Annotated in this window: 56 protein-coding genes and 1 pseudogene (1 of these 57 running past the window's edge); 36 read left to right on the top strand and 21 right to left on the bottom strand. The window is 59.4% G+C overall.

Annotation, left to right across the window (positions count from 1 at the left end):
* Window positions 1-365 precede the first annotated feature (365 nt).
* Window positions 366-725, bottom strand: coding sequence for a DUF6124 family protein (locus CKW17_RS11390; RefSeq protein ID WP_095119907.1), 360 nt, complete (start codon window positions 723-725; stop codon window positions 366-368).
* 586 nt (window positions 726-1,311) lie between these two features.
* Between CKW17_RS11390 and CKW17_RS11395 the strand changes: the two genes are divergently transcribed.
* The gene (locus tag CKW17_RS11395) at window positions 1,312-1,980 is read left to right on the top strand and encodes a hypothetical protein (RefSeq protein ID WP_095119908.1); all 669 of its coding nucleotides are present in this window, start codon (window positions 1,312-1,314) and stop codon (window positions 1,978-1,980) included.
* Between the two features lie 612 nt (window positions 1,981-2,592).
* Here the strand turns inward: CKW17_RS11395 and CKW17_RS11400 are convergent.
* Window positions 2,593-2,949 (bottom strand): DUF6124 family protein, encoded by a 357-nt coding sequence (locus CKW17_RS11400; protein WP_095119909.1) that lies wholly within the window; start codon window positions 2,947-2,949, stop codon window positions 2,593-2,595.
* A 668-nt stretch (window positions 2,950-3,617) separates the two neighbouring features.
* Between CKW17_RS11400 and flhA the strand changes: the two genes are divergently transcribed.
* The 14 genes from flhA (at window position 3,618) to CKW17_RS11470 (ending at window position 18,166) form a co-directional block, all read left to right on the top strand.
* Window positions 3,618-5,747, top strand: a complete 2,130-nt coding sequence (gene flhA, locus CKW17_RS11405) for a flagellar biosynthesis protein FlhA (RefSeq protein ID WP_095119910.1) — start codon at window positions 3,618-3,620, stop codon at window positions 5,745-5,747.
* 11 nt (window positions 5,748-5,758) lie between these two features.
* A complete protein-coding gene (gene flhF, locus CKW17_RS11410; RefSeq protein WP_008077677.1) occupies window positions 5,759-7,099 on the top strand; it encodes a flagellar biosynthesis protein FlhF in 1,341 nt (446 codons plus the stop codon).
* Between the two features lie 116 nt (window positions 7,100-7,215).
* On the top strand, window positions 7,216-8,046 hold the full coding sequence (gene fleN, locus CKW17_RS11415; RefSeq protein ID WP_003222917.1) for a flagellar synthesis regulator FleN: 831 nt from the start codon (window positions 7,216-7,218) through the stop codon (window positions 8,044-8,046).
* Window positions 8,043-8,783, top strand: a complete 741-nt coding sequence (gene fliA, locus CKW17_RS11420; protein WP_093439777.1) for an RNA polymerase sigma factor FliA — start codon at window positions 8,043-8,045, stop codon at window positions 8,781-8,783. The genes fleN and fliA overlap by 4 nt, the downstream gene beginning before the upstream one ends.
* 166 nt (window positions 8,784-8,949) lie before the next feature.
* The gene (locus CKW17_RS11425) at window positions 8,950-9,321 is read left to right on the top strand and encodes a chemotaxis response regulator CheY (protein WP_161986607.1); all 372 of its coding nucleotides are present in this window, start codon (window positions 8,950-8,952) and stop codon (window positions 9,319-9,321) included.
* Window positions 9,322-9,339: 18 nt separating this feature from the next.
* The gene (locus CKW17_RS11430) at window positions 9,340-10,128 is read left to right on the top strand and encodes a protein phosphatase CheZ (protein WP_007920000.1); all 789 of its coding nucleotides are present in this window, start codon (window positions 9,340-9,342) and stop codon (window positions 10,126-10,128) included.
* Window positions 10,129-10,182: 54 nt separating this feature from the next.
* The gene (locus tag CKW17_RS11435; RefSeq protein ID WP_095119911.1) at window positions 10,183-12,453 is read left to right on the top strand and encodes a chemotaxis protein CheA; all 2,271 of its coding nucleotides are present in this window, start codon (window positions 10,183-10,185) and stop codon (window positions 12,451-12,453) included.
* A gap of 49 nt (window positions 12,454-12,502) precedes the next feature.
* Window positions 12,503-13,651 carry a chemotaxis response regulator protein-glutamate methylesterase gene (locus CKW17_RS11440; RefSeq protein WP_038363876.1) on the top strand — a complete coding sequence of 383 codons (1,149 nt, stop codon included), beginning with the start codon at window positions 12,503-12,505 and terminating at the stop codon, window positions 13,649-13,651.
* Complete coding sequence (locus CKW17_RS11445) at window positions 13,651-14,391, top strand: flagellar motor protein (protein WP_008077689.1); 741 nt, start codon at window positions 13,651-13,653, stop codon at window positions 14,389-14,391. The genes CKW17_RS11440 and CKW17_RS11445 overlap by 1 nt, the downstream gene beginning before the upstream one ends.
* Window positions 14,392-14,403: 12 nt before the next feature.
* Window positions 14,404-15,294, top strand: a complete 891-nt coding sequence (gene motD / locus CKW17_RS11450) for a flagellar motor protein MotD (protein ID WP_064390875.1) — start codon at window positions 14,404-14,406, stop codon at window positions 15,292-15,294.
* 43 nt (window positions 15,295-15,337) lie between these two features.
* Complete coding sequence (locus CKW17_RS11455) at window positions 15,338-16,126, top strand: ParA family protein (RefSeq protein ID WP_008077691.1); 789 nt, start codon at window positions 15,338-15,340, stop codon at window positions 16,124-16,126.
* 105 nt (window positions 16,127-16,231) lie between these two features.
* On the top strand, window positions 16,232-17,197 hold the full coding sequence (locus tag CKW17_RS11460; RefSeq protein WP_095119912.1) for a CheW domain-containing protein: 966 nt from the start codon (window positions 16,232-16,234) through the stop codon (window positions 17,195-17,197).
* Window positions 17,198-17,287: 90 nt separating this feature from the next.
* The gene (locus CKW17_RS11465; RefSeq protein ID WP_007919980.1) at window positions 17,288-17,773 is read left to right on the top strand and encodes a chemotaxis protein CheW; all 486 of its coding nucleotides are present in this window, start codon (window positions 17,288-17,290) and stop codon (window positions 17,771-17,773) included.
* Window positions 17,774-18,166: a DUF2802 domain-containing protein gene (locus CKW17_RS11470; protein ID WP_093103420.1), complete on the top strand. Its 393-nt coding sequence runs from the start codon at window positions 17,774-17,776 to the stop codon at window positions 18,164-18,166.
* A gap of 97 nt (window positions 18,167-18,263) precedes the next feature.
* Here CKW17_RS11470 and CKW17_RS11475 read toward each other — a convergent pair whose 3' ends face one another.
* Both CKW17_RS11475 and CKW17_RS11480 read right to left on the bottom strand, forming a co-directional pair.
* Window positions 18,264-18,593, bottom strand: coding sequence for an EscU/YscU/HrcU family type III secretion system export apparatus switch protein (locus tag CKW17_RS11475; protein ID WP_095119913.1), 330 nt, complete (start codon window positions 18,591-18,593; stop codon window positions 18,264-18,266).
* Window positions 18,590-20,164, bottom strand: a complete 1,575-nt coding sequence (locus CKW17_RS11480; RefSeq protein ID WP_095119914.1) for a flagellar hook-length control protein FliK — start codon at window positions 20,162-20,164, stop codon at window positions 18,590-18,592. Before CKW17_RS11480 ends, CKW17_RS11475 begins: the two co-directional genes overlap by 4 nt.
* Before the next feature lie 197 nt (window positions 20,165-20,361).
* Here CKW17_RS11480 and ccmA point away from each other — a divergent pair, with 197 nt between their 5' ends.
* The 10 genes from ccmA to CKW17_RS11530 all read left to right on the top strand — a co-directional run bounded on the left by ccmA (window position 20,362) and on the right by CKW17_RS11530 (window position 27,742).
* Window positions 20,362-20,997, top strand: a complete 636-nt coding sequence (ccmA, locus tag CKW17_RS11485) for a cytochrome c biogenesis heme-transporting ATPase CcmA (RefSeq protein ID WP_016987486.1) — start codon at window positions 20,362-20,364, stop codon at window positions 20,995-20,997.
* Window positions 20,994-21,662: a heme exporter protein CcmB gene (gene ccmB, locus CKW17_RS11490; RefSeq protein WP_008083427.1), complete on the top strand. Its 669-nt coding sequence runs from the start codon at window positions 20,994-20,996 to the stop codon at window positions 21,660-21,662. Before ccmA ends, ccmB begins: the two co-directional genes overlap by 4 nt.
* Before the next feature lie 78 nt (window positions 21,663-21,740).
* Window positions 21,741-22,496 carry a heme ABC transporter permease gene (locus CKW17_RS11495; protein WP_095119915.1) on the top strand — a complete coding sequence of 252 codons (756 nt, stop codon included), beginning with the start codon at window positions 21,741-21,743 and terminating at the stop codon, window positions 22,494-22,496.
* The gene (gene ccmD, locus CKW17_RS11500) at window positions 22,493-22,669 is read left to right on the top strand and encodes a heme exporter protein CcmD (RefSeq protein WP_003222944.1); all 177 of its coding nucleotides are present in this window, start codon (window positions 22,493-22,495) and stop codon (window positions 22,667-22,669) included. Before CKW17_RS11495 ends, ccmD begins: the two co-directional genes overlap by 4 nt.
* Window positions 22,666-23,121: a cytochrome c maturation protein CcmE gene (ccmE, locus tag CKW17_RS11505; protein ID WP_007919964.1), complete on the top strand. Its 456-nt coding sequence runs from the start codon at window positions 22,666-22,668 to the stop codon at window positions 23,119-23,121. Before ccmD ends, ccmE begins: the two co-directional genes overlap by 4 nt.
* 3 nt (window positions 23,122-23,124) lie before the next feature.
* Window positions 23,125-25,113 carry a heme lyase CcmF/NrfE family subunit gene (locus tag CKW17_RS11510; RefSeq protein WP_095119916.1) on the top strand — a complete coding sequence of 663 codons (1,989 nt, stop codon included), beginning with the start codon at window positions 23,125-23,127 and terminating at the stop codon, window positions 25,111-25,113.
* Window positions 25,110-25,646 (top strand): DsbE family thiol:disulfide interchange protein, encoded by a 537-nt coding sequence (locus CKW17_RS11515; RefSeq protein WP_095119917.1) that lies wholly within the window; start codon window positions 25,110-25,112, stop codon window positions 25,644-25,646. The genes CKW17_RS11510 and CKW17_RS11515 overlap by 4 nt, the downstream gene beginning before the upstream one ends.
* Window positions 25,643-26,113, top strand: coding sequence for a cytochrome c-type biogenesis protein (locus CKW17_RS11520; RefSeq protein WP_095119918.1), 471 nt, complete (start codon window positions 25,643-25,645; stop codon window positions 26,111-26,113). Before CKW17_RS11515 ends, CKW17_RS11520 begins: the two co-directional genes overlap by 4 nt.
* Entirely contained in the window at window positions 26,110-27,312 is a 1,203-nt protein-coding gene (gene ccmI / locus CKW17_RS11525; protein WP_095119919.1) for a c-type cytochrome biogenesis protein CcmI, read from the top strand. The genes CKW17_RS11520 and ccmI overlap by 4 nt, the downstream gene beginning before the upstream one ends.
* A 25-nt stretch (window positions 27,313-27,337) precedes the next feature.
* Window positions 27,338-27,742 carry a hypothetical protein gene (locus tag CKW17_RS11530; protein ID WP_095119920.1) on the top strand — a complete coding sequence of 135 codons (405 nt, stop codon included), beginning with the start codon at window positions 27,338-27,340 and terminating at the stop codon, window positions 27,740-27,742.
* A 57-nt stretch (window positions 27,743-27,799) separates the two neighbouring features.
* Here CKW17_RS11530 and CKW17_RS11535 read toward each other — a convergent pair whose 3' ends face one another.
* From CKW17_RS11535 to CKW17_RS11550, 4 genes and pseudogenes are all read right to left on the bottom strand, one after another.
* A complete protein-coding gene (locus tag CKW17_RS11535; RefSeq protein ID WP_081498761.1) occupies window positions 27,800-28,375 on the bottom strand; it encodes a PIN domain-containing protein in 576 nt (191 codons plus the stop codon).
* Window positions 28,372-28,839 carry a helix-turn-helix domain-containing protein gene (locus CKW17_RS11540; RefSeq protein WP_095119921.1) on the bottom strand — a complete coding sequence of 156 codons (468 nt, stop codon included), beginning with the start codon at window positions 28,837-28,839 and terminating at the stop codon, window positions 28,372-28,374. Before CKW17_RS11540 ends, CKW17_RS11535 begins: the two co-directional genes overlap by 4 nt.
* A gap of 173 nt (window positions 28,840-29,012) precedes the next feature.
* Window positions 29,013-29,180: pseudogene (locus CKW17_RS11545) on the bottom strand (LysR family transcriptional regulator); the annotation flags it as partial.
* Between the two features lie 75 nt (window positions 29,181-29,255).
* Window positions 29,256-30,443 carry an MFS transporter gene (locus CKW17_RS11550; RefSeq protein ID WP_095119922.1) on the bottom strand — a complete coding sequence of 396 codons (1,188 nt, stop codon included), beginning with the start codon at window positions 30,441-30,443 and terminating at the stop codon, window positions 29,256-29,258.
* A gap of 241 nt (window positions 30,444-30,684) precedes the next feature.
* Between CKW17_RS11550 and CKW17_RS11555 the strand changes: the two genes are divergently transcribed.
* Window positions 30,685-31,305 carry a DUF5666 domain-containing protein gene (locus CKW17_RS11555; RefSeq protein ID WP_095119923.1) on the top strand — a complete coding sequence of 207 codons (621 nt, stop codon included), beginning with the start codon at window positions 30,685-30,687 and terminating at the stop codon, window positions 31,303-31,305.
* 237 nt (window positions 31,306-31,542) lie between these two features.
* Here CKW17_RS11555 and CKW17_RS11560 read toward each other — a convergent pair whose 3' ends face one another.
* The 8 genes from CKW17_RS11560 to gcl form a co-directional block, all read right to left on the bottom strand.
* On the bottom strand, window positions 31,543-32,541 hold the full coding sequence (locus CKW17_RS11560) for a sulfate ABC transporter substrate-binding protein (protein WP_038363913.1): 999 nt from the start codon (window positions 32,539-32,541) through the stop codon (window positions 31,543-31,545).
* Between the two features lie 104 nt (window positions 32,542-32,645).
* The gene (locus CKW17_RS11565; protein WP_038363916.1) at window positions 32,646-33,470 is read right to left on the bottom strand and encodes an ion transporter; all 825 of its coding nucleotides are present in this window, start codon (window positions 33,468-33,470) and stop codon (window positions 32,646-32,648) included.
* A 21-nt stretch (window positions 33,471-33,491) separates the two neighbouring features.
* Window positions 33,492-34,406, bottom strand: a complete 915-nt coding sequence (locus CKW17_RS11570; RefSeq protein WP_095119924.1) for an urea transporter — start codon at window positions 34,404-34,406, stop codon at window positions 33,492-33,494.
* A 136-nt stretch (window positions 34,407-34,542) separates the two neighbouring features.
* Window positions 34,543-35,958, bottom strand: a complete 1,416-nt coding sequence (gene pyk, locus CKW17_RS11575; RefSeq protein WP_095119925.1) for a pyruvate kinase — start codon at window positions 35,956-35,958, stop codon at window positions 34,543-34,545.
* On the bottom strand, window positions 35,955-37,229 hold the full coding sequence (locus CKW17_RS11580; protein ID WP_095119926.1) for a glycerate kinase: 1,275 nt from the start codon (window positions 37,227-37,229) through the stop codon (window positions 35,955-35,957). Before CKW17_RS11580 ends, pyk begins: the two co-directional genes overlap by 4 nt.
* A gap of 143 nt (window positions 37,230-37,372) precedes the next feature.
* Entirely contained in the window at window positions 37,373-38,266 is an 894-nt protein-coding gene (locus CKW17_RS11585) for a 2-hydroxy-3-oxopropionate reductase (protein WP_007919937.1), read from the bottom strand.
* 155 nt (window positions 38,267-38,421) lie between these two features.
* Window positions 38,422-39,204: a hydroxypyruvate isomerase gene (gene hyi / locus CKW17_RS11590; protein WP_095119927.1), complete on the bottom strand. Its 783-nt coding sequence runs from the start codon at window positions 39,202-39,204 to the stop codon at window positions 38,422-38,424.
* A 138-nt stretch (window positions 39,205-39,342) separates the two neighbouring features.
* Entirely contained in the window at window positions 39,343-41,118 is a 1,776-nt protein-coding gene (gene gcl, locus CKW17_RS11595) for a glyoxylate carboligase (protein WP_008083509.1), read from the bottom strand.
* 268 nt (window positions 41,119-41,386) lie between these two features.
* Here gcl and CKW17_RS11600 point away from each other — a divergent pair, with 268 nt between their 5' ends.
* Window positions 41,387-41,827: a heme-binding protein gene (locus CKW17_RS11600; RefSeq protein WP_095119928.1), complete on the top strand. Its 441-nt coding sequence runs from the start codon at window positions 41,387-41,389 to the stop codon at window positions 41,825-41,827.
* Between the two features lie 211 nt (window positions 41,828-42,038).
* Window positions 42,039-42,497 (top strand): transposase, encoded by a 459-nt coding sequence (locus CKW17_RS11605; RefSeq protein ID WP_095119929.1) that lies wholly within the window; start codon window positions 42,039-42,041, stop codon window positions 42,495-42,497.
* 131 nt (window positions 42,498-42,628) lie between these two features.
* Here the strand turns inward: CKW17_RS11605 and CKW17_RS11610 are convergent, their stop codons facing one another.
* Window positions 42,629-43,234, bottom strand: a complete 606-nt coding sequence (locus CKW17_RS11610) for a TetR/AcrR family transcriptional regulator (RefSeq protein ID WP_007919931.1) — start codon at window positions 43,232-43,234, stop codon at window positions 42,629-42,631.
* 135 nt (window positions 43,235-43,369) lie between these two features.
* Here CKW17_RS11610 and CKW17_RS11615 point away from each other — a divergent pair, with 135 nt between their 5' ends.
* Window positions 43,370-44,284, top strand: a complete 915-nt coding sequence (locus CKW17_RS11615) for a DUF808 domain-containing protein (protein WP_095119930.1) — start codon at window positions 43,370-43,372, stop codon at window positions 44,282-44,284.
* Window positions 44,285-44,465: 181 nt separating this feature from the next.
* On the opposite strand, the gene CKW17_RS11620 is transcribed toward CKW17_RS11615, so the two are convergent.
* Window positions 44,466-45,254 carry a VacJ family lipoprotein gene (locus CKW17_RS11620; protein ID WP_095119931.1) on the bottom strand — a complete coding sequence of 263 codons (789 nt, stop codon included), beginning with the start codon at window positions 45,252-45,254 and terminating at the stop codon, window positions 44,466-44,468.
* Window positions 45,247-46,545 carry a serine/threonine protein kinase gene (locus CKW17_RS11625; protein ID WP_095119932.1) on the bottom strand — a complete coding sequence of 433 codons (1,299 nt, stop codon included), beginning with the start codon at window positions 46,543-46,545 and terminating at the stop codon, window positions 45,247-45,249. The genes CKW17_RS11620 and CKW17_RS11625 overlap by 8 nt, the downstream gene beginning before the upstream one ends.
* Window positions 46,546-46,769: 224 nt before the next feature.
* On the opposite strand from CKW17_RS11625, the gene CKW17_RS11630 reads away from it, so the two are divergent.
* Window positions 46,770-47,138: a hypothetical protein gene (locus CKW17_RS11630; protein ID WP_095119933.1), complete on the top strand. Its 369-nt coding sequence runs from the start codon at window positions 46,770-46,772 to the stop codon at window positions 47,136-47,138.
* Between the two features lie 92 nt (window positions 47,139-47,230).
* On the opposite strand, the gene CKW17_RS11635 is transcribed toward CKW17_RS11630, so the two are convergent.
* Window positions 47,231-48,826 (bottom strand): beta (1-6) glucans synthase, encoded by a 1,596-nt coding sequence (locus tag CKW17_RS11635; protein ID WP_095119934.1) that lies wholly within the window; start codon window positions 48,824-48,826, stop codon window positions 47,231-47,233.
* A gap of 285 nt (window positions 48,827-49,111) precedes the next feature.
* Here CKW17_RS11635 and CKW17_RS11645 point away from each other — a divergent pair, with 285 nt between their 5' ends.
* The 3 genes from CKW17_RS11645 to CKW17_RS11655 all read left to right on the top strand — a co-directional run bounded on the left by CKW17_RS11645 (window position 49,112) and on the right by CKW17_RS11655 (window position 52,170).
* Window positions 49,112-49,963, top strand: a complete 852-nt coding sequence (locus tag CKW17_RS11645) for a glycine betaine ABC transporter substrate-binding protein (RefSeq protein WP_095119935.1) — start codon at window positions 49,112-49,114, stop codon at window positions 49,961-49,963.
* A 240-nt stretch (window positions 49,964-50,203) separates the two neighbouring features.
* Entirely contained in the window at window positions 50,204-50,515 is a 312-nt protein-coding gene (locus CKW17_RS11650) for a DUF485 domain-containing protein (RefSeq protein ID WP_095119936.1), read from the top strand.
* Window positions 50,512-52,170, top strand: coding sequence for a cation acetate symporter (locus CKW17_RS11655; protein WP_095119937.1), 1,659 nt, complete (start codon window positions 50,512-50,514; stop codon window positions 52,168-52,170). The genes CKW17_RS11650 and CKW17_RS11655 overlap by 4 nt, the downstream gene beginning before the upstream one ends.
* A gap of 1,153 nt (window positions 52,171-53,323) precedes the next feature.
* Here CKW17_RS11655 and gltA read toward each other — a convergent pair.
* The gene (gene gltA, locus CKW17_RS11665) at window positions 53,324-54,613 is read right to left on the bottom strand and encodes a citrate synthase (protein WP_007919904.1); all 1,290 of its coding nucleotides are present in this window, start codon (window positions 54,611-54,613) and stop codon (window positions 53,324-53,326) included.
* Window positions 54,614-54,975: 362 nt separating this feature from the next.
* Here gltA and sdhC point away from each other — a divergent pair, with 362 nt between their 5' ends.
* The 3 genes in view from sdhC to sdhA are tightly spaced (at most 3 nt apart) and all read left to right on the top strand, a layout consistent with a single transcriptional unit that may run on beyond the window.
* Window positions 54,976-55,350, top strand: a complete 375-nt coding sequence (gene sdhC, locus CKW17_RS11670; protein WP_038363944.1) for a succinate dehydrogenase, cytochrome b556 subunit — start codon at window positions 54,976-54,978, stop codon at window positions 55,348-55,350.
* The gene (sdhD, locus tag CKW17_RS11675) at window positions 55,344-55,712 is read left to right on the top strand and encodes a succinate dehydrogenase, hydrophobic membrane anchor protein (protein WP_007919900.1); all 369 of its coding nucleotides are present in this window, start codon (window positions 55,344-55,346) and stop codon (window positions 55,710-55,712) included. Before sdhC ends, sdhD begins: the two co-directional genes overlap by 7 nt.
* A gap of 3 nt (window positions 55,713-55,715) precedes the next feature.
* Window positions 55,716-56,231, top strand: partial view of a succinate dehydrogenase flavoprotein subunit gene (gene sdhA, locus CKW17_RS11680; protein WP_038363946.1) — the start only. It continues 1,257 nt past the right edge of the window; 516 of the gene's 1,773 nt are visible here — the first part of the coding sequence; it begins with the start codon at window positions 55,716-55,718; its stop codon lies beyond the right edge, outside the window.

Consider the following 56,231-nt stretch of genomic DNA (forward strand, 5'->3'; position numbering starts at 1 on the left):
CCTGCGATACCGGGTCCTTGCTGCGACCGGGGATGTTGAGTTCTGTGAGGGCGAGAGGCTGATCAGGCGTCGACATGGCATCGGCTCCGTGCGGGAAGGGGACGGAGTGATTGAACGGCTAAACGGCAAATTGCGCACCTGTCAGATCTGACAGGTGCGCGAGGGTATCCGACGAGCGGTTGTTTGCTTTTTCTTGCTTGAGCGATGTGGGGGCTGTGAAGACGCCTTCGCGAGCAGGCTCGCTCCCACAAATTCGGTGGTGTAAACGCAGCCTGGTGATCGACCCCGATCCCTGTGGGAGCGCGCCTGCCCGCGAAGGCGTTAGCCGCCCCGACTCAACACTCAAGGCGTGTCACAGAACCGTGCTACTGCGGCAACTCCAGATTATCCATCACCCGATTCACCGCCAGTTCGCCGAGCATGATCAGCTGTGCAATCCCCAACAAAGTACGACGCTGCGACGCTGGTATGAGATGGGCGAAGTCACGGGCGATGGTTCTGGCTGAGGCGAGTGTTTCGCTGGCATCGGCCAGCAGTTCCTCGTTTTTGAAGTCGGCGGTCACGGCGTACATCCGGCGGGTTTTACGAGGTGGTGGGGTGGAGCCGGGTGGGCAGAGGTAGTGATCGAGAGCGCGGTCGGCGGCTTCGTGGAGTTTTTTTGAATCGAGGGATTCGTAGGGGGAGGTGGCTTCGGTTTCGGGTGGGTTGGGTGTTGGTTTGATCATGGTAAAGCCTCTAGAGTTGTGAAGCTGCCACCGTTCGCTGCTAACGAGGGAGGTGGCGGCTGTACGCGGGTTAGCAGACCAGGACTCTAGAACCCGGCGCACCGAAGTGCCCCACGCAAAGCCGCCATAACGGCTACGGACTTTGTGCGTCTAGAGATAACCCGGGCTGCTAAACCCGATCGCTGAAGTAATCAGCGACCGAATCACAATAGAACCCGCCCCCAAGGCGCACAAGCCGGCGGATTCTGGCGTAGCTGTAGGCAAAGGCGCAAGGATGTGTAGCCTGGAAGGCGTGTCTGAAGGTGTCTTTTAAACGCCCGAGTTTAAAAGGCGATTTGCGCTGACTTCACTAGCCCCTTCGCGAGCAGGCTCGCTCCCACATTTGGAATGCAATCCCCTGTAGGCCTTCGCCTGCTCGCGACAGCGGTCTGTCAGGTTTGAATTGAAAAGCGGAAGACGAGGGGGCAGGCCCGGTTTACCGTCTGTCCGAAACCCCGCCCAACCTGATAGTTCTGACAGTAGACGCTTCGCTCCCGCTGAGGTGCCATGGGCATGGGAATAATCCCGTAGCGCAGAGAGCACGATCATGGCAGAGGCTATCTATAAAAAGCTTGAAGGAATGACACTGGACTTTGTTTCAGGTCGGCTGGAGGAGAACCCGAAGGAGCGGAGCATCCGTTACACGGCGAGCTTCGATCTGGATCTGGACTTCACCCACTTTGTGCAAATGGCCAATGTTTATATTCCGGGTTATCTCGACAATCCGGTCAACGCCATCAGACCTGAGCTGGACGGCCTGGCTTACCACTATTCCTACAACTACCTGTTTGATGCGGCGGGGAACATTCGCGACAACCAGGCCTTGTTCGATCTGTTCACCTCGCCCAGCTATTACATGGATCAGTGGGCGACCGGTCCTGAACTGGCAGTGCGCTTTGGCAAGCCGACGTTTGAAAGGGTCGGTCGCACGTTACGCATCACGGCGCGCAAGGATTTTCGATCGCTGCAAGATGATCACTTGATTCAACTCGGTGAGTTGCCGGTCATCCAGTTCCATTGGGCACTCAATCTGCTGGAAAGCCACCTGACAGGTCCCGGGACCCGTGCGCCGGAGACCAAGGTGGTTTTCATGTACATGGATGAGGATTTCGTCGATGTGGAGGGAGAGCAATTGCTGCGCGGTACGCAGTACCTCAATGGCAAAGAACTCAAGTTCGGCGAAATTTTGCCCAAGCAGATTCTGATCGCGCAGTGACCGGCGTTTAAGCGAGATTCTCAGGTTTACCTTTCGTCTGAATGCGCGTCCAACCTGTCAGGTTTTACAGGTGTGGACGTGTGCATTTTGCGCTTTGATTGATGGGTGGTGTCGCACATTGGGTGCGCCTGCTTTTGCGATGGCAAAGGAGAAGGGAAATGGAAGATGAAATGGAAGATGAAATGGAAGACAAAGATATAAAGGGTGCATTCGTAATGCTATGTCGAAAACACTGGTAGAGGCTCTATTTATCCGGGAACGTACGATGAATACCTCACAATAAAGAAAATACGTGCAGGGATAATTTTCTCACCGGATGGTCCGGAACTTCCGCTTGACCCTGACGAAAGATGTTTTTTCTTCTTGGTCCCTGAAAGCCTAAAGCACCAATTCAGCTTCAAGAAGGGTAGGTCGGTCGTATTTGATCGGGTGGGTGAAGGTTCGATGGAAGTCACACATCTGCGCTTTTAGTTAAAGCGCGGCGGAGTTGGCAATCTTGTTGAGATTCTGCTGGGATTTGTGAATGGCGCAGATCTCTGTGGGAGACGGGCTTGCCCGCGAAAAGGCCAGAATGGGCGCCCGATCACTCAGCAGGTGTGCCCAATGCCTGCCTCAGCCCGGCAACTCCAGATTATCCATCACCCGACTCACCGCCAGTTCGCCGAGCATGATCAATTGCGCGATCCCCAACAGCGTCCGGCGCTGTGACGCCGGTACGAGATGAGCGAAGTCATGGGCGATGGTTCTGGCGGAAGCGAGTGTTTCGCTGGCATCGGCCAGCAGTTCCTCGTTTTTGAAGTCTGCGGTAACAGCGTACATCCGGCGAGTTTTACGGGGTGGTGGGGTGGAGCCGGGTGGGCATAGGTAGTGATCGAGGGCGCGGTCGGCGGCTTCGTGGAGTTTTTTTGAATCGAGGGATTCGTAGGGCGAGGTGGCGTCGGTTTCGGGTGGGTTGGGTGTTGGTTTGATCGTGGTGAAGCTCCTTTGAAGTGGAGCCGCTACAACCTGTCGCTAAACAGGAGGGGTGGCGGCTGTACGCAGGTTAGCGAACCGGTCAAAGGCACCCGGCAGACCCGAGGGTCTCCCGCATACAGCCACCATGACGAAATCGCGAAAATACAGATCCGCAACGAAGCCTGGAACGCTGATGCACCTTTGAACTTGAATTCGAGTCGCTAAACCCGATCGCTGATTCGTCAGCGACCGACCCACGATAGAGCCCGACCCCAAAGCGCACAAGCCGGCGGATTCTGGCGTAGCCGTAGGCAAAGGCGCAAGAATTTGTAGCCTCGAGACCGTGTCTGCAGGTGTCTTTAAACAGCTTCGTTTAAATCGAAAAATTTGTGCCGGACATAAGGGCCTCTTCGCGAGCAGGCTCGCTCCCACAAGAGACTGCATTCCAAATGTGAGAGTGAAATGCACACCAAATGTAGGCGTGAGCCTGCTCGCGATAGCGGAGTGTCAGTTGACGAATTTTTTGGATGACACGCCGCTATCGCGAGCAGGCTCACTCCTACAGGGGGCATGTTTTCTCTCCCGATTTCACTCCTTGGCAAAAGTTGGAAAGCTTCTTGCAGTACCCGCCGTGAGCCCGCTCTGGGCGTCAAAAGTTTGCTTTAAAGGAACGGGGAAAACCGGTGGATCGCTCTCAGTTATTCAACACAGCTCGCTCGAATGTTGCCGACCTCAGTCGAGGCAATCTGGGCGTGCCGTTGTTGCTGCTGGTCATGTTGGCAATGATGATGTTGCCGATTCCGCCGTTCCTGCTCGACGTGTTCTTCACCTTCAACATCGCGCTGTCGATCGTCGTCCTGCTGGTCTGCGTGTATGCGCTGCGGCCGCTGGATTTCGCCGTGTTCCCGACGATTCTGCTGGTCGCGACCTTGCTGCGGCTGGCGTTGAACGTGGCTTCGACGCGGGTGGTCATGCTCCACGGTCAGGACGGCCACGCCGCTGCCGGTAAGGTGATTCAGGCCTTCGGTGAGGTGGTGATCGGCGGTAACTACGTGGTCGGTATCGTGGTCTTCGCGATTTTGATGATCATCAACTTCGTCGTGGTGACCAAGGGTGCCGGGCGGATTTCCGAGGTGAGCGCGCGTTTCACCCTCGATGCGATGCCCGGCAAACAAATGGCGATCGACGCCGACCTCAACGCCGGTCTGATTGACCAGAACCAGGCCAAGGCACGCCGTCAGGAAGTCGCCCAAGAGGCCGAGTTCTACGGTTCGATGGACGGTGCCAGCAAGTTCGTCCGGGGTGACGCCATCGCCGGCCTGCTGATTCTGTTCATCAACCTCATCGGCGGTATGGCCGTCGGTATCTTCCAGCACAACATGAGCTTCGCCGACGCCGGCAAGGTTTACGCCTTGCTGACCATCGGTGACGGTTTAGTGGCGCAATTGCCATCACTGTTGTTATCCACAGCAGCAGCGATCATGGTGACCCGTGCTTCCGGTTCGGAAGACATGGGCAAGCAGATCAATCGCCAGATGTTCGCCTCGCCGAAAGCGCTGGCGGTGGCGGCCGGGATGATGGCGGTCATGGGCCTGGTGCCGGGTATGCCGCACTTCTCGTTCCTGACCATGGCCGCGCTGGCCGCCGGTGGCGCGTACCTGTTCTGGAAGAAGCAGAACGTGGCCAAGGTCGTGGCGCTGGAAGAGGTCAAGCGTCAGCAGGAGTTGCTGCCGTCGCCGGCTCGCGCCATGGAAACCAAAGAGCTGGGCTGGGACGACGTGACGCCGATCGACATGATCGGCCTGGAAGTCGGCTATCGCCTGATCCCGCTGGTGGACCGCAATCAGGGCGGGCAATTGCTGGCGCGGATCAAGGGCGTGCGCAAGAAACTCTCGCAGGATCTGGGCTTCCTGATGCCCACTGTGCATATTCGTGACAACCTCGATCTGGCGCCCAGCGCCTATCGCCTGACGCTGATGGGGGTGATCCTCGCCGAAGCGGAGATCTACCCGGATCGCGAACTGGCGATCAACCCGGGCCAGGTCTACGGCACGCTCAACGGTATCAACGCCAAAGATCCGGCTTTCGGCCTGGAGGCGGTGTGGATCGAAATCAGCCAGCGGGCCCAGGCACAATCGCTCGGTTACACCGTGGTCGACGCCAGCACCGTGGTCGCCACGCACTTGAACCAGATTCTGTACAAGCACTCCAGTGAGCTGATCGGCCACGAAGAAGTGCAGCAACTCATGCAATTGCTGGCCAAAAGCTCGCCGAAACTGGCTGAAGAGCTGGTACCGGGCGTGGTCACCTTGTCGCAGTTGCTCAAAGTGCTGCAAGCGTTGCTCGCCGAGCATGTGCCGGTGCGCGATATCCGCAGCATTGCCGAAGCCATCGCCAACAACGCCGCGAAGAGTCAAGATACCGCCGCGTTGGTCGCCGCTGTGCGCGTCGGCGTATCCCGCGCCATCGTCCAAAGCATTGTAGGCACTGAGTCGGAGCTGCCTGTGATCACCCTGGAACCAAGGTTGGAACAAATATTGCTCAATAGTCTGCAGAAGGCAGGACAAGGCTCGGAAGAGGGCGTTCTGCTGGAGCCAAGCATGGCCGAGAAGCTGCAGCGTTCGCTCATCGAAGCGGCGCAGCGTCAGGAAATGCAAGGTCAGCCGGTGATCCTTTTGGTCGCTGGCCCGATCCGCGCGATGCTCTCGCGCTTTGGCCGCCTCGCAGTCCCTGGGCTGCATGTGCTGGCCTACCAGGAAATACCGGACAACAAGCAAGTGACCATCGTTGCGACAGTAGGGCCCAACGGCTGAGGTAGTGGTTTATGCAAGTTAAGCGTTTCTTTGCCGCCGATATGCGTCAGGCCATGAAGCTGGTTCGTGATGAGCTGGGCGCTGATGCCGCCATCATTGGCAACCGCCGCATTGCCGGCGGTGTCGAGCTGACGGCGGCACTGGATTACAAATTGTCGGCGCTGGCGCCACGGGTTCCGAACATGGAGCTCGAAGACGAGCTGCGCAAGACCCAGTCGCGCATCGTCACCGCTCAGGCCGAGTTGAGCCTGCGTGGCGAAGCTGATGGCAATAGCAATCGCCAGATTTTCGCCGGCCTGCCGTTGACCGCTGGCCTGCCGCTGACCGCCGCTGAACCGCTGAGCGAGCCGACTTACGCCGCCCCGGCGCGCCCGGCCCCGGCGCCTGCGCAGTCCTCCGGCGGTGTTGATCCGCGCGCACTGGATTCGATGCGTTTTGAATTGAACAGCCTGCGCGAGCTGATGGAAGTTCAGCTCGGCACTCTGGCCTGGAATCAGCTGCAAGGCAGCCGCCCGGCGCAAGCCAATCTGTATCGCCGTTTGCAACGTATCGGTCTGTCCGGCCCGTTGTCGCGCGATCTGCTGGCGATGATCACTGATATCGAAGAACCGCGTCAGGCCTGGCGCATGCTCCTTGCGCATCTGGCGCGGATGATTGCCGTGCCGGAAGTCGAGCCGCTGGAAGAGGGCGGTGTGATTGCCATGGTCGGCCCTGCCGGCATGGGCAAGACCACTACACTCGCCAAGCTTGCCGCGCGTTATGTGCTGAAATACGGCGCGCAGAATGTCGCGCTGGTGAGCATGGACAGTTTCCGCATCGGCGCTCAGGAACAACTGAAGACGCTGGGCCGCATTCTCAATGTGCCGGTGACTCACGTCGATCCGGGCCAATCGCTGGTGCAGGCGCTGGATCCACTGCTGCGCAAACGCGTGGTATTGATCGATACTGCCGGCCTGCAAGCCAGTGATCCGGCGCTGCGCATGCAGCTGGAAAGTCTGGCCGGACGTGGCATTCGTTCAAAAAATTATCTGGTCTTGGCAACCACCAGCCAGAAACAGGTTCTAACCGCCGCTTATCACAGTTACAAGCGTTGCGGGCTAGCCGGGTGCATCCTGACTAAACTGGATGAAACGGCCAGCCTTGGCGAAGTGTTGAGCCTGGCGATCAGTCATGAATTGCCGGTCGCGTACCTGACCGATGGCCCACGGATTCCGGATGATTTGCATCTGCCGCGCCGTCATCAACTGGTCAGCCGCGCCGTCAGCGTGCAAATGCAGGAAGAACCCAGCGAAGAAGCCATGGCTGACATGTTCGCTGATATCTATCACAGCCCGACCAAGCAGGTAGGCTGAGGTATTCATGAACAGTTTTTGTACCTACATCGATGGTCTGCCATGCATTGTTCCGGTTGTGAACGCGCAGCCAGTAATGTGGCCTCCGTCTATGCAAGACAAGGTAAAGAAATAACATGGGCAGCATGCATCCCGTACAGGTGATCGCGGTGACCGGCGGCAAAGGTGGCGTCGGCAAGACTAACGTGTCAGTGAACTTGTCGCTGGCGCTGGCAGAGCTTGGCCGTCGGGTCATGCTGCTGGACGCCGACCTCGGTCTGGCGAACGTTGACGTATTGTTGGGGCTGACCCCTAAACGCACGCTGGCCGACGTCATCGAAGGCCGTTGCGAGTTGCGCGACGTGCTGTTGCAAGGCCCCGGTGGCATCCGCATCGTCCCGGCCGCGTCCGGCACGCAGAGCATGGTGCACCTGAGCCCGGCGCAACACGCCGGTCTGATTCAGGCGTTCAGCGACATCGGCGACAATCTCGACGTATTGGTGATCGACACCGCTGCGGGTATTGGTGACTCGGTAGTCAGTTTCGTACGCGCCGCGCAGGAAGTGTTGCTGGTGGTCTGCGACGAGCCGACTTCCATTACCGACGCTTACGCGCTGATCAAACTGCTCAACCGCGATTACGGCATGAACCGCTTCCGCGTCCTCGCCAACATGGCGCAGAGCCCGCAGGAAGGGCGCAACCTGTTCGCCAAGTTGACCAAGGTCACGGATCGCTTCCTTGACGTCGCTCTACAATACGTCGGCGCCGTGCCTTACGACGAAAGCGTGCGTAAAGCGGTGCAGAAGCAGCGTGCGGTGTACGAAGCCTTTCCGCGTTCCAAGTGCGCACTGGCGTTCAAGGCGATCGCGCAGAAGGTCGACACCTGGCCGCTGCCCGCCAACCCGCGTGGCCACCTTGAGTTTTTCGTCGAGCGCCTCGTGCAGCAAACGGCAGGGCCCGTGCTATGACAGCAAGCGGTATGAACTACTACAAGAAGTCGGCACGTGACGCGCAGTACGAATTGATCGAGCGTTACGCGCCACTGGTCAAACGCATTGCCTATCACTTGCTGGCACGCTTGCCGGCGAGTGTGCAGGTCGAAGACCTGATCCAGGCCGGGATGATCGGCCTGCTCGAAGTCTCGACCAAATACGACGCCAGCAAAGGCGCCAGTTTCGAAACGTACGCGGGCATACGAATCCGCGGCGCGATGCTCGACGAAGTGCGCAAAGGGGACTGGGCGCCACGCTCGGTTCACCGCAATACCCGGATGGTCAGCGACGCAATTCGCTCAATTGAAGCTAAAACCGGCCGTGATGCTAAAGATCACGAGGTTGCGGCCGAACTCCAATTGAGTCTCGACGATTACTACGGGATTTTGAATGACACCTTGGGCAGTCGCCTGTTCAGTTTCGACGACCTGTTGCAGGACGGCGAACACGAAGGGCTGCACGAGGATGGCGCGAGTGCTCATATGGAGCCGTCACGCGATCTGGAAGATGAACGCTTCCAGGCGGCGCTGGCGGACGCGATTGCCAATTTGCCGGAGCGTGAGCGACTGGTGTTGGCGCTGTACTACGACGAAGAGCTTAACCTCAAGGAGATCGGTGAAGTCCTTGGCGTCAGTGAATCGCGGGTCAGCCAGTTACACAGCCAGTGCGCGGCCCGTTTGCGGGGGCGTTTGGGGGAGTGGCGAGCGCGCTGAAGGCAGTGTGGGGACACTGCGAACGAGGCTGGTGCGGTGATGAACGGCACCGGTCTTGCTCTGTTGTGCTCCAGACAGTCTTCGAGTGCTGCGCCGATTGATTGAAGTGGCGCGTCCAGGTGCTGGGCGCGTTTAAGACTGCTTGGAGGTCGAATTGAACAAAGACATGAAAATCCTCATCGTTGATGACTTCTCAACGATGCGGCGGATCATCAAGAACCTGCTGCGTGATCTTGGGTTCACCAACACCGTCGAGGCTGACGATGGCGTGACTGCCATTCCAGTGCTCAACAGCGGAAGCATCGACTTTCTGGTAACGGACTGGAACATGCCGGGCATGACCGGTATCGACCTGCTGCGCCACGTGCGTGCCGATGAAAAACTCAAGCACCTGCCAGTGCTGATGGTGACTGCAGAAGCCAAGCGCGAGCAGATCATCGAGGCCGCTCAGGCCGGTGTAAACGGCTACGTAGTCAAACCTTTCACGGCTCAGGCGTTGAAAGACAAAATCGAGAAGATTTTCGAACGCATCGGCTGATGAACGCGCGGGGGAGCTATGGAGCATAACGAATCTTCACAGGGCGATTTCGAGTCGACCCTGAAAAAACACGCGGTCGAACTGGTCGAAAGCCTTGAAAAAGGCAGGTTCGGCGACGCTGTGCAACTGATCCATGAGCTCAATCAGACCCGTGACCGTGGCCTGTACCAGGAAGTGGGCAAGCTCACACGTGAACTGCACAGTGCGATCGTCAACTTCCAGATCGACCCGAACATGCCGCAGGCCGAGGAAGTGTCGCAAATCACCGACGCCACCGAACGCCTGGGCTATGTGGTCAAGCTGACGGAAGCCGCGGCCAACCGCACCATGGATCTGGTGGAAAGCGCCACGCCGGTGGTCAACAGTCTGGCTGATGAAGCGCAGACCTTGAGTGCCGATTGGGGTCGCTTCATGCGTCGCGAGGTCGGGGCTGAAGAGTTCCGTGAACTGGCGCGCCGGGTCGACGGTTTTCTGTCGCGCAGCAGCACGGACAACCGTGCGGTGTCGAGCAATCTCAACGACATCCTGCTGGCCCAGGATTACCAGGACCTCACCGGTCAGGTGATCAAGCGTGTGACCCAGCTGGTCACCGAAGTCGAAAGCAATTTGCTCAAACTCGTGCTCATGGCCAGTCAGGTCGACCGCTTTGCGGGCATCGAACATGACCGCGCCGCGATGCTTGCAGAAAAAGATCCACAAAAACATCTCTCGCAGGGTGAAGGTCCGCAGATTCATGCCGATAAACGAGAAGACGTTGTGTCCGGTCAGGACGATGTGGACGATTTGTTATCCAGCCTCGGGTTCTAGAGTTTTGGAATTTTAGGTTTTTTGGGTTTTTAGACCTGTAGGAGCACCCCATTAATGAGCTTCGGCGCCGATGAAGAGATCCTTCAGGATTTCCTGGTTGAGGCCGGCGAGATTCTTGAGCAACTGTCCGAACAACTGGTCGAGCTGGAAAGCCGCCCGGATGACGCAGATCTGCTCAACGCAATTTTTCGCGGTTTCCACACTGTAAAAGGGGGCGCCGGCTTCCTTCAGCTCAATGAGCTGGTGGAGTGCTGTCACATCGCCGAAAACGTGTTCGACATCCTGCGCAAGGGTGAGCGTCGCGTTGATGCAGAACTGATGGACGTTGTCCTCGAAGCACTGGACGCGGTGAACAGCATGTTCACTGAGGTTCGTGAGCGTGCGCCGATCACCGCTGCCACCCCGGAACTGCTGGCCGCCCTGGCGCGTCTGGCCGAACCGCAATCGGCGGACGCAGCCCCGGCTTCGCCAGTGGCCGAGATGATCGAAGAGCTGGTCGTCGAAGGCGACGCATCGGGCGACATCACCGATAACGAATTTGAACAGCTGCTGGATTCGCTGAACGCCGTCAAGGCTGAAGCTGAAGCCCCGGCCGCTGCTGCACCTGCGCAAACGGCCAATGAAGCCGCGAGCGATGAAATCACCGATGCCGAGTTCGAGTCGTTGCTTGATCAGTTGCACGGCAAGGGCCAGTTCGCGGTGGACGCGGTTGCACCAGCGGCGGCAGCCCCTGCGGCGCCGGCCAAGGGCGACAGCTCCGACATCACCGACGACGAATTCGAAGCCCTGCTCGATCAGTTGCATGGCAAGGGCAACTTTGCCGTGGATGCGCTGGAGTCGGCGATTGCTTCGGCACCGGCGCCGGCTGCTCCAGCGGCCGCCGCTGCCGGCAGTGATCTGATCAGCGATCACGAGTTCGAATCGCTGCTCGACGAATTGCACGGTAAAGGCAAGTTCTCCGAAGTCGGCACCGCCGCTGCTGGCAGTGCTTCGACTGTCGCCACGCCTGCCGCCAAGGCACCGGCCGCTGCTGCAGCACCGAAGCCTGCCGCCAAGCCTGAGCCAAAAGCCGAAGCGCCAAAGCCGGCTGCCGCTGCTGCACCGGCTCCGGCCCGCGCGCCGGCAACGCCGCCACCGGAAAAACCGGCAAGCGAAGCCGAAACCACCGTGCGCGTCGACACGGCACGTCTCGACGAAATCATGAATATGGTCGGCGAGTTGGTGCTGGTGCGTAACCGTCTGGTGCGTCTGGGCCTGAACAGCGGCGATGAAGCCATGCAAAAGGCCGTGTCGAACCTCGACGTGGTCACGGCTGACTTGCAGACCGCCGTCATGAAGACGCGGATGCAGCCGATCAAGAAGGTCTTCGGGCGCTTCCCGCGTCTGGTTCGCGACCTCGCGCGTCAGCTGAAGAAAGAGATCAACCTGGAACTGGTGGGTGAAGAAACCGACCTCGACAAAAACCTTGTCGAGGCCCTAGCCGACCCGCTGGTCCACTTGGTGCGCAACGCCGTCGACCACGGCATCGAGTCGCCGGAAGAACGCGAAGCGTCGGGCAAGGCCCGTGGTGGTCGTGTTGTTCTGGCGGCCGAGCAAGAGGGCGACCATATCCTGCTGTCGATTTCCGATGACGGCAAAGGCATGGACCCGAACGTCCTGCGCGCCATCGCGGTTAAACGCGGCGTGATGGACAAGGACGCGGCCGATCGCCTCAGCGATACCGAGTGCTACAACCTGATCTTCGCCCCGGGTTTCTCGACCAAGACCGAGATCTCCGACGTGTCCGGCCGTGGCGTCGGCATGGACGTGGTGAAGACCAAGATTTCCCAGCTCAACGGTTCGATCAACATCTACTCGACCAAGGGCCAGGGTTCGAAGATCGTCATCAAGGTGCCGCTGACCCTCGCGATCATGCCAACCCTGATGGTCATGCTCGGCAATCAGGCGTTTGCGTTCCCGTTGGTCAACGTCAACGAAATCTTCCACCTCGACCTGTCGACCACTAACGTCGTCGACGGTCAGGAAGTGGTGATCGTGCGGGACAAGGCGCTGCCATTGTTCTACCTCAAGCGCTGGCTGGTCAGCTCCGCCGCTCACGAAGAGCAGCGTGAAGGCCATGTGGTGATCCTTTCGGTGGGCACTCAGCGGATCGGCTTCGTCGTCGATCAACTGGTCGGTCAGGAAGAAGTGGTCATCAAGCCATTGGGCAAAATGCTGCAGGGCACTCCGGGCATGTCCGGCGCCACCATTACCGGTGACGGCCGCATCGCGCTGATTCTCGATGTTCCAAGCATGCTCAAGCGTTACGCCGCACGGCGTATTTGAATCCGGGGCGGCGGGGCGACAACGTCCCGCTGCACCTAATGGAGTGTTTATGGCAGTCAAAGTCCTGGTGGTGGACGATTCGGGTTTTTTCCGCCGCCGCGTCTCGGAAATTCTTTCAGCGGATCCGAGCATTCAGGTGGTCGGCACCGCTACCAACGGTAAAGAGGCGATCGATCAGGCCCTGGCACTCAAGCCGGACGTGATCACCATGGACTACGAGATGCCGATGATGGATGGCATCACGGCAGTGCGGCACATCATGCAGCGCTGCCCGACCCCGGTGTTGATGTTCTCCTCGCTGACCCACGAAGGCGCCCGGGTCACTCTGGATGCGCTGGACGCCGGCGCGGTGGATTTCCTGCCGAAGAACTTCGAAGACATCTCGCGCAATCCGGAGAAGGTCAAGCAATTGCTGTGCGAGAAGGTGCATAGCATCTCGCGCAGTAATCGTCGTTTCAGTGCTTATAGCGCGCCGGCTCCAGCCGCAGCGCCAACGCCTGCACCGGCTCCGGCGCCATCCAGCTTCAGCAGCCACAGCACCAGCGCACCGGCACGTCCGGCACCCGCGCCTGTGCATGCACCTGCTCCAAGCCGTGCTCCGGCCGCCAGCGCTTCGTCGCCGGCACCGAAACGCAAAGCTTACAAACTGGTTGCCATTGGTACGTCGACGGGCGGCCCGGTTGCCTTGCAACGTGTATTGACGCAGTTGCCGGCGAACTTCCCGGCGCCGATCGTGCTGATCCAGCACATGCCGGCAGCGTTCACCAAGGCGTTTGCCGAGCGTCTCGACAAGCTCTGCCGCATCAGCGTCAAGGAAGCCGAGGATGGCGACATCCTGCGTCCGGGCCTGGCGTTGCTCGCTCCGGGTGGCAAGCAAATGATGATCGATGGCCGTGGCGCGGTGAAAATCCTCCCGGGCGACGAGCGTCTGAACTACAAGCCGTGCGTGGACATCACCTTCGGTTCGGCGGCGAAATCCTACGGCGACAAAGTTCTGGCGGTCGTACTGACCGGTATGGGCGCCGACGGCCGTGAAGGCGCGCGTCTGCTCAAGCAGGGCGGTAGCGCCGTGTGGGCGCAGGATGAAGCCAGTTGTGTGATCTACGGCATGCCGATGGCCATCGTCAAAGCCGACCTCGCCGACGCGGTATACAGCCTCGACGACATCGGCAAACACATTGTCGAGGCGTGTATCTGATGGATGTTCTAAGCCTTATCGGGATCATCATGGCGTTCGTCGCCATCATCGGCGGTAACTACCTTGAAGGTGGTCACCTCGGTGCGCTGGCCAACGGCCCGGCGGCATTGATCGTACTGGGCGGCACCATCGGTGCCGCACTGCTGCAATCGCCGATGAGCGCGTTCAAACGCGCCATGCAGATTCTGGCGTGGATCTTCTTCCCGCCGCGTGTGGACTTGGCCGGCGGCATTGATCGCGTGGTCAACTGGAGCCTCACCGCACGCAAGGAAGGTCTGCTCGGTCTGGAAGGCGTGGCCGATGCCGAACCGGACAACTACTCGCGCAAGGGCCTGCAACTGCTGGTCGACGGTGCCGAGCCGGAAGCGATTCGCAGCATCCTCGAAGTGGATTTCTACACCCAGGAAGCGCGCGACATCGAAGCCGCGAAAGTCTTCGAAAGCATGGGCGGCTACGCGCCGACCATCGGCATCATCGGCGCGGTGATGGGCCTGATCCACGTGATGGGCAATCTTGCTGATCCGACCCAGTTGGGCAGCGGCATTGCTGTGGCTTTCGTCGCGACCATCTATGGTGTGGCCAGTGCCAACCTGATCCTGCTGCCGGTGGCAGCCAAATTGAAGTCAATCGCGTTGCGGCAGTCGCGTTATCGCGAAATGTTGTTGGAAGGCATTTTGTCGATCGCCGAAGGTGAAAACCCTCGCTCCATTGAGTTGAAGCTGCAAGGCTTCATGGATTAAGGGAATAACCTCATGGCACGTCGTCGCCACCAGGAAGAGCATGTAAACCACGAACGCTGGCTGGTTTCCTACGCTGACTTCATCACGTTGCTGTTCGCGTTCTTCGTGGTCATGTACTCGATTTCGTCGATCAACGAAGGCAAGTACAAGGAAATTTCCGAAGCGCTGGTCGGGGTCTTCAAGGACTCCGACCGCGCGCTCAAACCGATCCAGATCGGCGACGAGCGACCGAAAACCGTGACCCCGGCCAAGCCGCTGGTCAAGGACGCCGAGCAGATCGACGCCGGTATCGCCGGCGCCAGCGATCCGCTGAAAAGCATCGCCGATGACATCAGCGCTGCGTTCGGCGACTTGATCAGCTCGAATCAGATGACCGTGCGCGGCAACGAGTTGTGGGTCGAGATCGAACTCAACTCCAGCCTGCTGTTCGGCAGCGGCGACGCCATGCCGAGCGACATTGCCTTCAACATCATCGACAAGGTTGCAGCGATTCTGAAACCGTTCGACAACCCGATTCACGTCGAAGGCTTCACCGACGATCAACCGATCCGCACCGCGCAGTACCCGACCAACTGGGAGCTGTCCTCGGCGCGTTCGGCAAGCATCGTGCGCATGCTGGCGATGCAGGGCGTGAACCCTGGCCGATTGGCATCGGTGGGTTACGGCGAGTTTCAACCGGTGGCCAACAACGCTACCGCTGAAGGCCGGGGGAAAAACCGCCGGGTGGTTCTGGTGGTCTCGCGAAATCTCGATGTACGTCGCAGTCTCACGGGCACCGGAACCGCCAATGCGCAACCGGACGCTGCGTTGAAGCGTGCTGGCACACAAACTGCACCGACCCCGGTCAAGACGCCGGGACGCGAGAGTGCCGTCAATTCTCCGTCACCCGCATTAACACGCTGAGCTATGTCTCGGTCGAGCATATCGGCCGGGAGGAACGAACTGAATGAGAGTCTGGGCAGTCGCCAATCAAAAGGGTGGTGTCGGTAAAACCACATCTTCCATCGCTTTAGCCGGATTGCTGGCCGAGGCGGGCAAGCGCGTGGTTGTGGTCGATCTCGACCCGCACGGCTCGATGACCAGCTATTTCGGCTACGACCCCGACAGCCTGGAGCACAGCAACTACGACCTGTTTCTGCACAAGGGCAGCGTGCCGCAAGGCCTGCCGGGGCAGTTGCTGTTGTCGACCAGCGACGAACGCATTTCCCTGCTGCCATCGAGCACCGCACTCGCGACCCTTGAGCGTCAGTCGCCGGGGCAGAGTGGCCTCGGTCTGGTGATCGCCAAGAGTCTGGCGCAGCTGTGGCAGGATTTCGATTACGCGGTGATCGACAGCCCGCCGTTGCTCGGCGTGCTGATGGTCAACGCCCTCGCGGCGAGCCAGCAACTGGTAATCCCGGTGCAGACCGAGCACTTGGCCGTCAAAGGTCTGGAGCGCATGGTCAACACCCTGGCGATGATCAACCGCTCGCGCAAACAGGCGCTGCCGTTCAGCATCGTGCCGACCCTGTTCGATCGCCGTACCCAGGCATCGATGCATACCTTGCGCGTGCTGCGCGACAAATTTCCCGACGAGATCTGGCAGGGTTATATCCCGGTCGATACCCGCCTGCGCGACGCCAGCCGAGCCGGTGTCACGCCTTCGCAATTCGACGGCAAGAGCCGTGGCGTGCTGGCCTACCGCGCGCTGCTCAAGCATCTGTTGGCGCAACAACTTGTTCCGCAGGTGGCTTGAGATGAACCTGTCCCGATCACGCATGCCTGACTTGCACAAATCCTGTGGGAGCGAGCCTGCTCGCGAAGCAGGCGACGCGGTTTCCCTGTCCGGCGCTGTTGACCGATGAACCGCCCAGTCAAGCTCACATCGCGTCCGCAATTGGCGCTGCAGTCTTATCTGGATAATCTGCTGCAGGACATTCCTGAGGAGCTGCCGCCGGTCATTGAGGCGCAGCCTGAAGTTGTGGAAAGCAGCGAGGCGCTGGACGAGTTCCAGGCAGCGGTACTGGAAGAGCAGGCGCGTGATGCGCAGAAGGCTGCCAAGCCTGTCGCCCCAGTTGTTGCGCCTGCCGCCGCACCGGCCGCCAAGGCACCGCTGGCATTGATCGACGAGGCCGAGCCGGTTCGGGCATCGGTGTCGACACTGGCACCGCTGCTGCAAACCCAACTGCTGAAAACCGCACCGGAACCGGCCGTGGTCGAACCGGCTCCAGCACCTGCTCCGGTTGCACCCGCACCCGTCGAGCAGACGCTGGTGCCGCCGCTGGTGGAAGTGCATCTGCCGCCGAACAACACGCCGCCACCGGTGGAAACCGATGGTCGCCCGGCGTGGGCCTCTGAAGCCTTCGAATGCCTGCTGTTCGACGTTGCCGGACTGACCTTGGCCGTGCCGCTGGTGTGCCTTGGCTCGATCTATTCGCTGGCCGGCCACGAGCTGACGCCGTTGTTCGGTCAGCCGGAATGGTTCCTCGGGATTCTGCCGAGTCAGGCCGGCAATCTGAAAGTGTTGGATACCGCGCGCTGGGTCATGCCGGATCGCTATCGCGATGACTTCCGTCAGGGCTTGCAGTACGTGATTTCGGTACAAGGTTACGAGTGGGGGCTGGCGGTGCATCAGGTCAGCCGCTCGTTGCGTCTGGACCCGAATGAAATCAAATGGAGAAGTCACCGGGGTCAGCGGCCATGGCTCGCCGGCACCGTGATTGAGCACATGTGTGCATTGCTTGACGTTTCCGCACTGGCCGAGTTGATCGCCAGCGGTGGGGCAAAGCACTTCGGCGGCCACAAGCCGCTACATAAACCGACATAGCAGCCGACATAACAATCAGGCGACGGCATTGTTGAATGCCGCCACACAGAACACACACCGCTCAGAGCGGTTTTTTCGAGGGGTCAGGGTATGAGTAGTCAGGCGACGAATGCAAAAGGTTCTGAAGATCCGATCCTGCAATGGGTGACCTTCAAACTGGATAACGAAACCTACGGCATCAACGTGATGCGCGTGCAGGAAGTGCTGCGCTACACCGAGATCGCTCCGGTGCCGGGCGCGCCGAGCTACGTGCTGGGCATCATCAACCTGCGTGGTAACGTGGTGACCGTGATCGACACCCGTCAGCGCTTCGGCCTGAACAGCGGCGAGATCAGCGACAACACCCGTATCGTCATCATCGAAGCCGACAAGCAAGTCGTCGGCATCATGGTCGACAGCGTGGCCGAAGTTGTTTACCTGCGTCAGTCGGAAATCGAGACGGCGCCGAACGTCGGCAACGAAGAGTCGGCCAAGTTCATCCAGGGCGTGTGCAACAAGAACAACGAGTTGCTGATCCTGGTCGAGCTGGACAAGATGATGAGCGAAGAAGAATGGTCGGACCTGGAGAATATCTGATTGATTCTCGAGGTTGCGGTCATTGTCCTGTTCCTCTTCTGGGCAGGCACGCTGGCAATGTTTGTGTCGTACATCAAGGCGCAGCGGGTAATCGCTGCGCAACAGGCTCAGGGCGATGCGCTGCGTGATCAGCGCATCAAGGACCTGGCCAAGCGTGTCGACGATTACCAGAACGGCAACGTGCGCATGGGCGAAGCTCTGCATGAGTTGCGGGCGGTGGTGAGTCCGTTGCCGGACAAGATTGTCGCGCTTGAACAACGCGACCCGTCGAGCCTGTCATTCGCCCAAGCGGCGAAACTGGTGGGGATGGGCGCAAGCGTCGATGAACTGACTCAGTCCTGCGGGTTGACCCAGGCTGAGGCGGAGTTGATGCGCAAGTTGCACAAGAACTAGAAGCAAGATCAAAAGATCGCAGCCTTCGGCAGCTCCTACAGGGAAACGCATTCCAATGTAGGAGCTGCCGAAGGCTGCGATCTTTTGCTTTTAAGGCTTAATAATCATCGCCGCGCAGGGTCACATCTTTCTCGACCATCGGCGCATCCGGATCCTGCCCCTCGGGGAATTTCCCCTTCAGATTCCACGCAAACGCGATGATCTCGGCGATCGTCCGGTACAGCTCTTCGGGAATGCTGTCGCCCAGTTCCATCCTCGCCAGCAAGCGCACCAATTCAGCATTCTCATAGATCGGCACTTCGCAATCGCGAGCGATGCGCAGGATTTCTTCGGCCAGTTCGTCATCACCTTTGGCGGTGAGGGTCGGGGCGTGGTTGCCGTCGTACTTGAGGGCGATGGCCTGGCGTGGGGCAGTGGAATCGTTCATGCGGTTTCGTCGACCCAGCGGTGTTCAAGACGGGTTTGATTGCCTTGCGGCGGGGTGCCGAGATGGCAGTCGATGTCGCCAACGTTGAGTCCGCGATCGAGCAGGCGCTGACGCAGGGCGAACAGGTTGTTGCCGATCAGATCGGCGGTGTACGGCCGTTCGGCCCACAGTTGGCTGGACAGGCTGCCGGCGATCAGTTGCGCCTGAATCTGCATCGGCCCGAGCGGCTCCATGTCAAACGCCAGATCGACGCGCCACAGTTGTTGCTTGGGCTCGCGCTCATCGCGACGTTCGTTCGGCTGCGGTTCTCGCTCTGGTGCTTCTTCACGCTGGAACTTGACCTGCAACGGCACGATGTCTTGCAGGTTGCGCATGGGGATTTCCAGTTGCCAGGTGCTGAGCAGACGGCCGTCGTCGGTGACACCGGTTTGTTCCAGGCTCGACAGTTGATGGCTCTGCAGGCGCGATACTGCAGCGGCGGCGAGGCGCAACAACTGTTCCAGATCGCCTTCGCCGTCCAGACTTTGCAGCAAACGCTCGGGCAGCGGGAAGCTGCTCGGTACCGGTTTGGCGCTGACCTGGCCGAGCATGCCGAGGGCGTTGCGGACGAAACTCGGCAGCGCTTGCGCCAGGGTGTTGGCGGCGATGATCGCGTTGAAACTGGTGCTGCTCGGCAGGCCCGGGGTCAGCTGCGCGATCAGCTTGAGCAGATCGGCTTTCATGTCCGGGGCCAGCGTCGGGTTCTGCCCGGTCAACAGTTTGGCTTCGAGGAACGCGCCGCTGTTGGCCAGCGCCAGCGCCACGCCTTTGGCGGTGCTCAGTTGTTGCACGTCCGGCAGGCTGACAAGGAGTTTGTCGACCACCGCGCGCAAATCCTGCGATGTCTGATCGCTATCCCTCGGCAGATTTTGCAACGCGTTCAGTAACCCCGTCAGGGATGCCTGACGACTTTGCTGGCCGAGCAGTTGCTGACTCACGGCCAATTGTTCCTGACGGCTGCTCATTGGCAGGAATTTCAGGGTTTGTGCGTCTTCGACCAACGCCGACAGCAAAGTGCCGATACGCAGCGGCTGTGGACTGTCGATGGTCAGTGTGCTGCCGGTCTGCGCGGTATTGAGCAGAGTGACCATCGAACGGAACACCGCGGCTTGCCCCGGCGTCTGCGGCAGCGCCTGCGAGGTCAGCACCTTGCCTTGCAGCAGCGTGCCGACAGGCAATTGCGCAGTATCGATGCGGGTGAGGGCGGCGACGCTGCTGGCAATCGCTTGCTGCACGGTAATCGCCAGGTTGCCCGCCGAGGGCTGGGTGATCGCCAGACTGGTGCCTTGCGGCAGCGGCAGATTGCTGGTCGCCTGCACGGTGGTCTGGCGTCCGCCGTCGACGGTCACCTTAAGCAATAACTGAAAGGTCTGATCCGCCTGCTTGAGCGACAACACCTCGGCTTTGGCGCTTTGCCCGGCGCCGATCAGGCCTTCAACCGGGGTCAGCAGCTTGAGCAGCTCACCGACCTGCGGGCGAACGGTCGCCGGGGTGGTGGGCGGGAGCGGGAGGATGTTCATTTCGCCTGTCATACGCGGACACAACCTGAGGAAAATGCACTCTTGAGAGTAAGGCACGACATGTATAATGCCGCCCGTCTTGCGCTTCGAATAAAAAACATAGCAATTGTTTGACCCAGCTCTCTAGATCGAGCCGTCAATGCATCTATGCTGCATCTCTTTAACGGCCGCGCCAGAGCCGACTTGAACCGTATAAGGCCCGTGATCCCTTGACCAGTCCTGTCCTGCAAACCGTTGCCCTCGCGTGTGAACGTGATCTGCGGCTGCTCTTCGAAAATCTCGAATTGAGACTCGCCAGTGGCGATATGGTGCAGATCAGCGGACCCAATGGCAGCGGCAAGACCAGCCTTTTGCGCCTGCTTTCAGGGCTGATGCAGCCGACCGCCGGACAAGTCCTGCTCAATGGCCAGCCGCTGACCGAACAACGCAGCGAACTAGCACGTAACCTGCTATGGATCGGCCACGCCGCCGGGATCAAGGATTTGCTGACCCCGGAAGAAAACCTCTCCTGGCTTTGCGCCTTGCATCATCCCGCCGAACGCGAGGCCATCTGGCAAGCGCTGGCAGCAGTAGGATTGCGCGGTTTCGAAGATGTTCCCTGCCACAGCCTGTCCGCCGGTCAACAACGTCGCGTGGCGCTGGCGCGCTTGTATCTCGACAGCCCGCCGCTGTGGATTCTCGATGAGCCATTCACCGCGCTGGACAAGCAGGGCGTAGCGCAGCTCGAAGAACACTTGGCCGGGCACTGCGAGCGTGGCGGTCTGGTGGTGTTGACCACGCACCACACGTTGAGCCGGATGCCGGCCGGTTATCGCGACATCGATCTGGGGAATTGGGCAGTATGAGTGTGTTTGGCCTGCTGGTTGCCCGTGAATCCCGACTGCTGTTTCGCCGCCCGGCGGAGCTGGCCAATCCGCTGATTTTCTTCGCCATCGTCATCGCGTTGTTCCCGCTGGCCGTCGGCCCGGAAACTCAAGTGTTGCAAAACCTGTCCCCCGGGTTAGTCTGGGTGGCGGCGCTGTTGTCGGTCCTGCTCTCGCTGGACGGGCTGTTCCGCAGTGATTTCGAAGACGGATCCCTGGAACAGTGGGTCCTTTCGTCGCACCCGCTGCCACTTCTGGTCTTGGCCAAGGTGCTGGCACACTGGCTTTTCTCCGGTCTGGCACTGGTTCTGCTCTCACCGCTGCTGGCGTTGATGCTCGGTTTGCCTGCCGCCTGCCTGCCGGTTTTGCTGTTTTCGTTGCTGCTGGGAACACCGGTGCTGAGCTTGCTCGGCGCGGTGGGCGCGGCACTGACGGTCGGTTTGAAACGTGGCGGTCTGTTGCTGGCGCTGCTGATTCTGCCGTTGTACATCCCGGTGTTGATCCTTGGCAGTGGCGCCTTGCAGGCCGCCTTGCAAGGCATGCCGGCGACCGGGTATCTGCTGTGGCTGGGTAGCCTGACCGCCCTGGCGATCACCCTGACACCGTTTGCAATAGCTGCTGGCCTGAAGATCAGCGTCGGCGAATAATGAGGTCTGGTTAAAATTTAACCAGCAAAGACCCTGAGACTGCTCACACCGATGAGCGGCACCCGTGATGGAAACAGTATGAACTGGACCTGGTTTCACAAGCTCGGCTCGCCCAAGTGGTTCTACGGCATCAGCAGCAAGTTTCTGCCGTGGTTGAGCATTGCAGCATTGCTGCTGATTGGCGTCGGTGTCGTTTGGGGCCTGGCCTTCGCGCCGCCGGACTATCAGCAAGGCAACAGCTTTCGCATCATCTATATTCACGTACCTGCCGCGATGCTCGCACAGTCGATCTACGTGATGTTGGCGGTGTGCGGTGTGGTCGGGCTGGTGTGGAAGATGAAACTGGCCGACGTCGCTCTGCAATGTGCCGCACCGATCGGCGCGTGGATGACCGCCGTGGCACTGGTCACCGGGGCGATCTGGGGCAAACCGACGTGGGGCTCGTGGTGGGTCTGGGACGCGCGCCTGACCTCGATGCTGATTCTGCTGTTCCTGTATTTCGGCGTGATCGCGCTGGGCAATGCCATCAGCAACCGCGACAGCGCCGCCAAGGCCTGCGCGGTGCTGGCCATCGTTGGTGTGATCAACATCCCGATCATCAAATACTCGGTGGAGTGGTGGAACACCCTGCACCAGGGCGCGACATTCACCCTCACGGAAAAACCGGCGATGCCGGTGGAAATGTGGCTGCCACTGCTGCTGACGGTGCTGGGTTTCTACTGTTTCTTTGGCGCCGTGCTGTTGCTGCGCATGCGCCTTGAAGTGCTCAAGCGCGAAGCCCGCGCCAGTTGGGTGAAAGAAGAAGTGCAGCACAGTCTGGAGGCCGCTCGATGAGTTTTGCTTCATTCGGCGACTTCCTCGCCATGGGCCATCATGGCCTGTATGTCTGGTCGGCTTACGGCATCTGTCTGGCGGTGCTGATCCTCAACGTGGTGGCGCCGATCGCGGCCCGCAAGCGCTATCTGCAACAAGAGGCGCGTCGTCTGCGCCGGGAGAACGGCAAGTGAATCCGCTGCGCAAGAAACGTCTGATCATCATTCTGGCCATTCTGGTCGGGGTCGGCGCTGCCGTCGGCCTGGCCCTCAGCGCCCTGCAGCAGAACATCAATCTGTTCTACACCCCGACGCAGATCGCCAACGGCGAAGCGCCGCAAGATACGCGCATCCGTGCCGGAGGCATGGTTGAAGCCGGTTCGCTGCAGCGCTCGAAGGATTCGCTGGACGTCAAATTCGTCGTTACCGACTTCAACAAGTCCGTGACCATCGCCTATCGCGGGATCCTCCCGGATCTGTTCCGCGAAGGGCAGGGCATCGTCGCCCTCGGCAAGCTTAATGCCGACGGCGTGGTGGTGGCCGATGAAGTGCTGGCCAAGCACGACGAGAAGTACATGCCGCCGGAAGTGACCAAAGCCTTGAAAGACAGTGGTCAATCCGCCCCAACGCCTGCGAAGGAGGGTTGATCGATGACCTCGGCAATTTTTATTCCTGAGCTCGGTCATCTGGCGATGATTCTGGCGCTGTGTTTTGCGCTGGTGCAGGCCGTGGTGCCGTTGGTCGGTGCCTGGCGCGGCGACCGTTTCTGGATGAGTCTGGCCCAGCCATCGGCGTGGGGGCAGTTTGCGTTTCTGCTGTTCGCGTTCGGCATTCTGACTTACGCGTTCATGACCGATGACTTTTCCGTCGCGTATGTGGCGAACAACTCCAATACCGCGTTGCCGTGGTATTACAAATTCAGCGCGGTGTGGGGCGCCCACGAAGGGTCGTTGCTGCTGTGGGCGCTGATTCTCGGTGGCTGGACCTTCGCCGTGTCGGTGTTCTCCCGGCAGTTGCCGCAGGTGATGCTCGCCCGCGTTCTGGCGGTGATGGGCATGATCAGCACCGGTTTCCTGCTGTTCCTGATCCTCACGTCCAACCCGTTCAAACGCATCCTGCCGCAGATGCCGAGCAATGGCGCCGACTTGAACCCGTTGTTGCAAGACATCGGCCTGATCGTGCACCCGCCAATGTTGTACATGGGTTACGTCGGTTTTTCGGTGGCGTTTGCCTTTGCCATCGCGGCGTTGATGGGCGGTCGACTGGATGCCGCGTGGGCGCGCTGGTCGCGGCCATGGACCATCGTTGCCTGGGCCTTCCTCGGCATCGGCATCACCCTCGGTTCGTGGTGGGCTTATTACGAGCTCGGCTGGGGTGGCTGGTGGTTCTGGGACCCGGTGGAAAACGCTTCCTTCATGCCTTGGCTGGTCGGCACCGCGCTGATCCACTCGCTGGCGGTCACGGAAAAACGTGGTGTGTTCAAGAGCTGGACGGTGTTGCTGGCGATTGCCGCGTTTTCGCTGAGCCTGCTCGGTACGTTCCTGGTGCGCTCCGGCGTGCTGACTTCGGTGCACGCGTTTGCCTCCGATCCGGAGCGCGGCGTGTTCATCCTGATCTTCCTGTTGTTCGTGGTCGGCGGCTCGCTGACCCTGTTCGCCCTGCGCGCGCCAGTGGTCAAGAGTCAGGTCGGTTTCAACCTGTGGTCGCGGGAAACCCTGCTGCTGGGCAACAACCTGGTGCTGGTGGTGGCCGCGTCGATGATCCTGCTCGGCACGCTGTATCCGCTGATTCTCGATGCCCTGAGCGGCGCGAAGATGTCGGTCGGCCCGCCGTACTTCAATGCACTGTTCATTCCGTTGATGGCGCTGCTGATGATGGTGATGGCGGTCGGTGTGATCGTCCGCTGGAAAGACACCCCGGTGAAATGGCTGGCCAGCATGCTGACGCCAGTGCTGCTCGGCAGCGTCGCGCTGGCCGTGGTGGCCGGTGTTGCTTACGGCGATTTCAACTGGGCGGTGATCGCGACCTTCCTGCTGGCCGCGTGGGTATTGCTCGCCGGTGTCCGTGACATCGTCGACAAGACTCGCCACAAAGGTCTGATCAAAGGCTTGCCAACCCTGACCCGTAGCTATTGGGGCATGCAGATCGCCCACCTCGGCATCGCCGTGTGCGCGTTGGGTGTGGTGTTGTCGAGCCAGAACAGTGCCGAACGCGATCTGCGTCTGGCGCCGGGCGAGTCGATGGACCTGGCCGGTTATCACTTCGTCTTCGAAGGCGCCAAGCACTTCGAAGGGCCGAACTTCACGTCGGACAAAGGCACGATTCGGGTCATTCGTGACGGCAAGGAAATCAGCGTGCTGCACCCGGAAAAACGTCTGTACACCGTGCAGAACTCGGTGATGACCGAAGCCGGGATCGACGCCGGTTTCACCCGCGACCTCTACGTTGCCCTCGGCGAACCGCTGGACAACGGCGCGTGGGCGGTTCGGGTGCACGTTAAACCGTTCGTGCGCTGGATCTGGTTCGGCGGTTTGCTCACCGGGTTCGGTGGCTTGCTGGCGGCGCTGGATCGACGTTATCGGGTCAAGGTGAAAGCCAAGGTGCGTGAAGCCCTGGGCATGACGGGAGCGGCGGCATGAGACGTTGGTTGATGCTGGTGCCACTGGCGATTTTCCTGCTGGTGGCGGTATTTCTTTATCGCGGTCTTTACCTTGATCCGGCGGAACTGCCGTCGGCGATGATCAACAAGCCGTTCCCGGAGTTTTCCCTGCCCAACGTGCAGGGCGACAAAAACCTGACCAAGGCTGACATTCTCGGCAAACCGGCACTGGTCAACGTCTGGGGCACCTGGTGCATTTCCTGCCGGGTCGAGCATCCGGTGCTGAACAAACTCGCCGAGCGCGGTGTGGTGATCTACGGCATCAACTACAAGGACACCAACGCCGATGCCTTGAAATGGCTGGCCGAATTCCACAATCCGTATGCGCTGGACATCCGCGACGACGAAGGCTCGCTGGGGCTGAACCTCGGCGTCTACGGCGCGCCGGAAACCTTTTTCATCGACGCCAAGGGCATCATCCGCGACAAGTATGTCGGCGTGATCGACGAGCAGGTCTGGCGCGAAAAACTCGCCGCGAAATATCAGGCGCTGGTCGATGAGGCCAAGCCATGAAGCGCTTTTTAGCCGCTGCCGTGTTGGGCTTGAGTCTGGTCGGTGTGGCCCATGCGGCCATCGATACTTACGAGTTCGCCAAAGAAGGTGATCGCGAGCGTTTCCGTGAACTGACCAAGGAACTGCGCTGCCCCAAGTGCCAGAACCAGGACATCGCTGACTCCAATGCACCGATTGCCGCTGACCTGCGCAAAGAGATTTTCCGCATGCTCGGTGAGGGCAAGGACAACCAGCAGATCATCGATTTCATGGTTGATCGCTACGGTGATTTCGTCCGCTACAAACCGACGCTCAATGCCAAGACCGCACTGCTGTGGTTCGGCCCGGCCGGGCTGCTGCTCGGTGGTGTCGTGGTGATCGCGGTGATTGTCCGCCGTCGTCGCGGCCAGCGCGCCGAGATCCCGCAAGCGCTGTCCAGCGAAGAACGTCAGCGCCTCGACCAACTGTTGGATAAAAACCAAGAATGATTGATTTCTGGCTTGCCGCAGGGCTGTTGCTTCTGGTCGCCCTGAGTTTTCTGCTGATCCCGGTTTTGCGTGAGCGTCGCGCCCAGCGTGAAGAGGATCGTACTGCCCTGAACGTCGCGCTGTATCAGGAGCGCGTCGCCGAGTTGCAATCGCAACAGGCCGAAGGCGTGCTCGACGCGGCGCAAATGGACAGCGGTCGTGCCGAGGCTGCGCGGGAGTTGCTGGCGGATACCGAAGGGGTTGCCGCACCGCGTATCTCGAAACTGGGTAAACCGTTGCCGTTGCTGGCGGCGGTATTGGTGCCTGTGTTGGGTCTCGGTCTGTATCTGCATTTCGGTGCTGCCGACAAGGTCGAACTGACCCGCGAATTCGCCCAGGCACCGCAGTCGATGGAAGAGATGACCCAGCGTCTGGAACGTGCCGTCGCGGCGCAACCGGATTCTGCGGAAGGCCTGTATTTCCTCGGCCGTACTTACATGGCGCAAGAGCGCCCGGCGGACGCGGCGAAGATGTTCGAACGCGCCGCCAATCTGGCCGGTCGCCAACCGGAACTGCTCGGCCAGTGGGCGCAGGCGCAGTATTTTGCTGACGGCAAGAAGTGGTCGACGAAGATTCAGGCGCTGACTGACGAAGCACTGAAGGCGGATCCGAAAGAAGTCACCAGCCTCGGCCTGCTCGGCATCGCTGCGTTTGAAGGCGAGCGTTATCAGGAGGCCATCGATTACTGGAACCGCTTGCTGGCGCAATTGCCGCCGGAGGACAACTCCCGCGCCGCGCTGCAAGGCGGGATCAAACGCGCCGCCGAACGTCTGGAAGCCAGCGGTGGCAAAGTCGCTGAGGCACCGGTAGCCGCGAAAGCCGCGCTGTTGAAAGTCAACGTCGATCTTTCCAGCGAACTCAGAAGCAAAGTGCAACCGGGTGACAGCGTGTTCATTTTCGCCCGCGCCACCTCCGGTCCACCGGCACCGCTGGCCGCCAAACGCCTGACCGTGGCCGATCTGCCGGTTACTGTCGAACTGGGCGATGCCGACGCAATGATGCCGCAGTTGAAACTGTCGAACTTCCCTGAAGTCCAACTGGTTGCGCGCATCTCCCGCGCCGGCCAACCGACGGCCGGTGAGTGGGTCGGTCGCAGCGGCCCTCTGGCCAGCAGCACCACTGCGCTACAAAAACTGACCATCGACAGCCCGGACAAATAGCCGGACACAACAGGAAAGCACCGCCATGCACACCATCGCCCGAATCACAGTCCTCACACTGGCCCTGGGCTTGAGTGCATGTGCGGTGCAACGACCGGAACCGACCACCAATCTGCCGCCAATCCCACCGTCGCAGCCAAGCCCGACCCCATCGACTTCGCCGACCCCAGGTAAAAGCATCCCGGCAAAACCGGCCAAACCGGTTCCGCGCACCTCAGCCAGCTTCGCCCCACCACCGGGCGGCAATAGCCACTGGGATCAGAAACTCGGCGTCTACGTCCTCGACGACCAGACCAACACCTTCTACCGCCAGCGCACGTACTACCGCTGGAACAACGGCTGGAGCCGCGCCGTCAGCCCCAACGGCCCGTGGGAAGACACCAACATCCACGGCGTGCCTCCGGGGTTGGGTAAGCAGTTTGGGCAGTAAATGAAAACGGCGATCTTTGGATCGCCGTTTTTTTGTCTGTCGATTGCGTTGGTGATTTCACAGGATCGCGCGGTAGCTGCCGAGCGCTTGAATCGACTTCTTCAACCCCTGACGTTGCAGCAAACTCAGAAACGATTCGACGTCCATCGTGGGTGTTTTCAATTGTTTGCGTTGGTGCTGCGCGGCTGCGACAACGGCTGCCGAATCCAGATGAAACAGGTTTTCGACGAACTCATCCGGGTGTTGCGCCTCAATACCGAAAGGGGCGAGGTATTTGTCGGGAAAATCTTTCAAATTAAACGTCACGATCACGCCAGCATTGCAACGAATCGCTGCTGCCAGAACATGGCGGTCATCCAGATCGGGCAATGACAATCCACTGACCAAATTTTCATAGTCGTAGACGCAGGCATCGGGAATCGCCTGATCCATCAGCTCCGAGGTGCGATCCAATTGCTCGATTGTCAGGTCAGTGCGGTTCTTCAACAGATTGCGTTTCCATTCGCCGTGAATCTCCTTGGTCCATCGTGCCCGGAATAGCCCTGAGAGGGCTAACCACATCAAAAAGTCTCTCAATGGTGCTGGGTACAAAACACATGCATCGTATACAGCAGTGAAAGAGGAATGCCTCACTCGTAACCTGTCCTTAACGCTTGTGCCTGCTCTGCGAGAAGCATCATTGCCTGCTCGCTGGCGCTGTCACGCCGGGTCTTATAATCCATCAGATCGGCAAAGCGCACACGTCGGTGCTTGCCGGTTTTGTGGTAGGAAATCTCGCCACTTTCCAGCAGTTTAATCATGTGCGGGCGTGAGACGTTGAGCAGATCGGCTGCTTCCTGGGTAGTTAGTTGGGCGTGTATTGGCACGACTTTAACGGCGTTACCTTCTGCCAGCGCCGCGAGAATGTCGGCTAGCAGGCGCAACGCGGAGGTGGGCAACTCGACACGATGGGCTTCGTTCTGCTCATCGAAGATCTGGATGTGCTGGGTTTCGAATTGAGTTGCCAAGTAAGCGGCCAGGGCGCGTTGGCCTTCAATGGCTGCTTTGATCTCGCGTTCTACGGGGAGGTTGATGGGGGGATGAACAATGATCGACATGACTTTTCCGACATTTTGAATAAGGAATGTCGGAACGTTATTCGAAATAAACGAAGATCGCAATAAACGAAACGCTTGGTGTTGATGCTCGCTGTTCAGAATCCCCCTGCACAAACTCAACAAACGCCCGCGCCTTGGCGCTCGCCATTCTTCCCGTCGGAAATACCGCCCATAAGGCCGCGAGTCGAGCGCAGGAGCAGGCTGACGGCCAGGCGTTTTTCCAGATGCGCGATGGTTTTCGAGACGGCGGACTGACCGGTATTCAGGCGCCGGGCGGCGGCAGAAAACGAGCCGGTTTCGACGATGCAGACGAAGGTTTCCATGGCGGCGAGGCGGTCCATCAATGCTCCTTTAAAAGTCTGGAAGTTATGGTGGATCCCTGTGGGAGCGAGCCTGCTCGCGAAGCTTTTGCGGCCTTACGCCGTTGCCAATGAACTGCGCTGCGAAGCACTCAAAAACCGCAACAACGCCAGCAGCGGAAACACACTGCCGACAATCACGATCCACAACCAGCCGCCATGCTCATACACCGCACTGGCGACCGACGAGCCAAAGGCGCCGCCGATGAAGATGCTGGTCATGTACAGCGCGTTCAGCCGGCCACGGCTTTTTGCATCCAGCGAGTACACCGCGCGCTGGCCGAGGACCATGTTCATCTGCACGCAGAAGTCGAGCACCACGCCGGTCACGGCCAGGCCGATGACGCTGTAGGCGGGGTGGATGAAGGCGGGCAGGAAGCTCAGGCTGGCGAACAGCATGGCCAGCAGCGAAGCGATGCGGGTGTGGCCGGCGTCGGCCAGGCGTCCGCTGATTGGCGCAGCGATGGCACCGATGGCGCCGACCAGGGCGAAGATCGCGATCTCGCTTTGCGACAAACCATGGTTGCGTGCCAGTTCCAGCGGCACCGCGGTCCAGAACAGGCTGAACGTGGCGAACATGCAGCCCTGATAAAACGCCCGTTGGCGCAATACCGGTTGCTGGCGCAACAGCGTCCACAGCGAGCCGATCAACTGGCCGTAGGTGGCACTGTGATCCGGCTGGCGCTTGGGCACGGTCAGCGCCAATACCACGCTGATCGCCGCCATCAGTGCGGCAGCAATCATGAACATCGCGCGCCAACCCAAATGATCGGCGACCACGCTCGACACCGGCCGTGCCAGCAAAATACCCAGCAGCAGACCGCCCATGATCCCGCCGACCACCCGGCCACGGGATTCTTCCGGCGCCAGATGCGCGGCCAGTGGAATCAGGATCTGCACCGATACCGAACTGAAGCCCACCAGCAACGAAATCAGCAGAAACACATTCGGCTGATCGGTAAACGCCGCCGCCAGCAGGCTGGCAATCGCCACCACGGTGGTAATGATCATCAACCGGCGGTTTTCCAGCAGATCGCCCAGCGGTACCAGGAAGAACAGGCCCAGCGCATAACCGATCTGCGTCAGCGAGACGATGAAGCTGGCCATGGTGTCGGAGAGGCCGATGTCCGGCGCGATCAGGCCGATGATCGGCTGCGCGTAGTAGATGTTGGCAACGATGGCGCCGCAGCAGAAGGCGAACAGCAGCACCATGCCTCGGGTCATTGCGTGAGTGGTGGTGGTCATATCGTTTCTCGATCCAGCGAAAGGGATGCGGTGAGGCTAAGGATTAATCCGCAAGGGCAGAAGACGCCGGCGGTTGATATCAGTTATTCCGTTGCGCAATGACTGGCGGCTTTCAGCCTGTTGTCCATCGGCGGACCTTGCGTCCGACCGTCGGGGTCGATGATACATTCACTTACATCCTGTTCGATAGCGTGCTTATGTTTGCATCGGCTTGTTCAATCTTGATGACTGGAGGATTGCAATGTTTCGTCAAAGGCTTCACCACATAGCAACGATTGCCCTGATCAGCCTGCTGGGCGCGATGAGCGCGCAGGCCGCTGATGCTCCCGGCATGCGCATGGGCGTGCGCGGAGAGATCACCGGGGTCAGCGCCGACAGCCTGAAAGTCCACGTCAACAGCGGCGAGAACGTGGTGATTCAGTTGACCGGCGACACCAAGGTCCGCGCGGTCACCCTGGCCAATATCGAAGACATCAAACCCGGCAGCTACATCGGTTCGGCGGCGATACCGCAGGAGGATGGCACGCTCAAGGCGCTGGAAGTGCATGTGTTCCCGCCGGAACTGGCGGGTAGCGGCGACGGGCATCGGCCGTTCGATCTGGCCAAGGGCAGCAGCATGACCAATGGCAGCGTCGGCGATCTGGTGGTGAGCAACGGGCGGGTGCTGACGGTGAACTACAAGGGCGGGCAGCAGAAGATTCTGGTGCCGGAGGATGTGCCGATCGTCAATCTGCTGCCGGGGGATCGGAGTTTGCTGAAGGTTGGGGTGAAGATCGTTACGTTCGTCACGCAGAGTGCGGATGGCACGCTGACGGCGCAATCGATTTCTGCGGGGAAGGATGGGGTGACGCCACCGATGTAAAAGCCCCTCACCCTAGCCCTCTCCCGGAGGGAGAGGGGACTGATTGGGGGATGCTTGAGAGGTACACCGACCTGAACTTGCTTCAGTGAATCCATAATCGACTCGATATTTCAGGTCGATGTCTGACGCCAGACACCTCGGTCGGCCCCCTCTCCCTCTGGGAGAGGGCCGGGATGAGGGTAAAGCGGCCACAAAAAGGCGACCTTAGTAGGTCGCCCTTTCATACCTGCTTAAACCTTACTGCCCGCTATAAATCTGATCAAAAACCCCACCATCATTGAAGTGAGTCTTCTGCACCGTACGCCAGTCACCAAACGTCTTCTCAACCGACAAGAAATCAACTTTCGGGAAGCGATCGGTATACTTCGCCAACACCGCCGGATCTCGCGGACGCAAGTAGTTTGCCGCTGCAATCTCCTGACCTTGCGGCGACCACAGGTACTTCAGGTACTCATCTGCCGCCGCACGCGAACCTTTCTTGTCGACCACTTTATCGACCACGGAAACCGGTGGCTCCGCCTCAGCCGAAACGCTCGGATAGATCACTTCAAACTGATCACGACCAAACTCGCGGGCAATCATTTCCGCTTCGTTTTCGAAGGTCACCAGCACGTCGCCGATCTGGTTGGTCATGAACGTTGTGGTCGCTGCTCGGCCACCGGTATCGAGTACCGGCGCTTGCTTGAACAGTTTGCCGACGAAGTCTTTGGCCTTGTTCTCGTCACCACCATTCTTCAGCACATAACCCCACGCCGACAGGTAGGTGTAGCGGCCGTTACCCGAGGTTTTCGGGTTTGGCACGATCACTTGCACGCCGTCCTTGAGCAGATCCGGCCAGTCTTTCAGGGCTTTCGGGTTGCCTTTACGGACGATGAACACCGTGGCCGAGGTGAACGGCGCGCTGTTGTTCGGCAGACGCGTGACCCAGTTCTCCGGGACCAGTTTGCCGTTGTCGGCGAGGGCGTTGATGTCGGTGGCCATGTTCATGGTGATGACGTCAGCCGGCAGGCCATCGATCACCGAGCGCGCTTGCTTGCTAGAGCCACCGAAGGACATCTGCACGGTGATGTTTTCGTTGTGCTCGGCTTGCCAGTGTTTCTGGAACGCAGTGTTGTAGTCCTTGTAGAAATCGCGCATCACGTCGTAGGAAACGTTAAGCAGCGTCGGGGCTGCCTGAGCGATGTTGGCCAAGGCCAGGCCGGCGGCGAGAAGTGAGGCGCCAAAGAGTTTTTTCACTGCGCATTCCTTGTTTTATCTGTGTAGGAGCAGGGGGTGATGTTCAATTGCCACTGACTATAACGGGGCGCGCATAGTCGTTTAAAGATTAAAAAGCTCTGTGCTTATTCCAGTTTCTTGAACAACGCATTACCACATCGCGAGCAGAACGCCGCGCCGTGTTCGTGGCTGTTTTTCTTGCACACCGGGCAGTCGTGTTGCAGCTGTTCGCCGCGCATGGCGTTGGCCAGTTCAGCGGTGAAAATCCCCGTCGGCACGGCGATGATCGAGTAACCGGTGATCATCACCAGCGACGAAATCACCTGACCCAGCGGGGTCTTCGGCACGATGTCGCCGAAACCCACGGTGGTCAACGTGACGATCGCCCAATAGATGCCTTTGGGGATGCTGGTGAAACCGTGTTCCGGGCCTTCGATGACGTACATCAAGGTGCCGAATACCGTCACCAGCGTGCAGACACTGACCAAGAACACGACGATCTTCTGCTTGCTGCCACGCAGCGCCGACATCAAATAGTTGGCTTGCTTGAGGTACGGGCTGAGCTTGAGCACACGGAAAATCCGCAACATCCGAATGATCCGGATGATCAGCAGGTACTGCGCATCGCTGTAATACAGCGCGAGGATGCCGGGCACGATCGCCAGCAAATCCACCAGCCCGTAAAAGCTGAAGGCATAGCGTAACGGCTTCGGTGAGCAATACAGACGCAGGATGTACTCGCCGAGAAAGATGATCGTGAAGCCCCACTCGATGTAGGCCAGCACGTTCGCGTAGTTCTGGTGAATGCTGTCGATGCTGTCGAGCATCACGATCACCAGACTGGCGAGGATGATCAACAGCAGGATGCCGTCGAAGCGACGCCCGGCGCGGGTGTCGCTCTGGAAAATCATCACGTAAAGCCGTTCGCGCCAACTGTTGCTGCTGTCCATGGATAACGCCTGAATCGAAGATCAGCGCAGCCTAGGTTGATTCTCCCCGTGAGCGCAAGGCGCACGCTCGACGACGGCTTTGCCGAGCATCTGAATCCCGGCGCGGATCAGCCAGCCCGCGAGGATGAACGGCGCGGTCAACGTGGCGAGACCCACCGCTGCAAACAGCGGTGTAACCAGCAGCGCTAACACGATGCCGACCAGCGGTAGCCACGGTTGTTGGCGTTGCGCGGAGAAGGCGAGAGCGGCGAGCACGGCGTTATAGCTGCCGAGACCGAGCAAAGCGGAGCCGGTTTCTTGATGCAGCAGGCTGGAGCCGAGGCCGATCGCCGAGGCGAGCATTGCCCAGCAGAATGCGCGGCAATCAGCGATCAACAGACCGATGGCGATCAACGCGCCGGCCAGTGGATGACCAAGAAACATCACCTGGCCCAAACCACGCAGTTCAGCGGCGAGCAGGTTCAGCGTGTTCATCTCGATGTGTGCCATCGGCGTCGACGGTCCGGCGAACAACAGCAGGATCCAGCTCAGCGCCACGAACGGCGAGGTGTAGGCCGGAATCGAGCGGCTGCGGTACACATGTTTGAGCCATTGCTGCGTGACCATCGCGCTCAAGCCGCCAGCGGCAAGAATCAGCGGCGGCAGCATCGGCGACCAGGGGAAATACAGGCTCAGCACCAGGCCGAGCAAGATGCCGTTGTAGCTGAACAACCCGGCCTGGCGATCAGCCTTGGCGTAGTTGCGCCGCTGTGCAGTAAGCAGGCCGGCAACGGCACCGAGCAGCGCTCCGGCGAACAGCACCGGTGCTGTCAGCAGGATCGCCAACAGGCACAGCAGGCCGCACAGCGGATGGCGCTGGAGGAATATTTGACTGAAACCGTTGAGCAAAGCCTCGGCCCAGTCGGGGCAGTGGGTGTTGAAATGATTGGCAGGCATGGCAGGTCATTCGATACTGATCGTTCCCACGCTCTGCGTGGGAATGCCTCAAAGGACGCTCTGCGTCTGCTCTTGGGACGCAGAGCGTCCCGGGCCGCATTCCCACGCGGAGCGTGGGAACGATCATGGTGGGCGGTTAAATCAACGTTTCGATCCGCAGCGAGTTAGTCGATCCCGGCTGACCGAACGGCACACCGGCAGTGATCAGCAACGTGTCACCACGCTCTGCCATGCCTTGGGCCTGGGCGATTTCCAGGGCGGTCGAGCAGACTTCGTCAACCTGACGCAGGCGATCGTTGACCACCGAGTGAATCCCCCACGCCACGCTCAAACGCCGTGCGGTTTGCAGGTTCGGAGTGAGGTTGAGGATCGGCGCTTTCGGCCGTTCCCGCGCGGCACGCAGACTCGAGGTGCCCGATTCGCTGTAGTTGACCAGCACCGCCACCGGCAGCACGTTGCTGATACGCCGGATCGCGCAGCTGATCGCATCGGAAACGGTCGCTTCAGCCTTCGGTCGGCTGACGTCGAGCTGGGTCTGATAATCCGGACCGTTCTCCACCTGGCGAATGATCTTGCTCATCATCTGCACGGCTTCCAGCGGGTATTCGCCGGACGCGGTTTCTGCCGACAACATCACCGCATCGGCGCCCTCGGCCACGGCGTTGGCAACGTCCGTCACCTCGGCGCGGGTCGGGGCAGGGGAGAAGCGCATCGATTCCAGCATCTGCGTCGCCACCACCACCGGTTTGCCCAGTTCACGGCAAGTGGTGATGATGTTTTTCTGGATCTGCGGCACGCTTTCCGCCGGCACCTCGACGCCGAGGTCGCCACGGGCAACCATGATCGCGTCGCTCAGTTCAGCGATTTCGCGCAGTTGTTCAACGGCGGAAGGCTTCTCGATTTTCGCCATCAGAAAGGCTTTGTCGCTGATCAGTTCGCGGGCTTCGATGATGTCTTGCGGACGCTGCACAAACGACAGCGCGACCCAGTCCACACCCAGCTCCAGACCGAAGCTCAAATCGCGGCGATCCTTGGCGGTCAGCGGGCTGAGGTCGAGCACCGCTTGCGGCACGTTGACGCCTTTGCGGTCCGACAGTTCGCCGCCATTGAGCACGGTGGTGTCGATCGCATCAGCGTATTTGGTGACCACGCGCAGACGCAGTTTGCCGTCGTCGAGCAGCAGATCCATGCCCGCTTCCAGCGCCGCGATGATTTCCGGATGTGGCAGATTTACCCGGCGTTCATCGCCCGGCGTCGCGTCCAGATCCAGGCGGAAGGCCTGACCGCGGTGCAGTTGCACCTTGCCGTCAGCGAACTTGCCAACGCGCAGTTTCGGCCCCTGCAAGTCCATCAGAATGCCCAGCGGATAGTTGAGTTGGCGCTCGACTTCGCGGATCCACTGATAGCGCTTGGCGTGGTCGGCGTGATCGCCGTGGCTGAAGTTCAGGCGGAAGATATTCACCCCGGCCTCGACCAGTTCACGGATGTCTTCGATGCCATCGACAGCAGGCCCGAGGGTGGCGAGGATTTTGACCTTTTTATCAGGCGTCATGATTTGCAGCTCTCAAGGATCAGAATGGCGCGGAAGTCGTTGACGTTGGTGCGGGTCGGCTCGGTGACGATCAGCGCATCGAGCGCCGCGAAATAGCCGTAGCCGTTGTTGTTATCCAGCTCGTCGCTGGCGCTCAAACCGAGGGCGGCGGCGCGGGCGTAGCTGTCCGGGGTCATGATCGCGCCGGCGTTGTCTTCCGAACCGTCGATGCCGTCGGTGTCACCGGCCAGGGCGTAAACGCCGGGCTGGCCTTTGAGGCTGTCGGTGAGGCTGAGCAGGAATTCGGCGTTGCGCCCGCCACGGCCATTGCCGCGCACGGTCACGGTGGTTTCGCCGCCGGAGAGAATCACGCACGGCGCCGCCAATGGCTGGCCGTGATTGATGATCTGGCGGGCGATACCGGCGTGGACTTTCGCCACTTCGCGCGACTCACCTTCGAGGTCGCCGAGGATCAGCGTGCTGAAACCGGCCTGACGGCATTTCACCGCAGCGGCATCCAGCGATTGCTGAGGACGGGCGATCAACTGGAAGTGGCTGCGCGCCAGGCTCGGATCGCCGGGTTTGACGGTTTCCGATTCCGGACTTTGCAGCCAATTGCGCACGGAAGCGGGAATCTCGATGCCGTAGCGCTTGATGATTGCCAGTGCTTCGGCGGAGGTGCTTGGGTCGGCCACGGTCGGGCCGGAAGCGATGACGGTGGCGAGGTCGCCCGGTACATCGGAAATCGCGTAGGTATAAACAGTGGCAGGCCAGCAGGCCTTGCCGAGACGGCCACCCTTGATCGCCGAGAGGTGCTTGCGCACGCAGTTCATCTCGCCGATGGTCGCGCCGGATTTGAGCAAAGCTTTGTTGATCGACTGCTTGTCGGCGAGGGTGATGCCTGCGGCTGGCAACGCCAGCAGGGCAGAGCCACCACCGGAGAGCAGGAAGATCACGCGGTCGTCCTCGGTCAGGTTGCTGACCAGCTCCAGCACGCGTTTGGCCACGGCCAAGCCGGCAGCGTCCGGGACCGGATGTGCGGCTTCGACCACTTCGATTTTTTCGCACGGGGCGCCGTGACCGTAACGGGTCACCACCAGGCCTGTGACTTCACCTTCCCAGCAGCGCTCGACCACTTGCGCCATCGCGGCGGCGGCTTTGCCGGCACCTATGACGATCACCCGACCGGTACGATCGGCAGGCAAATGGGCTTCGAGGACTTGGTTCGGATGAGCCGCGTCGATGGCTGTGGCAAACAGCTCGCGCAGCAGTTGTTGCGGATCGACCGACATGGCGGGCTCCCGGAATTCTTGTTATTCGAAAGGGCAACTCGGACCCGAGCCTGCTCGCGAAGGCGGTGTGTCAGCCAACATGGATGTTGAATGTGCAGCCGCTTTCGCGAGCAGGCTCGCTCCCACAGGGTTTTGTGCAGGCTTTATTTGTTGTCGCGAATCGAGAAGTTGGCCATGTGTTCCAGACCTTTGATCAGCGCCGAGTGATCCCAGTTGCTGCCACCGATGGCCGCGCAAGTGCTGAACACTTGCTGGGCGTTGGCGGTGTTTGGCAGGTTGATGTTCAGTTCCTTGGCGCCTTGCAGGGCCAGGTTCAGGTCCTTCTGGTGCAGGCTGATGCGGAAGCCTGGATCGAAAGTGCCTTTGATCATGCGCTCGCCGTGCACTTCAAGGATCTTCGAGGAGGCGAAACCGCCCATCAGTGCTTCACGCACCTTGGCTGGATCGGCACCGTTTTTCGAAGCGAACAGCAGGGCTTCAGCGACGGCCTGAATGTTCAGGGCGACGATGATCTGGTTCGCGACTTTGGCGGTCTGACCGTCGCCGTTGCCACCGACCAGGGTGATGTTCTTGCCCATGGCCTGGAACAGCGGCAGTGCGCGTTCGAAGGCATCGGCGTCGCCACCGATCATGATGCTCAGGGTCGCGGCTTTGGCGCCGACTTCACCGCCGGACACCGGTGCGTCGAGGTACTGCGCGCCTTTCTCGTTGATCTTCGCCGCGAATGCCTTGGTGGCGGTTGGTGAGATCGAGCTCATGTCGATAACGATTTTGCCTTTGCTCAGGCCAGCGGCAACGCCGTCGGCGCGGAACAGTACGTCGTCGACCTGTGGGGTATCCGGGACCATGACGATGATGAATTCTGCTTCCTGCGCGACTTCGCGCGGGTTGGCCAGGGCGACGGCGCCAGCGGCGACCAGGTCGGCAGGGGCGGCGTCGTGGTGCGCCGACAGGAACAGGCTGTGACCGGCTTTCTGCAGGTTCGAAGCCATTGGGTGGCCCATGATGCCGGTGCCGATAAATCCGATTTTAGCCATGAGAAAATCCTCTTGTTTTTGTCTTGCTCAAGCAAATAGGGGGAGCTGCTGCTTTTATGTAGGAGTGAGCCTGCTCGCGATTCAGGCGCTGAGGTACATCAGGTGTACCGAGGTGAATTCATCGCGAGCAGGCTCACTCCTACAGGGGATCTGCGTCAGATTGCGTTATGGGTTTTCAGCCAGCCAAGACCTGCTTCAGTGGTGGTCAGCGGCTTGTATTCGCAACCCACCCAACCCTGATAACCGATGCGATCGAGGTGTTCGAACAGGAAGCGGTAGTTGATTTCACCAGTGCCGGGTTCGTTGCGGCCCGGGTTGTCCGCGAGCTGCACATGGTTGATCTCGCCCAGATGCGATTGCAGGGTGCGGGCCAGATCGCCTTCCATGATTTGCATGTGATAGATGTCGTATTGCAGGAACAGATTGGCGCTGCCGACCTGTTCGCGAATCGACAGGGCTTGCGCCGTGTTGTTCAGGTAGAAGCCCGGGATGTCGCGGGTGTTGATCGCTTCCATCACCAGTTTGATGCCCACTGCCTGCAGCTTGTCGGCGGCGTATTTCAGGTTGGCGACGAAGGTCTTTTCCACGGTGGCATCGTCAACGCCTTGCGGACGGATACCGGCCAGGCAGTTGATCTGGGTGTTGCCCAGCACTTGTGCGTAAGCAATGGCCAGATCGACACCGGCGCGGAACTCTTCGACCCGATCCGGCAGGCAGGCGATACCGCGCTCGCCCTTGGCCCAGTCACCGGCCGGCAGGTTGAACAGCACTTGGGTCAGACCGTTGGCGTCGAGCCTGGCCTTGATTTCGGCAGAGCTGAAGTCGTACGGGAACAGATACTCGACCCCGCTGAAACCGGCCTTGGCGGCGGCGTCGAAACGGGCAAGGAAATCCTGCTCGGTGAACAGCATGGACAGGTTGGCTGCGAAACGCGGCATGGTGGTCTCCCGTTCTAGATTCTCGTTCCCACGCTCTGCGTGGGAATGCCTCAATGGACGCTCTGCGTCCGCTTTGGGACGCAGAGCGTCCCGGGCTGCGTTCCCACGCAGAGCGTGGGAACGATCAGCGGTCAGCAGTTAATCAAGCAGCGAAATCGCCGTTGGCGCATCGTTGCCGACCAGCGCCAGGTCTTCGAATTCGTTGACGGCGTTGATCTCGGTACCCATGGAGATGTTGGTCACACGCTCCAGAATGATCTCGACGATCACCGGCACCTTGAACTCTTCGATCATCTGTTCGGCCTTGCGCAGGGCAGGGGCGATTTCCGAGGGTTCGAACACACGCAGTGCCTTACAGCCGAGGCCTTCAGCCACTGCGACGTGGTCAACACCGTAACCGTTGAGTTCCGGCGCGTTCAGGTTATCGAAGGACAGCTGCACGCAGTAGTCCATTTCGAACCCGCGCTGGGCCTGACGGATCAGGCCCAGGTACGAGTTGTTCACCACGACGTGGATGTACGGCAGTTTGAACTGAGCGCCGACCGCCAGTTCTTCGATCATGAACTGGAAGTCATAGTCCCCCGACAGGGCCACGACTTTGCGGTTCGGATCGGCCTTCACCACGCCCAGCGCTGCCGGAATGGTCCAGCCCAGCGGGCCCGCCTGGCCACAGTTGATCCAGTGACGCGGCTTGTAGACGTGCAGGAACTGCGCGCCGGCAATCTGCGACAGACCAATGGTGCTGACGTAGCAGGTGTCCTTGCCGAACACCTGGTTCATTTCTTCGTAAACGCGCTGTGGTTTCACCGGCACGTTGTCGAAGTGGGTCTTGCGATGCAGGCTGGCTTTGCGCTGCTGGCAGTCTTGCAGCCAGGCACTACGGTTCTTCAGTTTGCCGGCGGCTTGCCATTCACGCGCGACTTCGATGAACACGGTCAGTGCCGCAGCGGCGTCGGACACGATGCCCAGATCCGGCGTGAACACACGACCGATCTGCGTGCCTTCGATGTCGACGTGAATGAACTTGCGACCTTCGGTGTAAACGTCAACCGAACCGGTGTGACGGTTGGCCCAACGGTTACCGATCCCCAACACCACGTCGGATTTCAGCATCGTTGCGTTGCCGTAACGGTGCGAAGTCTGCAGACCGACCATGCCGACCATCAACGGGTGATCGTCAGGGATGGTGCCCCAGCCCATCAGGGTCGGAATCACCGGGATGCCGGTCAGTTCAGCGAATTCAACCAGCAGATCGCTGGCGTCGGCGTTGATGATGCCGCCGCCGGCCACCAGCAGTGGACGTTCAGCCTGATCCAGCAAAGCCAGAGCCTTTTCGACCTGAACGCGGGTCGCGGTCGGTTTGGCCAATGGCAGCGGCTGGTAAGCGTCGATGTCGAATTCGATTTCGGCCATCTGCACGTCGAACGGCAGATCGATCAGCACCGGGCCTGGACGGCCGGAGCGCATTTCAAAGAACGCTTTCTGGAACGCGTAAGGCACTTGGCCCGGCTCCAGAACAGTGGTCGCCCACTTGGTGACTGGCTTGACGATGCTGGTGATGTCGACAGCCTGGAAGTCTTCCTTGTGCATACGGGCGCGGGGTGCCTGGCCGGTGATGCAGAGGATTGGAATCGAGTCGGCCGAGGCGCTGTAGAGCCCGGTGACCATGTCGGTACCGGCAGGGCCGGAAGTACCGATGCACACGCCGATGTTGCCGGCCTTGGTGCGGGTGTAACCCTCGGCCATGTGCGAGGCGCCTTCAACGTGGCGAGCAAGGACGTGATCGATGCCACCGACTTTCTGCAAGGCGGAGTACAGCGGGTTGATGGCAGCGCCCGGGATGCCAAAAGCGGTATCAACCCCTTCACGGCGCATCACCAGAACGGCGGCTTCGATTGCTCTCATTTTGCTCATGGTTTTGTGCCTCTTTACGTTTTGTAATTGTATACAAGTGGCTTTGCGCAGAGTGTATTCACGGCGGACGGCGCAGGTCAATCCATTTTCTCAAGCGCCTGTTTCATTCGTCGGAAGCCTGTCTGACTGTGGCTTTTCGTCGCATGTGGCGCTTTTCGAGAATTATTGTATACAAAAAAATAACTCATTGTGTTCTATTTGTTGCATCGGCCTGCGGCAGAAAACCGCAGGCCCACGACTTTCCCTATAACAAAATGAGGACGGCACCATGAGCGCTTTAACCTTGAAAGTCGCAGTCAACCTGGTCAACGAAGCCATCAATACAGGGCGCGGCATCAACGCCGCGCCGCTGACCATCGCGGTACTCGATACCGGCGGCCACCTGATCACCCTGCAACGCGAAGACGGCGCCAGCCTGCTGCGCCCGAACATCGCCATCGGCAAAGCCTGGGGCGCGATCGCGCTGGGCAAAGGTTCACGCCTGCTGGCACTGGATGCACAACAACGCCCGGCGTTTATTGCCGCGCTCAACAGCATGGGCCAGGGCAGCGTCGTGCCGGCACCGGGCGGTGTGTTGATTCGGGATCAGGCGGGGAATGTGCTGGGAGCGATCGGCATCAGCGGGGATTTGTCGGATATTGATGAGCAGGTGGCGATCAGGGCGGTGGAGGCGTTGGAGTTGCGGGCGGATGCGGGGGTGGCTGCTTGATCTTTAGCGTCTGACCGAAAGTCATCGCTGGCAAGCCAGCTCCCACAAGGTTCTCTGTTGTATTGAGATTTTGTAACCAATACAAAACCCTGTGGGAGCTGGCTTGCCAGCGATGGCGGCTAGACTGACACATCATGAAAAAAGACAGATCCAGCCAAATAGATCGCTGAGGTCTAGCCTTTTGATGAACTCATCATGAAGGGGCAATGGATTGCCTGATCTTCCTGCTTCACATCGCCTGCGAGCCGGCCGCTATGCCGAGCCGAATCGAATCTATTTACTGACTACCAACACACTTGGTCGAGAACCGATCTTTGCCGATTTCGCTTTGGGCAGATTGGTCGTTCATCAGTTTCGTCGTGCGCAAAATCTTGGACTAGCAAAATCACTGGCCTGGGTTGTTATGCCGGATCATTTTCACTGGCTGATCGAACTGGAAAATTGTTCGCTCAAAAAACTGATGCGCGAAACCAAGTCGCTGGTTACGCGGGAAGTGAATATGTCCATCCACCGGAAAGGACCGCTTTGGCAGCAGGGTTTTCACGACCGTGCGCTGCGGCGGGAAGAGGATCTGGTGAAAATGGCGCGATATGTCGTAGCTAACCCTTTACGGGCGGGACTCGTCGAAGAGATTGGCTACTATCCGCTGTGGGATGCAGTCTGGCTTTAACAATTTTGAATGGAGTTGCCTCCATCGCTGGCAAGCCAGCTCCCACAAGGATTTGTGTTGGTTGCTAAATCTGAATTCAACACAAAAACCTGTGGGAGCTGGCTTGCCAGCGATGGCGTCTCCGCAAAACTTCAGTCCGGCTCACACCCTTTCAACACCAACCGGATAATCGTCTGCGCCGCGGCCTCATAATCCGCCTCATCCAGCTTGTCTTTCCCGGTGACCGCAGAAATCTGCCAATCAAAGTCGGCGTAGGTCTGGGTCGCGGCCCAGATGCTGAACATCAGGTGATTAGGGTCGATCGGGGCGATCTGGCCGCGGTCGATCCAGCTCTGGATGCAGTCGATGTTGTGCTTGGCCTGGCCGTTGAGCTGCTCGACCAGGTCGGCACTCAGGTGCGGGGCGCCGTGCATGATTTCGCTGGCGAATACTTTCGAGGCGAAGGGCAGGTCGCGGGAGATTCGGATCTTCGAGCGGATGTAGCCGCTCAGCACTTCGCTTGGCACGCCGTCCGGGTTGAACGGGGTCGAGGCCTGCAAAATCGGCACGATGATGCTTTCCAATACCTCGCGGTAGAGGTTTTCCTTGGACTTGAAGTAGTAGTAGACGTTGGGCTTGGGCAATCCCGCCTTGGCGGCGATGTCGCTGGTTTTGGTCGCAGCGAAGCCCTTGTCGGCAAACTCCTCACTGGCGGCACGCAGGATCAGTTCTTTGTTGCGCTCGCGGATTGTGCTCATAAACCCGGTGGTTCCTTGCCTGTTCTGGCGGTTGCGCATGGTAGCACCGGCCTCGCGCGACGCTCAAGAATGCCCCGCGTGGTCTAAGGTCGCGTTATGCTTCGCAACATTCATACATAAAAGGAAACAGGATTCATGGCAGGAAGCAGTTTGCTGGTGCTGGTCGACGATATTGCCACCGTGCTGGACGACGTGGCGTTGATGAGCAAAATGGCCGCCAAGAAGACTGCCGGCGTGCTTGGCGACGACCTGGCGCTCAATGCCCAGCAGGTCTCCGGCGTGCGTGCCGAACGGGAAATCCCTGTGGTCTGGGCCGTGGCCAAAGGTTCGTTCGTCAACAAACTGATTCTGGTGCCATCGGCACTGGCGATCAGTGCGTTCGTGCCGTGGCTGGTGACGCCGTTGTTGATGGTCGGCGGTGCCTATCTGTGCTTCGAGGGCTTCGAGAAGCTTGCGCACAAATTTCTGCACAGCAAGGCTGAAGACGAGGTCGAACATGCGCAACTGACTGAGGCGGTTGCTGATCCGGCGACCGATCTGGTGGCATTCGAGAAGGACAAGATCAAAGGCGCGATCCGCACTGACTTTATCCTTTCGGCAGAGATTATCGCGATCACCTTGGGCACCGTGGCGGATGCATCGCTGACTCAGCAAGTGGTTGTGATGTCCGGTATCGCCATCGTCATGACTGTCGGCGTTTATGGATTGGTAGCGGGTATCGTCAAGCTCGACGATCTCGGTCTGTGGCTGACGCAGAAACCTGGGCAGGTTGCCAGGAAAGTCGGCAGCGCCATCCTCAGCGCCGCACCGTACATGATGAAAACCCTGTCGGTGGTCGGCACGGCGGCGATGTTCCTGGTCGGCGGCGGAATTCTCACCCACGGCGTGCCGGTGGTGCATCACTGGATCGAAGGCGTTGGTGCCGCTGCGGGTAGTGCCGGGTTTGCTGTGCCGATGTTGCTCAATGGTGTGGCGGGAATCATTGCCGGTGCGGTGGTGTTGGCGGTGGTTTCCGTTGTCGGCAAGATCTGGAAAGCCCTGAAAAACTGACATTCAACACAAAACCCTTGTAGGAGTGAGCCTGCTCGCGATGGCGGTGTGTCAGCCCCACAAGTGTCGCCTGACACACCGCCATCGCGAGCAGGCTCACTCCTACAATTTGATCTTTGTTGTGCCATGAAAAAGGGCCATTCGACTCGCATCGAATGGCCCTTTTTTGTGCCTGCCGGGATTACTCGGCAATCTGCAGCTTGCGTGACTCGGTGTAGACGTAACGTACTTTCTCGTACTCAAACGGTGAGTTCAGTTGACCGTAGCGGAAACTGGTCTGATAACGCTTGTCGACCGCACGCAGGGCCCAGATCTCCGGGTGGTTGGAGCTGACTTCCGAGACGTTGAGGAAGTTGATCGCCGATTCGGTGGTGTAATCCACTGCCAGGCCTGCGGTATCGCGGATGTTCGACGGGCCGAAGATCGGCAGTACGAAGTAGGCACCGCCCGGTACACCGTAGAAGCCCAGAGTCTGGCCGAAGTCTTCGCTCTGGCGTGGCAGGCCCATGGCGGTGGCCGGATCCCACAGGCCGGCAATGCCGATGGTGGTGTTGAGCAGCAGCCGCGCGGTGGTTTCCATCGAGCGCTGGCCCTTGAACTGCAACAGGCTGTTGACCAGGTTCGGCACGTCACCGAGGTTGTTGAAGAAGTTGCTCACGCCCGTGCGCAAAAAGCTGGGTGTGATGTAACGGTAGCCATCGACCACCGGCAGGAACACCCATTGGTCGAAGCGATAGTTGAAGTGGTAAACCCGGCGGTTCCACGACTCCAGCGGGTCGTAGACGTTCAGCGCGTTGAGCGTCGAACGCTCGAACTCGCGCTGATCCAGCCCCGGGTTGAATTTGAGTTTGGACAGCGGCTCTTTGAAGCCGTCGCTGTCGACCACCACGGGCGCGTTGGCTTTACTGTTGTCGGCCTGGGCCACGCCTGCGCAGAGTAGCGCTGCAATCAGCAGGAGATGTTTAGCCACGGAAGAACTCCAGCATGGCGTCGCTGTTGACGCGGTAGTTAAGGTTGCCGCAATGGCCGCCCAGTGGATAAACAGTCAGGCGATCACCGAAGGTCTTGCGCAGGAAACCGAGGTCGCCCGGGCCGAGGATCACGTCGTCGGCGTTGTGCATCACAGCGATTTTCGGGCTGTCGTGCAGGTAATCCTTGAGCGCATACAGGCTCACCTGATCAATCAGTTGCAGCAGGCTGCCGCCGTCGGTGCGCGCACGCCACATCGGAATCACCTGTTCGGTCAGGTAGCAGTCGAAATCGCACTGCAGCGCACGCTTGAGGAACGGCGTGAGGCTGGTGCCTTCGGTGATCGGGAATTTCGGCGGGGTGATCAGGCCGCGACGGTTGATCAGGTCCGAGGTAAAGGCAATATCGGCTGCCGAGAAGCGGAACGAAGTGCCGATCAGCATCGCCATTTGTTCGTTGGTCAGGTGTTGCTTGGACTGCTGGAAGTCATAGAGCAGCGCGTCATTGAGGTCGATGTAGCCTTTCTGCTGGAAGTAGCGGGTCAACTTGGACAGCACCAGCTCATAGAATGTGGTGCTGGTGTTGATGCCTTTGACTTCGGTCTGCACCAGCTTGTCGAGGTTGGTGATCGAGGTATAGAGGTTGACCGGTGGGTTGAGCAGCAGGACTTTCTTGAAGTTGAAGCTGCGACGGGTTTCATCCAGGTGCGCGACGAACGCGGCGTCGAGCGCGCCGAGGCTGTATCCGGTCAGGTAATACTCGGTGACTGGCAGCTTTGGATTCTGTGCACGAACGGCCTGCATCACCCGATACATGTCTTCAGCGTCTTCCTTGGTCACGCCCGGCGTGGCGAAGCGTGAAGCGGCGCTGATGAAGTCGAAGCTGGTCGGCGACGACAGCTGGACGACGTGGTAGCCGGCCTTGTAGTAGAGCTTTTTCAGGTACTCGTTGAGCGTGCTGTCATAGCGCGCACCCGTGCCGGCGATCAGGAAGATCAGCGGCGCCGGTTTGTCCTGTTCGGCGATGCGGTAGGTCAGCTTTTTCACCGGCCAGAAATTGTCCGGCAGGATGAACTCGCGCTCCGGACGCAGAGTGACGCTGCGGTCTGACTGATTGATGTCGTCGTCCAGCGGCAATTCCGGGCGCAAGTCCGGCGGGGTCGTGGCGATGGTCGCCTCGAACGGATTGGTCAGGGGATAGCCATAACTGGCGGCGTCGATATCCACCGCCAGTGCGGACGCACTCAAAATAAGGCCGCTGAACAGCGCGGCGAAGCGCAAGGAACGGAGCATGACTAGATCCCTTAGAGGAAGGTGCCGAATGAAGTTCGCAGGCTATGACCACCGGGTGTGCGCCAAAGTGCCATGCTGCGGCACCAAACAGGCAGAATTCGGAGTAATAGTAGCTGGACGATACACTTTGCACGGTGTGAATGAACAGTTAAGTGTTGTTAGCGCTTGCGTATGCATGACGGCAGATTAAGCTGGCCGCCGATTTCTCAAGATTGGAGTGCTTCATGTCCCGCCGCTTGCCCGTGATTGTGCTGCTCGTTCTGTTGCCGTTGTGGCTGGCCGCCAGTTATGGCGCGCGTTATGGCTTTATGGAAGACGGAAAATGGGTCGGTATCTGCGTGGATGAGGCCAGTCGCTGGGAATGCCAGGTGCGTTCCAACCTTGGATTGATGATTCACTTCAAGGTACTGGGCTGGACGGCACTGGGCGCGGCGCTGACCGCTTTTGTCGTGCCGGGGCGGGCAGGGTGGTGGCTGGCGGTGTTGGCACTGGTGGCCGGAGTGCCGGCGCTGGCGTTGTACAACACCACGCTGGCGGTGTTTGCGTTGGTGATTGCCGGGTTGCGGTTGGTCCGTAAGTCCCGCAGCGCCTGACAGTCAGTCGCTCCCACAGGGGATTTGTGAACGTCACAGATCCAATGTGGGAGCGAGCCTGCTCGCGAAGAGGCCTGATGCCACTCTGAAGATCAGAGGCTGCGAACCCGCAGGCAGCGCCACAAAGCAGCCACCATCAACACGCTGACCAAAGCCCAACCCCACGCCTGCTGATTCTGCAAACCTTCCTGATACAACTGCGGCGCAATCCCCGCGCCGACTATAAACGTCAGCAGGGCAATTTCCCGGCGCGGCACACTCACTGGGCGACACAGATAAACCAGCGCCGGCAGCACAAACGCCATGCTCGCAAAACTGCGATAACGCGGATCGAAGACCATCTCGAGCATCATCACCGCCGCGGCAAATCCTGCTGCCGCGACCAGCCAGCCGGCGCGTCGCTCCAGCAGATTGAATGCCCGTTCACGCCAGCCAGTGCGAGCACTCAGCGTCAGCGCCGCATGCGCCAACACCAACAGATTCAACGCGGTCAGCAAGCCGACCCACAGCCACTCACTGGTGAACCGCGTGGTCACCCGCGCCAGATCACCCCAAGCGCCAATCGAACAAGCGGCGAGGGCGCCGAGCAGCGGCAACACCAGCGCCGAACGCGTGGTGCGAACGCGACCGCCAAGGATCAGCGTGCCAAGGAAAATCAACCCGCCGACCGCCAGCCATTCCTTCCAGAACGGCACATTGGTCACCGGTCCGGCCAGCACACCCTTGTCCTGACGATCGGCATCGAACAGTCCCCAATAGCCACCGACCGCGCCTTCACTGCCGCGCTTCCACGGCTGGTCAAACGCTTCGATCAGGTTGTAATGCCAGCCTTCCTTCTCGGCCATCGCGACAAAACCACGAATGAATTTGGCCTCATTGACCCGACTCGGCAGGGCGGTCTCGCGCTGGCGGCCTTCGCTCGGCCAGCCGGTTTCGCCGATCATCACGTCTTTCGGTGCGAACTTATTGCCAAACACCTGGCGCACATCCGCGACATGTTGCAGGGCGACGTCGATGTTCGATGGATCATCTTCCCAGTACGGCAGCAAATGGATGGTCAGGAAATCCACCGCTGGCGCGACTTCCGGATGCTTGAGCCAGAACTCCCAGACATCGGCATAGGTGACCGGCTGCTTGACCTGACTCTTGACCTTGCTGATCAGCTTCGCCAGTTGCGTGCCGGTGACTTCCTTGCGCAGCAAGGCTTCGTTGCCGACGATCACCGCGCTGACCACGTCCGGGTTGGCGTTGGCCGATTTGATCAGCAAATCGACTTCTTTCTCGGTGTCCACCGGGTTGCTGTTGACCCAAGCGCCGATCATCAATTTCAGGCCATGTTTGCGCGCCAGATCCGGCAACGCCTCCAGGCCCGTCATCGAATAGGTACGAATGCACTCAAAGCGAGTCGCCAGCAACGCGAGGTCAGCGTCCATGCGCTCCGGGCGCAGCTTGAACGGCACGTCGAACGGTGATTGGTCTTTATCGAACGGGGTGTAGGAGGCGCATTGCAACTTGTGCGTCGGAGTCGCTGCGTCCGGCAGAATCACCGGTTGGCCGAGGCCGTACCAGAAGCCACTCAGGGCAAACAGCCCAAGCAGGCAGGCGAAGAGGTAAGGTAGAAGGGGAAAGCGGGAAGTCGCGGACATGGTCAGGCCGAGTGGCTGCAAAGCGACGCATGTTACCTGCATTTATAGAGGGTTGGTGGTCCGCATGATTTTGACATGCAAAGTTCGGGCGGATTATTTGGCGTCATTTATATAGTCGCGATTAATGGCCTTGTGATGTCGTTTCTCATTGTCTTGAGGTCGCTGGCAGAGCAGGTCGCGAGCGTCGTCAGGTTGATGATCGAAGCGTCAGCACTCCACTGATGTTCCAGCGAGTTTGCGGTCAGGCGTGATGGGGGCGCTGTGCACCATAACAATACGTTGACGTCGCCCGCCATCCGTCGGGCGCAGCATTTCGGGGAAGTAACGATGAAGATGCGACGACTTTTAGGCGCAGGTGCCGCTCTGGCGCTGGCGATGAGTGCGACACTGGCCAGTGCGGAAACCAAGACCCTGAACATCGGTTACGTTGACGGCTGGTCCGACAGCGTGGCGACCACCCACGTGGCCGCCGAAGTGATCAAGCAGAAGCTCGGCTACGACGTGAAACTGCAAGCCGTCGCCACCGGGATCATGTGGCAGGGCGTGGCCACCGGCAAACTCGACGCCATGCTCTCGGCCTGGCTGCCAGTGACCCACGGCGAATACTGGACGAAGAATAAGGATCAGGTCGTCGATTACGGCCCGAACTTCAAGGATGCGAAAATCGGCCTGATCGTGCCGGAGTATGTGAAAGCCAAGTCGATCGAAGACCTGAAAACCGATGACACCTTCAAAAATCGCATCGTCGGTATCGACGCCGGTTCAGGCGTGATGCTCAAGACCGATCAGGCGATCAAGGATTACGGCCTCGATAAATACAGTCTCAAAGCCAGTTCTGGCGCCGGCATGATTGCCGAGCTGACCCGTGCCGAGAAGAAAAACGAATCCATCGCGGTCACCGGTTGGGTGCCGCACTGGATGTTCGCCAAGTGGAAACTGCGCTTCCTCGATGACCCGAAAGGCGTATACGGCGCAGCTGAAACCGTAAACAGCATCGGCAGCAAAGAACTCGCGACCAAAGCGCCGGAAGTGGCCAAGTTCCTGAAGAACTTCCAGTGGGCGTCGAAAGACGAAATCGGCGAAGTCATGCTGGCAATTCAGGACGGTGCCAAGCCTGACGCAGCGGCCAAGGACTGGGTCGCCAAACACCCGGATCGCGTGGCTGACTGGACCAAATAAAAGCTTCACCGCCTAACCCTGTGGGAGCGAGCCTGCTCGCGAATGCGATCTGTCAGTTGATGCAAATATCGACTGATCTGACGCCTTCGCGAGCAGGCTCGCTCCCACAGTTGTTTTGTGTGTACCGGAAATTGGCAAAAGTGTCATGGCGTTCTACTACTAAGGTCGTCTGTTACCGCGCTCGCAGCCGCATACATTAGCTATGTTCCAACAATAATCTGTGCTGCGAGGATAAAAACAATGAACGACAGCATTTACCTCTCGATTCAAAACAGTCCCCGATTCAAGGAGCTGGTGCGAAAAAGGGAAAAGTTCGCCTGGATACTCTCGGCGATCATGCTCGGGCTTTACTCTGGCTTCATTCTTCTGATCGCTTACGGGCCGCATATTCTGGGCGCGAAAATCAGTCCTGAGTCCTCGATTACCTGGGGCATCCCGATCGGTGTCGGACTGATTCTCTCAGCCTTCATTCTCACCGGTATCTACGTGCGCCGCGCCAATGGCGAGTTTGACGACCTGAACAATGCGATTCTCAAGGAGGCTCAGCAATGATCCGGCGTCTACTGGCTTTATTGAGTGTTGCAGCGTTCGCACCGGGTGTCTGGGCGGCGGATGCATTGACGGGTGAAGTGGCCAAACAGCCGCTGAACATTCCGGCGATCCTGATGTTCGTCGCCTTCGTTGGCGCGACGTTGTACATCACCTACTGGGCCTCGAAGAAAAACAACTCGGCGGCCGACTATTATGCGGCGGGCGGCAAGATCACCGGTTTCCAGAATGGTCTGGCAATTGCCGGTGACTACATGTCGGCGGCGTCCTTCCTGGGGATTTCCGCGCTGGTGTTCACCTCCGGCTACGATGGCCTGATCTACTCGATCGGCTTCCTGGTGGGCTGGCCGATCATTCTGTTCCTGATCGCCGAGCGTCTGCGTAACCTGGGTAAATACACGTTTGCCGACGTGGCGTCCTACCGCCTCGGGCAAACCCAGATTCGCACCCTGTCAGCCTGCGGTTCGCTGGTGGTGGTCGCGTTCTACCTGATCGCGCAAATGGTCGGTGCCGGCAAGCTGATTCAGCTGTTGTTCGGTCTGGACTACCACGTCGCGGTGATTCTGGTCGGTGTGCTGATGTGCATGTACGTGCTGTTCGGCGGCATGCTGGCGACCACCTGGGTGCAGATCATCAAGGCTGTGCTGTTGCTGTCCGGTGCCTCGTTCATGGCGTTGATGGTGATGAAGCACGTAGGCTTCGACTTCAACACGCTGTTCTCCGAGGCGATCAAGGTTCACGCCAAAGGCGAAGCGATCATGAGCCCGGGCGGTCTGGTCAAGGATCCGATTTCGGCCTTCTCGCTGGGTCTGGCGCTGATGTTCGGTACGGCTGGCCTGCCACACATTCTGATGCGCTTCTTCACCGTGAGCGACGCAAAAGAAGCTCGCAAGAGCGTGCTCTACGCAACTGGCTTCATCGGTTACTTCTACATCCTGACCTTCATCATCGGCTTCGGCGCGATCCTGCTGGTCAGCACTAACCCGGCCTTCAAAGATGCGGCTGGCGCGCTGTTGGGCGGTAACAACATGGCGGCGGTGCACCTGGCCAACGCGGTCGGCGGTAGTATCTTCCTCGGCTTTATCTCGGCGGTGGCGTTCGCGACCATTCTGGCGGTTGTGGCAGGTCTGACGCTGGCCGGTGCTTCGGCGGTTTCTCACGACCTGTATGCGAGTGTGATCAAGAAGGGCAAGGCGAACGAGAAGGACGAGATTCGTGTCTCGAAGATCACCACCATTGCCTTGGCGGTGTTGGCGATTGGCTTGGGTATCCTGTTCGAAAGCCAGAACATTGCGTTCATGGTGGGCCTGGCGTTCTCGATCGCGGCGAGCTGCAACTTCCCGGTACTGCTGCTTTCGATGTACTGGAAGAAGTTGACCACTCGTGGGGCGATGATTGGCGGCTGGCTGGGTCTGGTGAGTGCCGTTGGTTTGATGGTGCTTGGCCCGACCATCTGGGTGCAGATTCTGCATCATGAGAAGGCGATCTTCCCTTACGAGTATCCGGCGTTGTTCTCGATGATCATTGCCTTTGTGGGGATCTGGTTCTTCTCGATTACTGACAAGTCGGCGGCTGCGGACAAGGAGCGGGCGTTGTTCTTCCCGCAGTTTGTGCGTTCGCAGACTGGGTTGGGGGCGAGTGGGGCGGTTTCGCATTGATGGTTTGATGGTTTTTTAATGTTGTGCTGAATGCCCCGGTTGAGAGATCGGGGCATTTTTATTGGGCGGTTATCGGACTTGGGGGTGTTTTTTGATTGGGTGTATATCCGTTGCTGCGGTAACGGCGGCTTAGGGTTCCGCCCTTACGGCGGGTCACTTTTTCCAGACGCCGAAAAAGTAACCAAAAAGGCTTGCTCCTACGTGCGGCCCGCTCGCTGAGGGGCTCGGGGTTCCTTCGCTCCGGGATCCATCCGGGCGCATCGCCTACGGTTTGCTTCGCTGCACCTCCTCTCGCTGTGTTTGGCTTCGCCAAACGGTCGCTGCGCTCCCACGCCCGGATCAATCCCTCCACTCAGCCTTCCGACGTCGCCCGTGGAGCAAGATCAAGAGCAGGCGAGCTGACACTCGGCCTATTGAGTGGTTAAGAGCGGATGTTCGGCTTTTGATTTGCGTTGTTGCTGCCCCTCACCCCAGCCTTCTCCCGAGGGAGAGGGGGCCGATTTGTGAGCTTTTCAGAATCTGAGTTCAACGCGGTATCGCACGTCGGCGTATCTCCCCCAAACACCACGATCAGTCCCCTCTCCCTCCGGGAGTGGAAGGAGAGGGTGCTGATTTCGGTGCTTTTCAAAGCCTGAGTTCAACGCGGTATCGCACGTCGGCGTAGCTTCCCCCAAACACCTCAATCAGTCCCCTCTCCCTCCGGGAGAGGGCTAGGGTGAGGGGCTCTTGATCTGGCTTTTGATCTTGCTTTTGATCTTGCTTTGGCTTTGGCTTCGGCTTTTGATCTTTTGCCCCATCGGCAGGCCGAGCGTAGGTGTTCATCCGGGGGTAGGCGCGCAGCGCCGTGCGGCGCAGCCGCATTCATCGAGAGGAGGTGCAGCGAAGCAAACCGTAGGCGATGCCCCCGGATGGACACCGTAGCGAGGGAACACTGAGCCTCAGCGAAGTGCCGTACGCCAGGGGCAAAGCCTTTTGGTTCCTTTTTGGCGTTTGAAAAAGGGACTCGCTGTAAGAGCGAAACCGCCAGCAGCACCACCCGCAGCAACGGATATGCCCCCAATCCAATAAAACTGCCACAGCACAAACAAAAACGGCCCCTATATAAATAGAGGCCGTTCCCGGTACAACTTAAGACGTTATCGCAAGACAGGTCTTATTTGCGGTCTTCCAGCTTGGAAATATCACGCGACTCGTAACCAGTGTACAGCTGGCGCGGACGGCCAATCTTGTACGGGCTGGAGAGCATCTCTTTCCAGTGCGAAATCCAGCCAACAGTACGTGCCAGCGCGAAAATCACGGTGAACATGCTGGTTGGAATGCCGATCGCCTTGAGGATGATCCCCGAGTAGAAGTCGACGTTCGGGTACAGCGAGCGTTCGATGAAGTACGGGTCGGTCAGCGCGATCTCTTCCAGGCGCATGGCCAGTTCGAGTTGCGGATCGTTGTTGATGCCCAGTTCCTTCAGTACTTCGTCGCAGGTCTGCTTCATGACAGTCGCGCGAGGGTCGCGGTTCTTGTAAACGCGGTGACCGAAGCCCATCAGCTTGAACGGATCGTTCTTGTCCTTGGCCTTGGCGATGAACTTGTCGATGTTCGAAACATCGCCAATCTCGTCAAGCATGGTCAGCACGGCTTCGTTCGCACCGCCGTGGGCAGGGCCCCACAGTGCGGCGATACCGGCGGCGATACAGGCGAACGGGTTGGCACCCGAAGAGCCGGCCAGACGCACGGTGGAGGTCGATGCGTTCTGCTCGTGGTCGGCATGGAGGATGAAAATCCGGTCCATGGCCTTGGCGAGTACCGGGCTGATCGGTTTGATCTCGCACGGGGTGTTGAACATCATGTGCAGGAAGTTTTCCGCGTACGTCAGATCGTTGCGCGGGTACATCATGGGTTGGCCCATGGAGTACTTGTAAACCATCGCTGCCAGGGTCGGCATCTTGGCAACCAGACGGATCGCGGAGATTTCGCGATGCTGCGGGTTATTGATGTCGAGGGAGTCGTGGTAGAAGGCCGAGAGGGCGCCGACTACACCGCACATGACGGCCATCGGGTGGGCGTCGCGACGGAAACCGTTGAAGAAGGTTTTCAGCTGCTCGTGAACCATGGTGTGGTTTTTCACGGTGCTGACGAACTGGGCCTTCTGTTCTGCGGTCGGCAGTTCGCCGTTGAGCAGCAGATAGCAGGTTTCCAGGTAGTCCGACTTTTCAGCCAGCTGTTCGATCGGGTAGCCGCGGTGCAACAGAATGCCGTTGTCGCCGTCGATATAGGTGATCTTCGACTCGCACGAGGCGGTCGACATGAAACCAGGGTCGAAAGTGAAGCGGCCCGTGGCCGTCAGGCCCCGAACATCGATTACATCGGGACCAACGGTGCCGGTTAAAATGGGCAGCTCGACGGGGGCTGCGCCCTCGATGATCAACTGCGCTTTTTTGTCAGCCATGTGGCCTCCTATTTATGCTTGAACCATCAGACAGACCCCCCACGCAGGGCCCGCACCACTATAGTGAGATAAATTCGAATGTCAATTTGCCTAAAGTCTTGCTCCAGAAGGCTTTAAGCGTACTTTTTCCTCGAAATTGACTGCCATTTACGCCTTTTATACGACTTGTGCAATCAGCTATTTGGGGTAGGTGATTGCGTTGTCATTAGTAGCCTAACTGTCTATACTCGGCCACCGACCGCCAAGGGCTTTTGGGCCTGCTTTATTGGGGGTCGCATCCCTGGGTGGTGGTTACCTGACCAGTGCACTCCCCAACAACTTTGCCCTGATTGTTAGGGGCTCTTCAGTGTGAAAAAAAAGCCGTGAAAAGCCAACGACCTGTAAACCTAGACCTAAGGACCATCAAACTCCCCATCACCGGCGTTACGTCGTTTCTTCACCGTGTTTCCGGCATCATCCTCTTCCTGGGTATCGGCTTCATGCTTTATGCATTGGGCAAGTCTCTGGGTTCCGAGGAAGGTTTTGCCGAAGTGAAGGCATGCTTGACCAGCCCGCTGGCCAAGTTCGTAGCATGGGGCCTCCTGTCCGCTCTGCTGTATCACCTGGTAGCCGGTGTGCGCCACTTGATCATGGACATGGGCATCGGTGAGACGCTGGAAGGCGGCCGCCTGGGCTCGAAAATCATCATCGCCATTTCCGTGGTGCTGATCGTTCTGGCAGGAGTTTGGATATGGTAACCAGCGTTACGAACCTTTCGCGTTCGGGCCTCTATGACTGGATGGCGCAACGTGTGTCTGCGGTTGTTCTCGCGGCTTATTTCATCTTCCTGATCGGATACCTTGCAGCGAATCCGGGCATTGGCTACGACCAGTGGCACGGCCTGTTCGCTCACAACGGGATGCGTATCTTCAGTCTGCTGGCCCTCGTTGCCCTTGGCGCTCACGCCTGGGTCGGCATGTGGACCATCGCGACCGACTACCTGACGCCAATGGCGCTGGGCAAGTCCGCGACCGCAGTACGTTTCCTTTTCCAGGCAGTTTGCGGCATCGCGATGTTCGCTTACTTCGTCTGGGGTGTGCAGATTCTCTGGGGTATCTGAGTCATGGCTAACATTCCAACGATTTCTTTCGACGCCATCATTATTGGTGGTGGCGGTGCCGGCATGCGCGCTGCGCTGCAACTGGCACAGGGCGGTCACAAGACTGCCGTGATCACCAAGGTTTTTCCGACCCGTTCGCACACTGTATCCGCCCAGGGCGGCATCACTTGCGCAATCGCGTCCGCTGACCCGAACGATGACTGGCGCTGGCACATGTACGATACCGTCAAGGGTTCCGACTACATCGGTGACCAGGACGCTATCGAATACATGTGTCAGGAAGGCCCGGCCGCGGTTTTCGAGCTGGACCACATGGGTCTGCCGTTCTCGCGTACCGAGCAAGGCCGTATCTATCAGCGTCCATTCGGCGGTCAGTCCAAGGATTACGGCAAGGGCGGCCAGGCTGCGCGTACCTGCGCGGCGTCCGACCGTACCGGTCACGCACTGCTGCACACCCTTTATCAGGGCAACCTGAAAGCCGGTACCACGTTCCTGAACGAGTACTACGCTGTCGATCTG

The organism is Pseudomonas sp. Irchel s3f10 (assembly GCF_900187515.1).
GTDB lineage: Bacteria > Pseudomonadota > Gammaproteobacteria > Pseudomonadales > Pseudomonadaceae > Aquipseudomonas > Aquipseudomonas tensinigenes.

Bases quoted from the DNA above. Each gene is read 5' to 3' on its own strand.
- CKW17_RS11390 (WP_095119907.1), bottom strand. From the start codon at position 725: ATGATCAAACCAACACCCAACCCACCCGAAACCGAAGCCACCTCCCCC.
- CKW17_RS11395 (WP_095119908.1), top strand. From the start codon at position 1,312: ATGGCAGAGGCTATCTATAAAAAGCTTGAAGGAATGACACTGGACTTT.
- flhF (WP_008077677.1), top strand. From the start codon at position 5,759: ATGCAAGTTAAGCGTTTCTTTGCCGCCGATATGCGTCAGGCCATGAAG.
- fleN (WP_003222917.1), top strand. From the start codon at position 7,216: ATGGGCAGCATGCATCCCGTACAGGTGATCGCGGTGACCGGCGGCAAA.
- fliA (WP_093439777.1), top strand. From the start codon at position 8,043: ATGACAGCAAGCGGTATGAACTACTACAAGAAGTCGGCACGTGACGCG.
- CKW17_RS11425 (WP_161986607.1), top strand. From the start codon at position 8,950: ATGAAAATCCTCATCGTTGATGACTTCTCAACGATGCGGCGGATCATC.
- CKW17_RS11430 (WP_007920000.1), top strand. From the start codon at position 9,340: ATGGAGCATAACGAATCTTCACAGGGCGATTTCGAGTCGACCCTGAAA.
- CKW17_RS11435 (WP_095119911.1), top strand. From the start codon at position 10,183: ATGAGCTTCGGCGCCGATGAAGAGATCCTTCAGGATTTCCTGGTTGAG.
- CKW17_RS11440 (WP_038363876.1), top strand. From the start codon at position 12,503: ATGGCAGTCAAAGTCCTGGTGGTGGACGATTCGGGTTTTTTCCGCCGC.
- CKW17_RS11445 (WP_008077689.1), top strand. From the start codon at position 13,651: ATGGATGTTCTAAGCCTTATCGGGATCATCATGGCGTTCGTCGCCATC.
- motD (WP_064390875.1), top strand. From the start codon at position 14,404: ATGGCACGTCGTCGCCACCAGGAAGAGCATGTAAACCACGAACGCTGG.
- CKW17_RS11455 (WP_008077691.1), top strand. From the start codon at position 15,338: ATGAGAGTCTGGGCAGTCGCCAATCAAAAGGGTGGTGTCGGTAAAACC.
- CKW17_RS11460 (WP_095119912.1), top strand. From the start codon at position 16,232: ATGAACCGCCCAGTCAAGCTCACATCGCGTCCGCAATTGGCGCTGCAG.
- CKW17_RS11465 (WP_007919980.1), top strand. From the start codon at position 17,288: ATGAGTAGTCAGGCGACGAATGCAAAAGGTTCTGAAGATCCGATCCTG.
- CKW17_RS11475 (WP_095119913.1), bottom strand. From the start codon at position 18,593: ATGAACGATTCCACTGCCCCACGCCAGGCCATCGCCCTCAAGTACGAC.
- CKW17_RS11480 (WP_095119914.1), bottom strand. From the start codon at position 20,164: ATGACAGGCGAAATGAACATCCTCCCGCTCCCGCCCACCACCCCGGCG.
- ccmB (WP_008083427.1), top strand. From the start codon at position 20,994: ATGAGTGTGTTTGGCCTGCTGGTTGCCCGTGAATCCCGACTGCTGTTT.
- CKW17_RS11495 (WP_095119915.1), top strand. From the start codon at position 21,741: ATGAACTGGACCTGGTTTCACAAGCTCGGCTCGCCCAAGTGGTTCTAC.
- ccmD (WP_003222944.1), top strand. From the start codon at position 22,493: ATGAGTTTTGCTTCATTCGGCGACTTCCTCGCCATGGGCCATCATGGC.
- CKW17_RS11510 (WP_095119916.1), top strand. From the start codon at position 23,125: ATGACCTCGGCAATTTTTATTCCTGAGCTCGGTCATCTGGCGATGATT.
- CKW17_RS11515 (WP_095119917.1), top strand. From the start codon at position 25,110: ATGAGACGTTGGTTGATGCTGGTGCCACTGGCGATTTTCCTGCTGGTG.
- CKW17_RS11520 (WP_095119918.1), top strand. From the start codon at position 25,643: ATGAAGCGCTTTTTAGCCGCTGCCGTGTTGGGCTTGAGTCTGGTCGGT.
- ccmI (WP_095119919.1), top strand. From the start codon at position 26,110: ATGATTGATTTCTGGCTTGCCGCAGGGCTGTTGCTTCTGGTCGCCCTG.
- CKW17_RS11530 (WP_095119920.1), top strand. From the start codon at position 27,338: ATGCACACCATCGCCCGAATCACAGTCCTCACACTGGCCCTGGGCTTG.
- CKW17_RS11540 (WP_095119921.1), bottom strand. From the start codon at position 28,839: ATGTCGATCATTGTTCATCCCCCCATCAACCTCCCCGTAGAACGCGAG.
- CKW17_RS11550 (WP_095119922.1), bottom strand. From the start codon at position 30,443: ATGACCACCACCACTCACGCAATGACCCGAGGCATGGTGCTGCTGTTC.
- CKW17_RS11555 (WP_095119923.1), top strand. From the start codon at position 30,685: ATGTTTCGTCAAAGGCTTCACCACATAGCAACGATTGCCCTGATCAGC.
- CKW17_RS11565 (WP_038363916.1), bottom strand. From the start codon at position 33,470: ATGGACAGCAGCAACAGTTGGCGCGAACGGCTTTACGTGATGATTTTC.
- CKW17_RS11570 (WP_095119924.1), bottom strand. From the start codon at position 34,406: ATGCCTGCCAATCATTTCAACACCCACTGCCCCGACTGGGCCGAGGCT.
- pyk (WP_095119925.1), bottom strand. From the start codon at position 35,958: ATGACGCCTGATAAAAAGGTCAAAATCCTCGCCACCCTCGGGCCTGCT.
- CKW17_RS11580 (WP_095119926.1), bottom strand. From the start codon at position 37,229: ATGTCGGTCGATCCGCAACAACTGCTGCGCGAGCTGTTTGCCACAGCC.
- CKW17_RS11585 (WP_007919937.1), bottom strand. From the start codon at position 38,266: ATGGCTAAAATCGGATTTATCGGCACCGGCATCATGGGCCACCCAATG.
- hyi (WP_095119927.1), bottom strand. From the start codon at position 39,204: ATGCCGCGTTTCGCAGCCAACCTGTCCATGCTGTTCACCGAGCAGGAT.
- gcl (WP_008083509.1), bottom strand. From the start codon at position 41,118: ATGAGCAAAATGAGAGCAATCGAAGCCGCCGTTCTGGTGATGCGCCGT.
- CKW17_RS11600 (WP_095119928.1), top strand. From the start codon at position 41,387: ATGAGCGCTTTAACCTTGAAAGTCGCAGTCAACCTGGTCAACGAAGCC.
- CKW17_RS11610 (WP_007919931.1), bottom strand. From the start codon at position 43,234: ATGAGCACAATCCGCGAGCGCAACAAAGAACTGATCCTGCGTGCCGCC.
- CKW17_RS11615 (WP_095119930.1), top strand. From the start codon at position 43,370: ATGGCAGGAAGCAGTTTGCTGGTGCTGGTCGACGATATTGCCACCGTG.
- CKW17_RS11625 (WP_095119932.1), bottom strand. From the start codon at position 46,545: ATGCTCCGTTCCTTGCGCTTCGCCGCGCTGTTCAGCGGCCTTATTTTG.
- CKW17_RS11630 (WP_095119933.1), top strand. From the start codon at position 46,770: ATGTCCCGCCGCTTGCCCGTGATTGTGCTGCTCGTTCTGTTGCCGTTG.
- CKW17_RS11635 (WP_095119934.1), bottom strand. From the start codon at position 48,826: ATGCAGGTAACATGCGTCGCTTTGCAGCCACTCGGCCTGACCATGTCC.
- CKW17_RS11645 (WP_095119935.1), top strand. From the start codon at position 49,112: ATGAAGATGCGACGACTTTTAGGCGCAGGTGCCGCTCTGGCGCTGGCG.
- CKW17_RS11650 (WP_095119936.1), top strand. From the start codon at position 50,204: ATGAACGACAGCATTTACCTCTCGATTCAAAACAGTCCCCGATTCAAG.
- CKW17_RS11655 (WP_095119937.1), top strand. From the start codon at position 50,512: ATGATCCGGCGTCTACTGGCTTTATTGAGTGTTGCAGCGTTCGCACCG.
- gltA (WP_007919904.1), bottom strand. From the start codon at position 54,613: ATGGCTGACAAAAAAGCGCAGTTGATCATCGAGGGCGCAGCCCCCGTC.
- sdhD (WP_007919900.1), top strand. From the start codon at position 55,344: ATGGTAACCAGCGTTACGAACCTTTCGCGTTCGGGCCTCTATGACTGG.